This window comes from Brevundimonas poindexterae (assembly GCF_020524625.1).
GTDB classification, from domain to species: Bacteria; Pseudomonadota; Alphaproteobacteria; order Caulobacterales; family Caulobacteraceae; genus Brevundimonas; species Brevundimonas poindexterae_A.
Map to the genome: position 1 here is coordinate 55,707 of NZ_JAIVLL010000005.1, position 57,193 is coordinate 112,899.

General features: G+C 65.0%; 51 protein-coding genes, 1 tRNA gene and 1 riboswitch (2 of these 53 only partly in view). Of the genes, 29 read left to right on the plus strand and 23 right to left on the minus strand.

Annotated features, from left to right (window positions below):
* The 5 genes from LC068_RS13020 to LC068_RS13040 all read left to right on the plus strand — a co-directional run.
* A protein-coding gene (locus LC068_RS13020) for a cytochrome b/b6 domain-containing protein (RefSeq protein WP_226637880.1) crosses the window boundary here: on the plus strand, positions 1-74 show its end. Its footprint begins 688 nt before the window's first position; only the last 74 of its 762 coding nucleotides appear in the window; the start codon falls outside the window, past its left edge; its stop codon occupies positions 72-74.
* Complete coding sequence (locus tag LC068_RS13025; protein WP_226637882.1) at positions 55-816, plus strand: molybdopterin-binding protein; 762 nt, start codon at positions 55-57, stop codon at positions 814-816. The genes LC068_RS13020 and LC068_RS13025 overlap by 20 nt, the downstream gene beginning before the upstream one ends.
* Before the next feature lie 214 nt (positions 817-1,030).
* Positions 1,031-1,657: a hypothetical protein gene (locus LC068_RS13030; RefSeq protein WP_226637884.1), complete on the plus strand. Its 627-nt coding sequence runs from the start codon at positions 1,031-1,033 to the stop codon at positions 1,655-1,657.
* A gap of 4 nt (positions 1,658-1,661) precedes the next feature.
* On the plus strand, positions 1,662-2,822 hold the full coding sequence (locus LC068_RS13035) for a serine hydrolase domain-containing protein (RefSeq protein WP_226637886.1): 1,161 nt from the start codon (positions 1,662-1,664) through the stop codon (positions 2,820-2,822).
* 86 nt (positions 2,823-2,908) lie between these two features.
* Positions 2,909-3,673 carry a hypothetical protein gene (locus LC068_RS13040; protein ID WP_226637889.1) on the plus strand — a complete coding sequence of 255 codons (765 nt, stop codon included), beginning with the start codon at positions 2,909-2,911 and terminating at the stop codon, positions 3,671-3,673.
* Here LC068_RS13040 and LC068_RS13045 read toward each other — a convergent pair.
* A complete protein-coding gene (locus LC068_RS13045) occupies positions 3,670-4,731 on the minus strand; it encodes a ribonucleotide-diphosphate reductase subunit beta (RefSeq protein WP_226637891.1) in 1,062 nt (353 codons plus the stop codon). The genes LC068_RS13040 and LC068_RS13045 overlap by 4 nt on opposite strands.
* A 325-nt stretch (positions 4,732-5,056) precedes the next feature.
* Here LC068_RS13045 and LC068_RS13050 point away from each other — a divergent pair, with 325 nt between their 5' ends.
* Both LC068_RS13050 and LC068_RS13055 read left to right on the plus strand, forming a co-directional pair.
* Positions 5,057-5,650, plus strand: coding sequence for a phage tail protein (locus LC068_RS13050; protein ID WP_226637892.1), 594 nt, complete (start codon positions 5,057-5,059; stop codon positions 5,648-5,650).
* A gap of 13 nt (positions 5,651-5,663) precedes the next feature.
* Positions 5,664-6,254, plus strand: a complete 591-nt coding sequence (locus tag LC068_RS13055) for a phage tail protein (RefSeq protein ID WP_226637894.1) — start codon at positions 5,664-5,666, stop codon at positions 6,252-6,254.
* A 52-nt stretch (positions 6,255-6,306) separates the two neighbouring features.
* Here LC068_RS13055 and LC068_RS13060 read toward each other — a convergent pair whose 3' ends face one another.
* Positions 6,307-6,897: a TMEM165/GDT1 family protein gene (locus LC068_RS13060; RefSeq protein WP_226637896.1), complete on the minus strand. Its 591-nt coding sequence runs from the start codon at positions 6,895-6,897 to the stop codon at positions 6,307-6,309.
* Between the two features lie 108 nt (positions 6,898-7,005).
* Positions 7,006-7,109, minus strand: a riboswitch (yybP-ykoY riboswitch).
* 6 nt (positions 7,110-7,115) lie between these two features.
* Complete coding sequence (locus LC068_RS13065) at positions 7,116-7,886, minus strand: phosphatase PAP2 family protein (protein WP_226637898.1); 771 nt, start codon at positions 7,884-7,886, stop codon at positions 7,116-7,118.
* 276 nt (positions 7,887-8,162) lie between these two features.
* On the opposite strand from LC068_RS13065, the gene LC068_RS13070 reads away from it, so the two are divergent.
* Positions 8,163-10,046, plus strand: a complete 1,884-nt coding sequence (locus LC068_RS13070; protein ID WP_404825220.1) for a ribonucleoside-diphosphate reductase subunit alpha — start codon at positions 8,163-8,165, stop codon at positions 10,044-10,046.
* A 145-nt stretch (positions 10,047-10,191) separates the two neighbouring features.
* On the plus strand, positions 10,192-11,100 hold the full coding sequence (locus tag LC068_RS13075) for a lipid A-modifier LpxR family protein (RefSeq protein ID WP_226637900.1): 909 nt from the start codon (positions 10,192-10,194) through the stop codon (positions 11,098-11,100).
* 4 nt (positions 11,101-11,104) lie between these two features.
* On the opposite strand, the gene LC068_RS13080 is transcribed toward LC068_RS13075, so the two are convergent.
* Positions 11,105-12,871, minus strand: coding sequence for a gamma-glutamyltransferase family protein (locus LC068_RS13080; protein WP_226637902.1), 1,767 nt, complete (start codon positions 12,869-12,871; stop codon positions 11,105-11,107).
* Positions 12,872-13,053: 182 nt separating this feature from the next.
* Between LC068_RS13080 and LC068_RS13085 the strand changes: the two genes are divergently transcribed.
* The 10 genes from LC068_RS13085 (at position 13,054) to LC068_RS13130 (ending at position 28,444) form a co-directional block, all read left to right on the plus strand.
* Positions 13,054-13,130, plus strand: a tRNA-Arg gene (locus tag LC068_RS13085).
* Between the two features lie 243 nt (positions 13,131-13,373).
* Complete coding sequence (locus tag LC068_RS13090; protein ID WP_226637905.1) at positions 13,374-14,528, plus strand: hypothetical protein; 1,155 nt, start codon at positions 13,374-13,376, stop codon at positions 14,526-14,528.
* 233 nt (positions 14,529-14,761) lie between these two features.
* On the plus strand, positions 14,762-16,390 hold the full coding sequence (locus tag LC068_RS13095; RefSeq protein ID WP_226637907.1) for an N-6 DNA methylase: 1,629 nt from the start codon (positions 14,762-14,764) through the stop codon (positions 16,388-16,390).
* On the plus strand, positions 16,383-19,136 hold the full coding sequence (locus tag LC068_RS13100; RefSeq protein WP_226637910.1) for a hypothetical protein: 2,754 nt from the start codon (positions 16,383-16,385) through the stop codon (positions 19,134-19,136). The genes LC068_RS13095 and LC068_RS13100 overlap by 8 nt, the downstream gene beginning before the upstream one ends.
* Positions 19,133-23,485, plus strand: coding sequence for a DEAD/DEAH box helicase family protein (locus LC068_RS13105; protein WP_226637912.1), 4,353 nt, complete (start codon positions 19,133-19,135; stop codon positions 23,483-23,485). Before LC068_RS13100 ends, LC068_RS13105 begins: the two co-directional genes overlap by 4 nt.
* Positions 23,478-25,688, plus strand: coding sequence for a hypothetical protein (locus tag LC068_RS13110; RefSeq protein ID WP_226637915.1), 2,211 nt, complete (start codon positions 23,478-23,480; stop codon positions 25,686-25,688). The genes LC068_RS13105 and LC068_RS13110 overlap by 8 nt, the downstream gene beginning before the upstream one ends.
* Positions 25,685-26,242 (plus strand): phospholipase D-like domain-containing protein, encoded by a 558-nt coding sequence (locus LC068_RS13115; protein WP_226637917.1) that lies wholly within the window; start codon positions 25,685-25,687, stop codon positions 26,240-26,242. The genes LC068_RS13110 and LC068_RS13115 overlap by 4 nt, the downstream gene beginning before the upstream one ends.
* 583 nt (positions 26,243-26,825) lie before the next feature.
* Positions 26,826-27,401: a tyrosine-type recombinase/integrase gene (locus LC068_RS13120; RefSeq protein ID WP_226637919.1), complete on the plus strand. Its 576-nt coding sequence runs from the start codon at positions 26,826-26,828 to the stop codon at positions 27,399-27,401.
* Positions 27,402-27,516: 115 nt separating this feature from the next.
* Positions 27,517-27,849 carry a DUF3768 domain-containing protein gene (locus LC068_RS13125; protein WP_226637921.1) on the plus strand — a complete coding sequence of 111 codons (333 nt, stop codon included), beginning with the start codon at positions 27,517-27,519 and terminating at the stop codon, positions 27,847-27,849.
* A gap of 37 nt (positions 27,850-27,886) precedes the next feature.
* On the plus strand, positions 27,887-28,444 hold the full coding sequence (locus tag LC068_RS13130; RefSeq protein ID WP_226637923.1) for a hypothetical protein: 558 nt from the start codon (positions 27,887-27,889) through the stop codon (positions 28,442-28,444).
* Positions 28,445-28,867: 423 nt separating this feature from the next.
* Here the strand turns inward: LC068_RS13130 and LC068_RS13135 are convergent, their stop codons facing one another.
* The 5 genes from LC068_RS13135 to LC068_RS13155 all read right to left on the minus strand — a co-directional run bounded on the left by LC068_RS13135 (position 28,868) and on the right by LC068_RS13155 (position 34,018).
* Complete coding sequence (locus LC068_RS13135; RefSeq protein WP_226637926.1) at positions 28,868-30,346, minus strand: DUF927 domain-containing protein; 1,479 nt, start codon at positions 30,344-30,346, stop codon at positions 28,868-28,870.
* Between the two features lie 242 nt (positions 30,347-30,588).
* On the minus strand, positions 30,589-31,458 hold the full coding sequence (locus tag LC068_RS13140; RefSeq protein WP_226637928.1) for a hypothetical protein: 870 nt from the start codon (positions 31,456-31,458) through the stop codon (positions 30,589-30,591).
* Positions 31,455-31,643 (minus strand): helix-turn-helix domain-containing protein, encoded by a 189-nt coding sequence (locus tag LC068_RS13925; protein WP_226637930.1) that lies wholly within the window; start codon positions 31,641-31,643, stop codon positions 31,455-31,457. Before LC068_RS13925 ends, LC068_RS13140 begins: the two co-directional genes overlap by 4 nt.
* A 129-nt stretch (positions 31,644-31,772) precedes the next feature.
* Positions 31,773-32,630, minus strand: a complete 858-nt coding sequence (locus tag LC068_RS13150; RefSeq protein ID WP_226637932.1) for a hypothetical protein — start codon at positions 32,628-32,630, stop codon at positions 31,773-31,775.
* Positions 32,631-32,764: 134 nt separating this feature from the next.
* The gene (locus LC068_RS13155) at positions 32,765-34,018 is read right to left on the minus strand and encodes a S41 family peptidase (protein WP_226637934.1); all 1,254 of its coding nucleotides are present in this window, start codon (positions 34,016-34,018) and stop codon (positions 32,765-32,767) included.
* 217 nt (positions 34,019-34,235) lie between these two features.
* Between LC068_RS13155 and LC068_RS13160 the strand changes: the two genes are divergently transcribed.
* On the plus strand, positions 34,236-34,985 hold the full coding sequence (locus LC068_RS13160) for a LytTR family DNA-binding domain-containing protein (RefSeq protein ID WP_226637936.1): 750 nt from the start codon (positions 34,236-34,238) through the stop codon (positions 34,983-34,985).
* Positions 34,986-35,050: 65 nt separating this feature from the next.
* Here the strand turns inward: LC068_RS13160 and LC068_RS13165 are convergent, their stop codons facing one another.
* Entirely contained in the window at positions 35,051-35,638 is a 588-nt protein-coding gene (locus LC068_RS13165) for a hypothetical protein (protein ID WP_226637939.1), read from the minus strand.
* Positions 35,639-36,188: 550 nt separating this feature from the next.
* Positions 36,189-37,631, minus strand: coding sequence for a LytR/AlgR family response regulator transcription factor (locus LC068_RS13170; protein WP_226637941.1), 1,443 nt, complete (start codon positions 37,629-37,631; stop codon positions 36,189-36,191).
* Between the two features lie 130 nt (positions 37,632-37,761).
* Between LC068_RS13170 and LC068_RS13175 the strand changes: the two genes are divergently transcribed.
* From LC068_RS13175 to LC068_RS13195, 5 genes are all read left to right on the plus strand, one after another.
* Complete coding sequence (locus LC068_RS13175; protein ID WP_226637942.1) at positions 37,762-38,532, plus strand: DUF3108 domain-containing protein; 771 nt, start codon at positions 37,762-37,764, stop codon at positions 38,530-38,532.
* A gap of 359 nt (positions 38,533-38,891) precedes the next feature.
* The gene (locus LC068_RS13180; RefSeq protein ID WP_226637943.1) at positions 38,892-39,272 is read left to right on the plus strand and encodes a hypothetical protein; all 381 of its coding nucleotides are present in this window, start codon (positions 38,892-38,894) and stop codon (positions 39,270-39,272) included.
* Positions 39,269-40,489, plus strand: a complete 1,221-nt coding sequence (locus LC068_RS13185) for an aspartyl protease family protein (RefSeq protein ID WP_226637944.1) — start codon at positions 39,269-39,271, stop codon at positions 40,487-40,489. Before LC068_RS13180 ends, LC068_RS13185 begins: the two co-directional genes overlap by 4 nt.
* A 97-nt stretch (positions 40,490-40,586) precedes the next feature.
* A complete protein-coding gene (locus LC068_RS13190) occupies positions 40,587-41,249 on the plus strand; it encodes a class I SAM-dependent methyltransferase (protein WP_226637945.1) in 663 nt (220 codons plus the stop codon).
* Positions 41,250-41,396: 147 nt separating this feature from the next.
* Entirely contained in the window at positions 41,397-41,780 is a 384-nt protein-coding gene (locus LC068_RS13195; RefSeq protein ID WP_226637946.1) for a hypothetical protein, read from the plus strand.
* A gap of 419 nt (positions 41,781-42,199) precedes the next feature.
* Here LC068_RS13195 and LC068_RS13200 read toward each other — a convergent pair whose 3' ends face one another.
* The 6 genes from LC068_RS13200 to LC068_RS13220 form a co-directional block, all read right to left on the minus strand.
* The gene (locus LC068_RS13200; RefSeq protein ID WP_226637948.1) at positions 42,200-42,430 is read right to left on the minus strand and encodes a hypothetical protein; all 231 of its coding nucleotides are present in this window, start codon (positions 42,428-42,430) and stop codon (positions 42,200-42,202) included.
* A 227-nt stretch (positions 42,431-42,657) separates the two neighbouring features.
* The gene (locus LC068_RS13205; RefSeq protein ID WP_226637950.1) at positions 42,658-43,149 is read right to left on the minus strand and encodes a hypothetical protein; all 492 of its coding nucleotides are present in this window, start codon (positions 43,147-43,149) and stop codon (positions 42,658-42,660) included.
* Positions 43,150-43,251: 102 nt separating this feature from the next.
* Positions 43,252-43,383 carry a hypothetical protein gene (locus LC068_RS13850; protein ID WP_264182430.1) on the minus strand — a complete coding sequence of 44 codons (132 nt, stop codon included), beginning with the start codon at positions 43,381-43,383 and terminating at the stop codon, positions 43,252-43,254.
* Positions 43,380-43,571: a hypothetical protein gene (locus LC068_RS13210; RefSeq protein ID WP_226637952.1), complete on the minus strand. Its 192-nt coding sequence runs from the start codon at positions 43,569-43,571 to the stop codon at positions 43,380-43,382. Before LC068_RS13210 ends, LC068_RS13850 begins: the two co-directional genes overlap by 4 nt.
* A 95-nt stretch (positions 43,572-43,666) precedes the next feature.
* Positions 43,667-46,069 (minus strand): YbcC family protein, encoded by a 2,403-nt coding sequence (locus tag LC068_RS13215; protein WP_226637954.1) that lies wholly within the window; start codon positions 46,067-46,069, stop codon positions 43,667-43,669.
* 26 nt (positions 46,070-46,095) lie between these two features.
* On the minus strand, positions 46,096-47,655 hold the full coding sequence (locus tag LC068_RS13220; RefSeq protein WP_226637956.1) for a proton-conducting transporter transmembrane domain-containing protein: 1,560 nt from the start codon (positions 47,653-47,655) through the stop codon (positions 46,096-46,098).
* 92 nt (positions 47,656-47,747) lie between these two features.
* Between LC068_RS13220 and LC068_RS13225 the strand changes: the two genes are divergently transcribed.
* On the plus strand, positions 47,748-48,650 hold the full coding sequence (locus LC068_RS13225; protein WP_226637958.1) for a LysR family transcriptional regulator: 903 nt from the start codon (positions 47,748-47,750) through the stop codon (positions 48,648-48,650).
* 189 nt (positions 48,651-48,839) lie between these two features.
* Here the strand turns inward: LC068_RS13225 and LC068_RS13230 are convergent, their stop codons facing one another.
* Both LC068_RS13230 and LC068_RS13235 read right to left on the minus strand, forming a co-directional pair.
* Complete coding sequence (locus tag LC068_RS13230; protein WP_226637959.1) at positions 48,840-49,274, minus strand: hypothetical protein; 435 nt, start codon at positions 49,272-49,274, stop codon at positions 48,840-48,842.
* 67 nt (positions 49,275-49,341) lie between these two features.
* The gene (locus tag LC068_RS13235) at positions 49,342-50,628 is read right to left on the minus strand and encodes a tyrosine-type recombinase/integrase (RefSeq protein ID WP_226637999.1); all 1,287 of its coding nucleotides are present in this window, start codon (positions 50,626-50,628) and stop codon (positions 49,342-49,344) included.
* Between the two features lie 306 nt (positions 50,629-50,934).
* Here LC068_RS13235 and hemN point away from each other — a divergent pair, with 306 nt between their 5' ends.
* On the plus strand, positions 50,935-52,275 hold the full coding sequence (gene hemN, locus LC068_RS13240) for an oxygen-independent coproporphyrinogen III oxidase (protein WP_226637961.1): 1,341 nt from the start codon (positions 50,935-50,937) through the stop codon (positions 52,273-52,275).
* A 24-nt stretch (positions 52,276-52,299) separates the two neighbouring features.
* Here the strand turns inward: hemN and LC068_RS13245 are convergent, their stop codons facing one another.
* From LC068_RS13245 to LC068_RS13260, 4 genes are all read right to left on the minus strand, one after another.
* Positions 52,300-53,898, minus strand: coding sequence for a carboxylesterase/lipase family protein (locus LC068_RS13245; RefSeq protein ID WP_226637962.1), 1,599 nt, complete (start codon positions 53,896-53,898; stop codon positions 52,300-52,302).
* A gap of 64 nt (positions 53,899-53,962) precedes the next feature.
* On the minus strand, positions 53,963-54,340 hold the full coding sequence (locus LC068_RS13250) for a hypothetical protein (RefSeq protein ID WP_226637963.1): 378 nt from the start codon (positions 54,338-54,340) through the stop codon (positions 53,963-53,965).
* A gap of 64 nt (positions 54,341-54,404) precedes the next feature.
* Positions 54,405-55,889 carry a sensor histidine kinase gene (locus LC068_RS13255; protein ID WP_226637964.1) on the minus strand — a complete coding sequence of 495 codons (1,485 nt, stop codon included), beginning with the start codon at positions 55,887-55,889 and terminating at the stop codon, positions 54,405-54,407.
* Complete coding sequence (locus tag LC068_RS13260) at positions 55,886-56,698, minus strand: TVP38/TMEM64 family protein (RefSeq protein WP_226637965.1); 813 nt, start codon at positions 56,696-56,698, stop codon at positions 55,886-55,888. The genes LC068_RS13255 and LC068_RS13260 overlap by 4 nt, the downstream gene beginning before the upstream one ends.
* Before the next feature lie 137 nt (positions 56,699-56,835).
* Here LC068_RS13260 and rpmH point away from each other — a divergent pair, with 137 nt between their 5' ends.
* Both rpmH and rnpA read left to right on the plus strand, forming a co-directional pair.
* Entirely contained in the window at positions 56,836-56,970 is a 135-nt protein-coding gene (gene rpmH, locus LC068_RS13265; RefSeq protein ID WP_003164000.1) for a 50S ribosomal protein L34, read from the plus strand.
* A 39-nt stretch (positions 56,971-57,009) separates the two neighbouring features.
* Positions 57,010-57,193, plus strand: the 5' end (the start) of a protein-coding gene (gene rnpA / locus LC068_RS13270) for a ribonuclease P protein component (RefSeq protein ID WP_226637967.1). The gene runs 206 nt beyond the window's last position; only the first 184 of its 390 coding nucleotides appear in the window; its start codon is at positions 57,010-57,012; the stop codon falls past the right edge of the window.

Below are 57,193 nucleotides of genomic sequence, written 5' to 3' on the forward strand. Positions count from 1 at the left end.
GCTGGTATGTGATCCGCACCGATCCCGAACCCGAGACCGAAGAGGAGACGTCCGATGACCGCGATCCGTCCTGACCGTCGTCACCTGTTGCTGGCCGGCGGGGCGCTGGCCCTGTCCGGCTGTGACCGTCTGGTGCGGAATGCCGAGGCCCAGTGCACGGTCAAGAAGGCCGAGCAGGTGTCAAAACGCACCCAGCGTGCCCTGGCCCGCGATGCCCTGGCGCCCGAGTATCAGGAAAAGGACATCTCGAAGGACTTCCGTGCCAATGGCTCGGTCGATCCGGCCGATGCTGAGTATGTGGCGCTCAAGGCCAATGGATTCCGCGACTATCGCCTGATCGTGGACGGGCTGGTGGAGACCCCGCTGGCCCTGTCGCTGACGGACCTCCGGCGCATGCCCTCGCGGACCCAGATCACCAAGCACGACTGCGTCGAGGGCTGGACCTCGATCGGCAAGTGGAAGGGCGCGCGCCTGTCGGCCGTGCTAGACCGCGCGCGGCTAAAGCCCGAGGCGAAATATGTGGTGTTCCATTGTTTCGACGCCCTCGATCAGACCGAGGAGGGCGACCGCTATTACGAAAGCATCGACATTCCCGAGGCCTATCACGAGCAGTCGATCCTCGCCTACGAGATGAACGACGAGATTCTGCCCATCAAGCATGGCGCGCCGATCCGGCTGCGGCTGGAGCGCCAGCTGGGCTACAAGATGGCCAAGTACATCAAGCGGATCGAGGCCGTCGAAAGCTTCGCCCACATCGGCCGGGGCAAGGGCGGCTATTGGGAAGACCGCGGCTATGAATGGTATGCGGGGATTTAGGGGGAATGCGATGATGCGCGTTTTGCTTGCCATGGGGATGGCCCTGGCACTGGCCATGCCGGTGAGCGCCGTCCGGGCACAAACTCAGGACCCGGGCCGGAATGCGAGCGCAACTCGATCGCCGGATGTGGTCGGGTCTCCGCCCCCGCTCGTGGCCCGACGGCCAAGTGAGATCGTCCCGGCCGCCTATACCCGACTGCCCACAGAAGAGGAGATGAGCGAAGTCTACCCCGAGTTCGCGAATGCCCATCAAATCGGGGGGCAGGTGCAGCTGAGATGTATCGCCCGGGTCGATACCCGGCTGGATGAGTGCGTGGTGATCTCTGCAGCGCCGGACGGGCTTGGGTTTGGCCCTGCCGCGCTCAGGCTGACGCCATTGATCCGGACGTCTCCGCTGCAGGTCGATGGCGTCGGGGTTGCCAGCCGAATTAACTTCCGCCTCGTCTTCCGGCCCGAACCGGACGACGTCGTTGGCTGGACGGGGCCCGAGCCATCCCCCGAGCAGGTCGAGGCGCTGCGACCGGTCGCCCGCAGGATGTTGAGCCAGATGCCGCTGGAAGTCGTCGTCGATGGCCTGGATGAAGATCGTCGAGAGGTGGTCGTAAGGATTCAGGAAGAAGGCAGGCGGCAGTTCGACCCCCAGGCCGAGGAGGCACTCGCCCTGGGCCTGGCACGCGTCATGACTCCCGAGCAGCAACAGGCCATGGTCGAAGGGCGACCGTTACCCGGACGGCCGCCTGACGCCCGTCTCATGGATGCCGCGGGCGACCAGGTCATCCGCATCGAGATCGAATACCGACAGTATGTGCGCGATCGTTATTGCGCCCTCTACACGTGTTGAGCGCATGGCCGGGACGAGAGCTGGACTGATCATTGGCCTGGTCGCCCTGTGGCCCACGGTGGGGCTGGCCCAGACCGCGACCGACGCGGCGCCCCGGCTCCCGCGGTGTGAGGGCACCGTCACGCGTCTCAGCCCACCCCCTCGCTCCGCGCCCGCCCCCGAGGTCTGGCCTGCCTCGATCTTCGAGGCGACCGGGCGGGAAGATGAAGCCCTCGATGATGTGCTGATGCGCGCCGCGGGCGCCATGGGGGCGCAGTCGATGGGGGCCGCCGTTCTGGACGCCGACGGCCTGTGGTCGGGTCGGACCGGGGCGGAGGACGCCCCCCTGTTCTGGTGGGCCAGCGCCGGCAAGCTGGCGGTCGCCGTCGCGGTGCTGCAGCTGGTCGAGGAGGGGCAGATGTCGCTCGACGACCCGGTGTCGCGCTGGGTCGAGGGGGTGCCGCTGGGCGAGCGCATCACCGTCGGCATGCTGCTGGACCACACCTCGGGCCTCTACAGTTCCAATGAGGCGGCGTCGGTCCGGGCCGATCCCCGTTTCCGGACGCTTGACGAACTGGTCGCGGTGGCGCGCGACGAGGGCAGCCTGTTCTGTCCCGGTCAGGGGTGGCGCTATTCCAACACCAACTACTGGCTGCTGGGCGCGGTACTGGAGGCGGTCGAGGGGCAGCCGCTGGACCAGATCCTGACGCGTCGGATCGTTGACCGGGCCGGCCTGTCCGGCGTGCGGTTCGTGACGCCGGACGATGCCCTGTCCGACATGCAGACCCTGCCACCCCCGGACGACGCCCGGGGCGAGGTGGAGGTCCACCCGGCCTGGGTGGGGGCCGCCGGGCCCATGCTGGCGACCCCCGAGGGGGCCGTCAGCCTGTTGCAGGCAGTCCTGACCGGACAGCTGCTGCCGACGGAGCGGGTCCGGAGCATGCTCGACCAGCCCTGGCCCATGTTCGATCAGCCGATGGCCTACGGACGCGGCCTGATGCTCTATGAGGTGCCCGAGCCCGGCCGACCGCTGACCTGGGTCGGCCATTCCGGGGGCGCGAGCGGGGTCAAGGCCGCCATGGTCTGGTCGCCGGTGGATCAGGCCTATGCGGCGGTGGTGCTGACGGGACCGGGGTCGGCCGAGGCAGCGGCCAATGCCCTGCTGCGCACGCGGGGACGTCGCTGACCTCGCGGGCAAGCCGTTGCAAGCCGAGCGAAATTCCCCTCTAGATGCGTCGTGCGATCGGGGGATCGCGAGGGGGAGATCGGGACATGCGTAAGATCGGACTGCGCCTTGTGGTGCTTGCAGGGGTGCTGGCCCTGACGGGGTGCAAGATGGGCCCGGACATCACGCCGGCGAAAATGGTCCAGATTCCGGATGCCGAAAAGATGCGGGCCGCCTATCCGACCTTTGCCCGGATCGCCGGGATCGAGGGCAAGGTCTGGATGCGCTGTGGCTACACGACGGCGGGCACGCTGGAACGCTGTCGCAAGCGCGGCGTCGCGCCCGAGGGCCTGAATTTCGACAAGGCGATTCCCTTCCTTCTGGCCGAATATCTGGTCGAGCCGCAGACGATCGACGGCAAGATCGCGCCGGGCGAGATCGACTTCGTCATCCATTTCGCCCCGCCGTCCGCGCCGCCCGCCTGGACCGGCGATCCGGTAACGGACGACGAATTGCGCTCGGCCCGCCGGATCGTGGCGGCCCAGTTGGCGATGGTGGATCGCTACGGTGAGCGGGGGAATGCCCACCGGAGCGTGGCTATCGACCGCTATCAACCTGTGGCGGACATGCTGGATCGGGCCTTCACTGCAGAAGGGGATGCGCGCAATGACGCTATGGCCCGCGCCCTGGTCCAGGCCATGACCCCCGAGGAAAGGCGCGCCTTCCGCCGGGGCGGATTTGGCGGGGCGTCCACCTATGAGATGGAGACGGTCAGCCCCGAGCTGTTCGCGGCCAATGCCCGTATCGCCGAGCGGATCCGCACCGAATATTGCGCGGCCTATTCCTGCGCGGCGACACGGCCGGGAAGCTAGTCCTCGACCGTTTCCTTGCGGCGCTTGACCATCAGGTCGAAGCTGTCCCAGACGCCGTCGGCCCCGTGCCAGGACCCGCGGGTCGCGGCCTTGGAATATTCGGTGGCGCGGGCCTCGAAGAAGTTGGCGTGCTCGACACCCGACAGCAGGGACTGCAGCCACGGCAGGGGGTTTTCACGCTGGCCGCCGTACAGTTCGGGCAGCTGCAGCTGGCGCAGGCGCCAGTCAGCGATGAAGCGGATGTAGGCCTTGATGTCCTCGGGCGTCATGCCGTTCACCGGGCCCATTTCGAAGGCCAGGTCGATGAACTTGTCTTCCATGTTCACGACCGTCTCGCAGCACTGCACGATGTCGTCGGCCACAGCCTTGGTCACTGCGCCGGTTTCCTTGTTGAAGGCGTGGTACAGCTTGATGATGCCTTCGCAGTGGAGGCTCTCGTCGCGCACCGACCAGCTGACGATCTGGCCCATGCCCTTCATCTTGTTCTGACGGGGGAAGTTCATCAGCATGGCGAAGCTGGCGAACAGCTGAAGCCCTTCCGAGAAGCCGCCGAACATGGCGAGCGTCCGGGCAACGTCGGCATCGGTCTCGACCCCGAACTGGCCCATATAGTCGTGCTTGTCCCGCATGGCCTCATACTCCATGAAGGCGCCGAACTCGCTCTCGGGCATGCCGATGGTCTCGAGCAGCAGGGCGTAGGCCGCAATATGGATGGTCTCCATATTGGCGAAGCTGGCCAGCATCATCTTGACCTCGGTCGGTTTGAACACCCGACCGTATTTCTCCATGTAATTGTCCTGCACCTCGATGTCCGCCTGGGTGAAGAAGCGGAAGATCTGGGTCAGCAGGTTGCGCTCGGCGCTGTTCAGATTGGCCGCCCAGTCCTTGCAGTCCTCGCCCAGCGGCACCTCTTCGGGCATCCAGTGGACCTGCTGCTGCTTCTTCCACATGTCGAAGGCCCACGGGTAGCGGAACGGCTTGTAGGCGGCCGAGGGTGTCAGCAGGCCGGGCAGGTCGTCGGCGGAGCGGGCGGGCGTGATCGGGCTGTGGGCGTTCATGCGCGTCTCGTGCACTGGAGGCAGGCGGAAGGATGAGGCCGCAGAATGCGCGGCCTCACGCGCCCTGCCAAGAGGGTTCAGGGGCGGATATTGTGATTGTGATCGCCGCAGACCCCAAATCTTGTGGTTAACAGGGCCCCCGGCTGGGGATGGAATGCTCATCCCGATCTTCGCCTTTTGGGCGAGGCGTCGGCGCCTTCGCCTATCGTGGCTAGAAATATCGCCAACCAACGTTATAGTTCGCCTGTGGGGGGAAACGTGCGACCGGTATTGCGCCGCTCTCCCTGCGCCATGGACATCATGTCCGCACAGGGAGGCTAAATTTATGAAAAAACTGAAGTTGCTGGCGCTTGGCGCCACCGTGGCCATGGGTCTGAACGCTGTGGCAAGTGCGCCGGCGCTGGCTCAGGCCGAACCCATCCTCGGGCAGTTGACGCTGTTCGGCACCGACTGGTGTCCGCGCGGCTGGGCCAAGGCCAATGGCGCCCTGCTTCCCATCTCGCAGAACGCAGCACTGTTCTCACTGCTCGGCACGACCTATGGCGGCAATGGACAGACAAACTTCGCCCTTCCGGATCTACAGGGCCGTGCGCCAGTCAGCTACAGCACCAACATGCCGATCGGCCTGGCGACAGGCAGTTCTACGGTCACCCTGACGGTCAACCAGATGCCGGCCCACAATCACCTGATCGTGGCCTCTTCCCAGGGCCCCTCTACCGGCAACCCGTCAGGCGGCAGTCTCGCCACCTTTCCGCCCGCTCAGCCGATCTATTCGAGTTCGGGAACGACCCCGAGTGTGCCGATGAATGCGCAGATCCTGTCGCATACGGGCGGCAGCCAGCCGATCAACGTCCAGAGCCCGATCCTGGCGATGAATTGGTGCATTGCCACCGTCGGCATTTTCCCCTCGCGGCCCTGAACAGGAGGTTGGCATGAACATCATGCTCAAGACGACGGTCGCGGCCATGATCGGTGCCGTGGCCGGGCTGTCGGCCCTGACCGGCCCGGCAAAGGCCCAGGAGCCCATCTTGGGACAGCTCCAGCAGTTCGGCACCTACTGGTGCCCCGAAGGATGGATGCGGGCCAATGGGCAGCTTCTGGCCATCGCCGGAAATGAAGCCCTGTATTCCCTGCTCGGGACGACCTACGGAGGAAACGGTACGGTGACCTTCGCCCTGCCGGACCTGAGAGAGCGGGCCCCGGTTAGCCAGAACGGTCAACTGCCGATCGGCGCCATGACGGGTCACAGCCAGACGACCCTGATCTCGGTGAACCTGCCCAGCCATACGCACCAGATGCGGGCAGATGCGTCAGCGCCCGCGACCAGTGAACCGAACGGCTCGATGCTGGGCACCTTCACTGTGCCTGTGTACGCTCCGTCCACGGCGCCGCTGGGGATGATCATGCATCCGCTGATGGTTCAGCCGACGGGCGGAAACCAGTCTGTTTCCACCCAGAGCCCGATTCTGGCGACCAACTGGTGCATCGCCATGGAAGGCATCTACCCGCAGCGGCCTGACTAGGCTTGCAGCTGTCAAAACTGACCCCGCCGGGCAGCCACCGGCGGGGTTTTTCCTAGTCGAAGATCAGGACTGCCAGACCCGTGAGGGCAAAGCCGAGCGCCGCAGCAATCCGGATCCAGGTCATGGGAAGCCGTTCGGCCGCCTTCTCCCCAAGGAAGACGGCGGGGGTGTTGGCCAGCATCATGCCGAGCGTCGAGCCGATCACCACGGGGATCAGGGCCTCGAACCGGACGGCCAGGGCGGCGGTCGCGATCTGGGTCTTGTCGCCCATCTCCAGAACGAAAAAGGCGGCGGTGGTGGTCAGGAAGATGCCGCGCCAGGTGGTCTCCTTCGGGGCCGGCCGTTCCTCGAGTGTGTCCGGGATCAAGGTCCAGGCACCGAAGGCGAGGAAGGTCAGGCCGATGACCCATTTGACCCATGGCCCCTCGGCAAAGCTGGCCAGGACGGACCCGGCGATCGCCGCCACGGCGTGGTTGGCGATGGTGGCGACGAGGATTCCGCACAGGATGGGGACGGGGCGTCGCCATGCGGCCGCCAGCAGGACGGCCAGCAACATGGTCTTGTCGCCAATTTCGGCCAGGGCCACGAGGCCCGTTGATACGCCCAGCGCCTCCCAGAAGGGCGCTCCACTCAGGAAATGCATCGGTCATCACTCATGCGGGGGCGACGGGCAGACCGGCGGCCATCGCGGACGCCCCCGCATGGTGCGCCCCGCGATGCCAGCGGTCTTGTCAAACAGCTCCGCGACCCGAAGGTCCTCCGAAGCCCCGCGCGCGCCATTCCCTCCGGGCGAGGGAAAGTGTGTTGACGCGCGCCCCACTGCGGTGTGGGCGACTACTCCCCGATGACGAGGCGGCCCCTTTACGCGCCCGCTTCCGAGTCTGCAAGCCGCGCCGCACGACGGCGGCCGTGCCGCTCCAGCGCCCATGCCGCCAGCCACAGGCTCATGGCCCAGGCCCCGCCGACGCACCAGCCGGCCAGCACATCCGACAGCCAGTGGGCGCCCAGATAGACCCGGGTAATCCCGACGATCAGCGCCAAGCTGACCGCCGAGCCCAGCACCCAGGCCTTCTCCCGGCGCCGTTTCAGGCCCTGGGCCACAAGAGTACCGAGGCTGAGATAGAAGACAGTCGACAGCAGGGCGTGCCCCGAGGGGAAGCTGGCGTTCAGGGTCTCGACCACCTGATAGGTCGCCGGCGGGCGCTCGCGCTCGAACACCGCCTTCAGGCCTTCGCTGAGCACCACGGCGCCGATCAGGCCGACCACCAGCCTGAGCGCCGCGCCGCGATGCCGCTGCAGCAGCAGATAGCTGACCGCCAGAAGGGTGAAGAGCGACAGGACCGAGATGCCGCCGAGGGAGGTCAGGTCGACCGCGCCCTCCTGCACCCACCAGGGGCCGATCGGGTCGCCGGGGTTGCCGGGCGCGCGCAGGGCAGACAGGACCCAGAGGTCCAGTGCATGGTCGCCTTCCTCAGACAGGTCCTCGGCCAGTTCGAGGAACATCAGGCTGCCCAGGGCGATGATCAGGAAGGCGCCCAGCGCCGCGGCTTCGGTGCGGGCCAGATGGAGAACGCGGACGGCCAGCGGGGGCAGGTGATCCGCCAGCCGGCGGCGCAGATCGGACAGGGTCATCGTCGCCAAACGGCCAAGGTTGGTCGCTGTTCCGGCAGCGCTTTCGGGCGATCACGATTTCGTGAATCCAGAGCGGCCGTCACCCGGCTGTCACGGGCCTTTCCACAGCCCCCGAGCGCTTGCCCCCCGATTCGTGAAGAATGTGATCGTCAAGCCCGTTGACGGGTCGTTAGCTATATGTGCCCCATATGTGGCGTCAGGACCTGCTTCGCACACTACATCGTGTGTCACCGCAGGGGGCGCTGTTGCATTGGCATTCGGGGATAGACAGACATCATGGCCGGCGGAGAAGCTTTGAAAGCGATGGAAATCCAGACGGTTGAAGCGGGCCAGACGCCCGATCGGCCGCATCTGAAAGTGGTGCCGTCCATCGTTCTGGATCGCTCGCGCGACGCCCTGCTGACCGACTTCGGCAAGAAGACGCTGGAGGATCGCTATCTGCTGGCCGGCGAGAGCTATCAGGACATGTTCGCGCGGGTCGCCAATGCCTTCGCCGACGATGCCGAACACGCCCAGCGCATCTACGACTATATGAGCCAGCTGTGGTTCATGCCGGCGACGCCGGTGCTGTCGAATGGTGGTGCCAATCGCGGCCTGCCGATCTCCTGCTTCCTGAATGCGGTGGGCGACAGCCTGGACGGCATCCAGTCGGTGTGGAACGAGAACGTGGCCCTGGCCTCGAACGGTGGCGGCATCGGCACCTACTGGGGCGGCGTCCGGTCGATCGGCGAGAAGGTCAAGGGCGCGGGCCAGACCTCGGGCATCATCCCCTTCATCCGCGTGATGGACAGCCTGACGCTGGCGATCTCGCAGGGCTCGCTGCGCCGGGGTTCGGCCGCCGTCTATCTGGACGTGCACCACCCCGAGATCGAGGAGTTCCTCGAGATCCGCAAGCCGTCGGGCGACTTCAACCGCAAGTCCCTGAACCTGCACCACGGCATTAACGTCACCGACGCCTTCATGGAGGCGGTGCGCGACGGCAAGACCTTCGACCTGGTCTCGCCCAAGGACCAGGCGGTCATGAAGACCGTCGACGCCCGGGCCCTGTGGCAGAAGATCCTGGAAATCCGTCTCCAGACGGGCGAGCCCTATCTGATCTTCTCGGACACGGTGAACCGCCAGATGCCGCGTCACCAGCAGGAGCTGGGCCTGTCGGTCAAACAGTCGAACCTGTGTTCGGAAATCATGCTGCACACCGGCCGCGACCATCTGGGCGTCGACCGGACGGCGGTCTGCTGCCTGTCGTCAGTCAATGCCGAGACCTTCCTGGAGTGGAAGGACGAGCCGCGCTTCATCGAGGACGTCATGCGCTTCCTCGACAATGTGCTGGAAGACTTCATCCGCCGCGCACCGCCGGAAATGTCGGCTGCCGTCTATTCGGCCAAGCGCGAGCGGTCGGTGGGCCTCGGCCTGATGGGCTTCCACTCCTTCCTGCAGGCTCAGGGCGTGGCCTTTGAATCGGCCATGGCCAAGTCGTGGAACATGCGGCTGTTCAAGCACCTGCGTCGCGAGGCCGACAAGGCCAGCCGCCTGCTGGCCGAGGAAAAGGGCGCCTGCCCCGATGCCGAGGAGCGCGGCATCATGGAGCGCTTCAGCCACAAGCTGGCCATCGCCCCGACGGCCTCGATCTCGATCATCTGCGGCGGCACCTCGGCGGGCATCGAGCCGATCCCGGCCAACATCTATACCCACAAGACCCTGTCGGGCTCGTTCGCGGTCAAGAACCCCTATCTGGAAGAGGTTCTGGAGGCGAAGGGTCTCAACACGGACGGCGTCTGGAATTCGATCCTCGAGAACGAGGGCTCGGTCCAGCATCTCGAAGAGTTGACCGAGGACGAGAAGGCCATCTTCAAGACCGCCTTCGAGCTGGACCAACGCTGGGTGGTTGAACTGGCCGCCGACCGCACACCGGAAATCTGCCAGGCCCAGTCGGTCAACCTGTTCATCCCGGGCGACGTCGAGAAGTGGGACCTGCACATGCTGCACTGGTCGGCGTGGGAGCGGGGCCTGAAGTCGCTCTACTACCTGCGCTCCAAGTCGGTTCAGCGGGCGGCGTTCGCGGGCTCCGAGGACAAGGCCGAGCAGGAGGTGGATCCGAACCAGCCCGACCTGTTCTCCGTGGCGCGTACTGATTACGACGAGTGTCTGGCCTGTCAGTAGGGGCCACCGGCCCTTAGGGCGGGAACGCGAGGGCGTTCTTTCCCGTTAGGCTGACAGAAGGCCGTCGCCGAAAGATCATTTGTCGGGCGCGGCCAGATGTAGCATGCTCCCCTGCACTATTGCGGAGGGGCACGGTGAGGGGCCTGTGAAGCGATCGACGTCCATACTGGCCGGCATTGTCCTGGCCACCGGATTCGGAGGAACCGCCCTGGCTCAGGCGGCCCCCTCGACGACGGCGTCGCTCAACGTTTCCGATGCGTGGGAAGACAGCTGGGAATCCCAGCGCCGTGACCGCGAAATCACCACCCGCCTCAACTCCGATACCGCCTACACTGCCCGGGTCCAGACCGTGACCGCCGGCGCCTATGTGCCGGAGGCGCGCGCCATCGACGTGCGCCCGCTCGAGATCGAGCGCGGCTCGCCCTGGGTCGCCACCTCGCGCGAGGTCTGGCGTGAGACCGACAGCTATACCGAGAGCCTGCGCGTCGACAGCGCGGGCACCCTGCGCCGGGCCGACGGCGGGCCGCTGCCTCCGGGCGCCGGCGATGCCGTGATGGTTGACGATGAGCGCTATGGCGTCAGCTACCGCCGGGGCTGGCCCTCGACGCTGGGCTATACCGCCTCCGGACTGGAAGTGACGCTGACCCCCCATGCCGGGGTCGGCATGACGCCCCTGGGCCCTATGGCCGAGGCAGGCGCCACCCTGTCGATCGGCTCGGACGTCGAGCGGATGGTGCCCGAGGGCCAGGAGGTCTTCGGGGATCGCGCGCGCTGGTATCTGTTCGCGGCCGGCTCGGGCCGGGCCGTCGGCTATAATTTCGCCCGGACGCGCGACGGCAACTATGCCCGCTCGGGCTACAGTCACGACTCGGGCGCCTTCCTCGGCGACGCCTCGGTAGGCGTCGCCTACCGCCGCGGGGATCTCCACAGTTCGGTCGGGCTGGTCTATCGCGAGATCGAGCCGGGCGGCATGCGCGACATGAGCGACGGCATCGAGGCCGATGTGTCCGAAGGCATGGTCGCCTTCCAGCTGTCGATCAAGCCCGACTGGTGATCCCCTAGCGGACCCGGCCCGCGACTATGCCCTCGCGCCGGTCGTCGGCCCCCCCGTCCCAGACCCATCCGTCCGACCCCAACCGCCACACACCGCCGTGCAGGCCGGAATTCTCGCTGGCGTTGGGCCGGAGTCTCAGCCCCTGCGCGGCCAGTGCGCTCTGGAGCGCGGGCGAGAACCGGTCCGTATCGGCGCCAAGACCGCTTCCCCGCGCTACCAGATTGGGCAGGTCGAAGGCATCCTGCACCGGCAGACCCCAGTCCAGGATGCCGATCAGGGCCTTGGCATTATAGGCGAGGATGGAGGATCCGCCAGGCGAGCCCAGACCCCCGACCAGCCGGCCCTCGCGGTCGAGGATGATCACCGGCGCCATGGACGACCGGGGCCGTTTGCCGGCGGCCACCGCATTGGCGACGGGCCGGCCCAGATCATCGATCGCCTCGAACGAGAAGTCGGTCAGCTGGTTGTTCAGGAAGAAGCCGCCGCTCATCCGGCCCGAGCCGAACACGCTCTCGACTGTGGTCGTCATGCTGACCGCATTGCCCCACTGATCGACGATAAAGACGTGCGAGGTGCCGGCCGGCTCGGTGGTCGCATCGGCCCCGGTTGCCGTAACTCCGGGGGGCAGGCCGGGCTCGGCGACGCCGGTCAGGGTCGGCACCAGGGCCGCGCGTTCGGCCACATAGGCCGGATCCAGCAGACCGGCGACGGGCACATCCACGAAGTCTGCATCGGCCACATAGCGATCCCGGTCGGCATACATCAGCCTCTGCAGGCGGGCGAAGGCGACCCAGGCGGGCGCCTGATCCGGTCCGGCCTCGATGTCCGGCACATGCTCGGCCATGGCCAGCAGCTGCAACAGGGCCACCCCGCTGGAGGGGGGCGGGGGGACGCAGATCACATAGATGCGGTAGGGGCGGCACAGGGGCTCGCGCACCTTCGGATCATAGGCCGCCATGTCAGCCAGGGTCAGGCCGCCGGGCCGGGGAGAAGCGGCCACCGTCTCGACGATGCCCTCGGCGATCGGCCCTTCATACAGGGCGCGCGGCCCCTGATCGGCCAGTATGCGGACCGTTTCGGCATAGGACGGATTGACCAGCCGGTCGCCGGTCGTCAGGCGCTGCCCGTCCGGCCCGGTAAAATACGCATTGGCCCAGTCGGTGCGGGCCTGTCCGCGCGTGGCCGCCATATAGCCACCCAGCCGGGGACTGATGATGAAGCCCTCGCGTGCCAGACGCTCGGCATCTCCGAACAGGTCCTTCCACGCCAGACGCCCGTGGTCGGCATGGGCCACGCCCAGCATGGCCACCGCCCCGGGCACACCGGTCGAGCGCCCTGACATGACGGCATCGGGGAAGGGCAGGGGACGGCCGTTCTGCCAGAACAGATCGGGCGTGGCCGAGGCCGGGGCCGTTTCGCGGCCGTCATAGGCAGTGACCGCACCGGTTTCCGCATCGAACCACATCATGAAGGCCCCGCCGCCCAGACCGGACGACTGGGGCTCCACCAGCCCCAGAACGGCCTGAACGGCAACGGCGGCATCCGCGGCCGTTCCGCCCCGGTCCAGCACCGCCATGCCCGCGGCGACCGCATGGGGGTTGGCGGCCGAGACGAACGGCCCCACCGCGCGGGGCACTCCGGCGCTGACCGGCGCGACCGGCGGAACGGCGACCGGCGCCTGCGGCGCGCAGCCGGCGACGGTGATCGCCACGAGAGCACTCCCGGCGACGATCAGGGCGCGCAGGGTATTTACGGACGGGAACAGCGACATGGGCGCGGGCGATCCGGAACAGCCGCGGGAAAGGGGAGGTCCCCGCCTTATCCATTTCGGCCGCCCGTCCGACGGCGGCAACCCCCGGCGGTCAATTCTCCTGGCCGGACATGAGATCAGGGTCTTGCGTCCGCGAAACCGAGCGGCTAGAGAACCGCCCCTGTCCCGCAAGGGGCGGATGCGCACCCGTAGCTCAGCTGGATAGAGCACCAGACTACGAATCTGGGGGTCAGGAGTTCGAATCTCTTCGGGTGCGCCATTTTTTCTCTCATGTTGTTGATCTTGCTGGCGAAGCTCGCGACGCCGCCAAGGCTTCATAAGTTTTTTCATAACATCGAGATCGGCAACCGCAGGGCGTTGGCGGCGGTAGCGGCCCCTAAAAGGGATGCGAGCCAGCCTGTCCGGAATGCGCCAGCAGCGGTCATAGGCTCGCCGCCTGTAACCAGACATTCGGCGTTGGTGGAAAGGCGTTTCGCTCGCCAGAATCGGCTAGATTCGATCCGTGAGCGCCTTTGACGATATTGAACGAAGAGATGTCGAGCCTTCGGGCCACCTCATCAGCCGAGCGGACTATCTGAATGCATCCGCGCGGCCTGAAGCAGCGCGAGTGCGCGCGCAGATCGACGCGATGCTTCTGCGATATCCCGAGACTTATCGCGACGCCCTGATCCGGCGCATTCGTTCGCCGAACGACGACCGGCATCGCAGCGCCGTCCTCGAACTCGCGGTCCACGAGCTGCTCATCCGAAGCGGCTTCCGAATACTTGCCGTCGAGCCGCCGCTGCTAAACGGGCGTTCGCCGGATTTCCTCGTGGAAGCTCCCGACAGCCAGCGGTTTTATCTGGAAGCCACCGTCGCAACCGGTGAAGCCGGCGCCGATCCCGGAGCCGATCGCCGCCTGCGTGACGTGCTTCAGGCGCTCGATGACGTCCGATCTCCCGATTTCTTCCTCAGCCTGCACATGCGCGGCGCGCCCAATCAGCAGATCGCAGTCGGTCGACTGCGCCGACGCATCGAGCGCTGGGTCGAAAGTCTCGACTATGATGAGGTGAATGCGCGACTGGCGGCCGACGGCCCGCCCCCTATGCATCGGCTCGAAGAGCATGGCCTGACCGTCAATATCGAAGTCGTGCCGAAAAACTTCCGGGGCGTCGGCCGTCGTGCGGTCGCCGTGCGCACGTTCGCCGGCGGACAGGTCAATCCTCATCTGGCGATCAAGACCTCTGTCGAGGGCAAGGCGGGCCACTATGGAGAACTCGATCTTCCGCTCGTGGTCGCTGTGACCGCGCTCGATCAGTTCGCCGATCTGGGCAGTGCCGTCGATGCCCTGTTCGGAACGCCGGCAGTCGCCGTGCGCGGCGACGAAGCGCGACATATCCGAAACACTGACGGCGCGTGGCGAGGACCGGGTGGACCGGTCAACACGCGGGTGAGCGCGGTTCTGTTCGTGCCGCGACTTTCCGCCTGGGACCTGGCGCAGCGGGCCTTTACCTTGATTCATAATTCTTGGGCTCAGCGGCCGTTGCCTCCCGCGCCTTGGCGCACCGCCACGAAGCATCTAGTCGAGGAGCAGCTGGTGACGACGCTGGGCGAGCCGCCCCGCGACGTGTTCGATCTGCCGAAGCACTGGCCGGAAGGCGACGAGACCGAAGTCTGAACACTGATCGCGGCGAAGGAGGCTTTCGGCCCGCAAATCCTTAGACGGATCGCGCCAGCATTGACGGCGAACGCGATTTCAACCGACAGTGTTCCATGGGAGTACCGGAGGGAACTGCCGGACGCGGCGTCGTGAACATGAGCCGCCGATCCGGCCGTTGCAAGTTGGTGATGCGATTAGATTTTGAGTATGCTCAAGCACTTGGCGTTGGACCTCGACCAACCCGCGACGCGTTGAAGCCGCTGATCACTGGGCATGCCGGCGACCAGCCCGTTGTCGCGAAAAGCTCCATCCTCGCAATGGCGAGAACAGCGGCCAACAGCCTGCCCGCAAACCTGTCGGCCAATCGACGCGTTCAAGCCACGCTCTCCCTGCTGGCGACACCGACCTCTCGACCGCTCGCTGAGTTGGCGGCCGCGATCACGGCGCTCCCCACCGGAGAGCGGGACTATTGGATCGGCACCTTCTACACCTTGCTTTTGTCGTCGACCATCCGACGACAGCAGGCCACCTACTTCACCCCGCCCTATCTCGCCGAAGCGGTGCTCGACCTGTGCGTGGAGGCCGGATTCGACATTCGGAAGCATCGGGTCCTGGACCCCGCGGCCGGCGGCGCCGCATTCCTTTCGAACGTCGCCGCGCGTGCCTTCGCCTCCGGCGTCACGCCCAATGCCATTCTAAGCCGTCTGCGCGGCGTCGAGATCGACGCCGGCCTGGCGGAAATCTCCGAAGCCCTCGTCGCCTCGCGGCTCGGCTTGTCGCAGGCACCACATCTGATCAGCGTCGACGACGCCCTGTCGTTGCAGGCGCGCGCCGCCTACGATCTCGTCGTGGCCAATCCGCCCTATGGGCGTGTCCGCGCGAACGACCTGCCCGACGAGCGGTGGCGATCGATCGCGCACAGCGGTCACATCAACAAATACGCCGTGTTCACCGAGCTGTGCTTCCGATACGCGAAATCCGGCGGGCTCATCGCACTTGTCTTGCCCTCCAGCTTTCGCGCGGGTCCGCTCTACGACCGGATGCGCACTTTCGTGAGAGCGAACGGCCAAATCCTGGCGATCGGGTCAGTTCCGGACCGCAAGCGCGTTTTCGCCGATGTGCAGCAGGACATCAGCGTCCTTCTGGTTCGCAAAGGCGCACCGCATCCGATCGACGCACGAGTGAAATTCCCAACGCTGAGCCCGCTTGAGCCCGGCGCCGCCGCCGAGCTCAAGCTTTCGGTCGAGGCGGGTGCGCCCTGGCCGTTTCCTTCGGGCAAGGGGATGAAAGCAGGCGGAGCGAAGCTGGCCGACTACGGGGTTCAGGCCAGGGCCGGCTATTTCGTCTGGAATCGCGAACAGGATCGATTGCTGGAGCGCGCGCGCAAAGGCGCCGTGCCCTTGGTCTGGGCCAAGAACGTCAAAGTCGGAACGCTCTGCCGCCCAGCAGGAAAGGACGGCGCGAAAACTGACTTCGTCCTGTTCGACGGACCAAGCTCAGCGATCATTCGCTCGCCCGCCGCCGTGATGCAGCGGACCACCAATGACAAACAGCCCCGCAGACTCGTGGCCGCCATGGTCGCGCCCGAAGTGCGCAAGACGTGGGGCGGCTTCGTCAGCGAGAACCACACGATCGTCTTGGTGAGCGAAGGCGCCCGAGAGCTGAAGTTGCTCGTCGCGCTTCTGAACACGGCGGCCGTGGACGATCGATACAGGGCGGTTTCAGGAACGGCGGCTGTCTCGGTCAAGCTGCTGCGAGATCTCGACCTCCCGCCCCCCGATATCTTCAGCGAAGAACTGCGAAACAACGACGGCGATGCTGAGGCCGCAGCGACCGTCGCCTATGACCGCGCCTCACGGCGGGCGATGGGCCATGGCTAGGCATCGCGGTTCGCATGGATCACGCTCCGGCTTCGCCGACCGGATACCGCAGCGCGGAGCGGACGATGCGCGGCGCAAACAACTGGCGCGCACCCTAGCCAGCAATGCGCAGACCGCCGCCGACGCGTTCAAAGCTCGGCCAACCCGACATCAACGCGACATCGCGGCCTATCTGGACGCGGCGAAGAGGATGCCGCTCTACGCGGTCGGCGACAGCGCCACGCGAGACATTTCCGAGACATATCTCGCCCTGATGAGCGCAGCGCTGAGGGCCATGAATTCCGGCCAGGCCGAGGTCATTCTGTGCTGGCCGTCTCATCGCCCCTGTCTCTCAGCTCTCGTGGCGTTGCTCTCGATTGCCGAAACCGCGGCCGGACCCCGCCGCCAGGTCGTCATCCAGGGCGCGAACGGCGCCGTCGCCGCCGCACCCGAAGGCATTCGCGCAGTTCTCTATCCCTATGCGCGAACCGCGCACACGTCCGCGCGCGAAGTGCATGTCGATCGGAATGCCCTCAGCAAGCTTCACCTCGAACACTTCCTGCGATCATCGGAGGCAGAGGACGATCCGGGGCTCAAAGACTACCATCAGGTCCTGGTGCGCGCCAAAAGCATCACCGGTCGCGGTCGTGACGGCATCGACCACGTCGAACTCATCCATCCCATCCTCGATGAGATCGTACCGCACGGCTCGGCGCGGGAAGGAAGCCCCGCGACCGGCCAGTTGCTGTGGCACACTAAAGCGAAAACGGATCTGAAGCAGCACACGCGATCCGGCGCCGCCGACCGGCCGGACAGCGCCAAATTCTTTCTTTTCGGCGTCGGAGCGAATGACCCGATCGAGCGCGAGATGAAGGCGCTCAAGCGGTCTCCCGATGTCGTCATCCTCGATCTCAGCAAGGGCGGACGCTCCCGACTCGGCTTCGACTGGCTGGAGACCGCGGCAAAGGCCTTGGCCACGATCAAGACCGCGTATCCCGATGCGGGCGTCCTCGCGCTGACGGACGATCCATGGACCTACGACGCCGCCCGGCTCGATCTTCTCGGCCGTAAACTTCCGGGACGGCGAGGCGCCATCGTTCCGGCGAACGCCCAGACGGTGCTGACTCGGACGGATGGAATCTTGAGCCCGCTCGTGGCGGAAGGCGCCACTCTCTGGCGCGGCGCCGAGGAGATCCAGGTCGACGGTTTCGTGGGTTCGGCGAACGAGGTCATCGCGCGGTTTCGATCCCTCGGCGCGCAACTCAGGGAACGCGGCAATCGCCTGGGCGCCGACGCCGCGCGGGACATCATCGCCAAGGTTCGGCGAGCCGCCTGCCTGCCCGGCAGTCTCGCGCAGTTCTCGAACTTCCTTGAGCAGGAAGCCGGTGAGACGATCGCCGCCGACCATCTCGCCGCCTATCGCATAGACGCCGAAATCAACGTTCTGCTCGATGTGCGGAACGGAGCCTCGCTCGTCGCGGCCGATGAACTCCAGTCCGCGATCCGTGCGGCGCGGGACCTCCTGCGTAAGGCGCAATCCGCAACGCCGATGTCCACCCTGGTCGAGGAAGCCGTGCTCCCGGCCGAACGCGCCAGCTCGCTCACCGTCGTGCTCTTCCGCACCGAGGTCATGGCGGATTTCTGCGCCTTCCTTTTGGGACGCGACCACCCCAAACTCAAGGAACGACTGGAGAGAGGCATCGTGCGGTTCACGACGAAGCAAGGCTTCGACGATCTCGCCAAACTCGGGCCCTCCGTCAAAAATCACTACAAGCGGGCGATCGTCGTCGCGCCGACGCGACAGACCATCCTTGAGCTGCTCGCCCAGCCGTGGCTCCCCGACGCGTTCACGGTGTTGGCCGACGGCGACACTCTGAAGTTTTCGGCGCGCGACGCGCTGCGGCTCGCCGATCAAATCCCCGATCCCGAACTCGTTCGGCGCCTCGAAGTCTTCGCCGCCAATGCGACCGCCCGCCTACGCGGGCTGGGCGATCATCAGGTCGACCTGGACCGGACCGTCGCACCGGCGGAAGACGTCGAGTTTCCGTCCAGCCAGGTCATCGACCTCTCCGGCTCGGGACGACGCGGAGATCGATCCCTGCTTGAACTGGTCATGGAGAACGGTCAGCGCGTCATCGCCCATCCCGGCACGATCCTCGTCGGCAAGGACAGCGGGCGCTCTGTGTCCCGCTTTGTCGAGGTCGAGGCGAGAGAGCTCCAGGGCGGCGAGGAGATTTGCGTCATCGGCCCGGCCTTCATCGAGAAGGCGCGCGGCCTGCTCAACCTGACCGCCACCGCCGCCGAAGAGATCCGAGACTATCACCAGTTGGTGCTTGAGAAGTTCGGCGCCTTGTCGGGCGACCCCGCCACTCGGCTGCGTGAACTCTGCGCGCGGATGGGCGAACCTGCTATATCGACACAGCGTGCGCACTACTGGATCAATCTGGAGGCGGAGGCGCACAAGCCGCTGTATGAGGTCATCCCCCACGCGCCCCAGGACGAGGCGACGTTCCGCCGGTTCACGGCCGCGCTGGGGATCGGCCCACAAATGACCGCACGTTTCTGGACCTGGGCGGTGATCGCCCAACGGTCCAGCCGCGTCCGCGCCGGCAGCGCCTTTCACGACGCCTACCGCGGCATTCTCACCGACGTCCATGCCGCGACAGCCGAGAACAAGGAACGCGCGCGCGACATCCGCGCCCTGCGCGCGGCCGCCGAAGAATTTGTCACGCGCGTCGCCGCTGTCAGACCATGGAGCGAACGATGAAGGGCCTGAGCGACAAGGATCTCAGCACTGTCGACGTCGAACTCAAGGAGGCGATGTGCGACGCCATCGTCAACACGATCGTCGCGCGTGTCAGCGCCACCGACGCGGAAGGGCGCTTCATCTATGGACGGTCGCCGCGAAGGGCAGTCGTCTCAGGCCAGTTGCTGCCGCGCTTCGACATCCGCGGGCAGGATGAAACCTCTGACATCGCGATCGCCGCCCTTGGTCTCGACTTCTTCCTCGCGCGCGACGCCGCCGCCACGCTCCGCGCCCAACCGACCTTCTCCGTCTATGTGCGCGTCCTTCCGACCTGGGAGGACCTACAGCCGGGCGGCGGGCCGCTTGAGTTCGAGTTTCAACTCAACGCGGCCGTCCAGCACGAGATCGACCGCGAGATCACGGACACCCGGACCGCAGCCTTCGCGGCCGCCGGCGTCGAGAAGCCGAACTGGAAAGCGCTGAGCGAAAGCGCGCGATCGGAGGTCCGAAAAACCCGCGGCAGAATCCAGGAAGAGGTTCGTGTCGCCGCCTATGCGAAGCGCGGCATACGCCTGCGCGCGGACGATTTCGATGCATCGAGCGAAGCACCGTCGGACATCGAAACCGAGGGCCCCGACGGTCCGGATCAGAACTCGCCGGACGCGGTGGAAGCGCCCGTCGCGCCGGTCGCCAAACTGTTGCGAGAAGGCCGCGAGATACCCTACGCCCTGATCGATGACTCGCCGATTCCGTCGAAGTGGCGTCGCCTCGACCTCACTTGTCCCGCGTTCGACTGGCCCGCGAGCGCCGAGGGCGCCGCACTCGGCGCCTTCGTGGACGCCTACAATAAACAGCTCGCCGCCCAGACCAGCGAACAACTGCTCGCGTGGCTCACCACCGACGGAAAGCAGGAGGCCTGGCGAAATCTGCGAGTCCGACCCGAACACGCCGAAAGTCGAGAACGGTGGGACGCCTTCGTGGCCGCCGCGCGAAACATCGCTCCCGATGCGGCGAAGCTGGTCCCCGACCTCAGCGCGTTGACGCTAAAGGTCGAGCGACAGGGAGATTTTGTCGACCAAACACGCATCTCGTATCGGATCACCTTCGACAACCAGTGCCAGCAGCTCCGCCCGGCAGACGCACAGGCCCGCTGCAACGCGATCTTCGGCACGCGCCTCGCCGTCACCCTGCCGACGTCCGCCCATCGACCGCTGCAACTTGATCGGGTCGAGCCCTCCTATCGTTTTCGAGATTATCTCGAGTATCCGGCGATCGGCTTGAATTGCGGTGTGGACGCCGCGGTTGAAGGCGACCAACTCGTCTTGTTGACGACCTGGTCGCCGCGCTTCGTGCAGCTGCGCATCTCGCCCACCAACATCGCCGTCGAAACGCGTTTCGGTCAGCTCTCACGAGATGATTTCCCGATCCGCGATCTGCTCGACCTGCCGAAAGCCTACCTTGAATGGATCGAGGAAAGCCGGGACTCGCTTGAGGACCAGGTCGGACGCAATCTCGATGCGGCCGACGCCGAGCGAGAAATCGAACGCCTTCGGCGCGATCTCCAAGGGCAGACGGCGGAGGCCGGCTACATTCGCAAGGGCGTCGAAGTCCTGATCAAGGCGGCCGACGCGGCAAAGGCCGCGGCGAGCGCGCCGACTGAGACGGAAAGGGCGCGCCTTGATCGGCTCGCCATTCCTTGGCGCGCCTGGTGTTTGATGAACCGCACCTTCTTTCGTCGCGACAACAACGACGACAAGCGCGGATGGCGCCTCTTCCAGCTCGCCTTCATCCTCGCCCATATTCCGACTTTTGTGTCGCGGATGGAGGAATATCGCGACTTCTCTGACGCCGAGCTCGACGACGAAGCCGCGAGCCTGCTCTACTTTCCGACCGGCGGCGGCAAGTCCGAAGCCTTCTACGGCGCGTTGATCTTCGCCCTGTTCACCGACCGCTTGCGGGGCAAGCAACGCGGCGTCACCGCCCTGATCCGGTACCCGCTGCGTCTCCTGACCCTGCAGCAGGCGCAGAGATTGCTGCGGTTGCTGGCGTGGGCCGAACTCATGCGCCGTGAGCACAAGGTCGGCGACTGGCCCTTTGAGATGGGCTTCTGGGTCGGCTCCGCCAACACGCCGAACAGCTACAGCGGCATTCGCGCCGACGTTCCGCTCTTGGACGACACCGCTCATCCCGATGACGCCGCGCTGGAAGACGGCGCGCAGACCGACCAGGACGCGATCGCCGAGGCGAGACGCTATCGCGACATCCGCGAAGCCTACAACAAGGTGCCCGAATGTCCTGTCTGCAGGAGCGTCACGGGGCTTCGACGCAATGAGCTCGACGGGCCGCGTGCGAAGCGCGCCGCCATCGTCTGTTTCAACGCCGAGTGCGCCTGGAATAAATTCCATGGACGCCTGCATCCGCTCCCCTTCCTGCTGACCGACGACACGATCTACGAACGGGCGCCCTCGATCGTGCTCGGCACGGTCGACAAGCTGGCCATGCTCGGTCAGCACACCAACACGGTGTCGCGCGTACTCGGCATGTTCGGCCTGGCGCGCTGGATCGATCCCAGCGGACATCTCTTCGTCGAGCGCGGCGCAGACCGGCTGAAGGACGGTCCGGAGGCCAACGGCTGTCGTCCTGTGTTTCCCGCTTATCGCCGCGGCGAACCTGTCTTCTTCGATCCCTTCCCATCACTGATCATTCAAGATGAGGCTCATCTTCTGGAAGAGAGCCTGGGCACCTTCAGCGGACTGTTCGACACCCTGCTGGAGAACGTCTTCTTCCGGATCAACGAAATGGCCGGCGACGACCTTCACGTCTCGCGGATCTGGACGGGCGACGGTTGGCACGGTCTGCGCACGCCCAAGATCATCGCCGCCACCGCAACGATCTCCAATCCAGAGCGTCAGCTTCAGACCCTGTATCAGCGCACGCCGCTGCGGTTTCCCTATCCCGGTCCCGACATCTATCGATCGTTCTTCGCGGAGCCGGCGGCCCCTCCCGACGGCAATGCCGAACGACAGGCCCTGGCCGCAGACCTCCCGCCCCATCTGGCGCCCGAGGCGACCTCCCCGTGGATGCGCCTCTATGTGTCGTTAATGACCAATGACGCCACCCATACGGTGACGGCGGTCCACGTCTTGAGCGCCTTCCACACCCTGATCACCCGGCTTTGGAACGACCTCCAGGACGCTGAACGACAAGGGGTCGTGATCGACGCGCTGAAGGCCGCGATCACCCCGTCTCGCTCGGGCCTGTGGCGCCGACAGGCGCTGGATCGCGCGCGTGACGAAGGCCGCATGAATGAGGTCATGGCCCTCGTCGATCTCCATCGCATCGCGCTCGCCTATGTGACCAATAAGAAGGGCGGCGATCAGATCATGGACGCCTTGGGGACGTCCGTGCATCAGCACCACCTGCGCGCGGGCCTGCCCTTCGACCTGTTCGACAGCCGACTGATCTCGGGCGGCGTCGATATGAAGGCCATTCAGCAGGTGATGAACGACGCGGGCGTCTCCTTCGCCGGCGCCGACTATCCGCCCATCGATCAGACCGTGCGCAGCATCGTCGCGACCGCCGCGATCAGTCATGGCGTCGATGTCGATCGTTTCAACAGCATGTTCTTCGCCGGTTTGCCGTCGGACATCGCGGAGTACATCCAGGCGTCCAGTCGCGTGGGCCGTACCCACGTCGGCTTCGTCATGCTCGTGCCGACGCCACAGAACCGGCGCGACCGCTATGTCGTCGAGACCCACGACATCTTTCATCGCTTCCTGGAGCGGATGATCGCGCCGCCGGCGGTCGAACGCTGGGCGGAGAACGCCGTCCGACGCGTCCTCGCCTCCTACATCCAGGCCTGGGCGATGCTCAAGGAGGGCGAAGACTTCATCGCCCTCGCCGATGATCGCAAGGCCGACGTTCCCGCCGCAGACGCCCTGAGCCGTCTCAAGGCCTGGGCCAGCGACAGGCGCGTGGGCTTCCAGACCAATCTCGGCAGCTTCGCGCTGCGCGCCGCCGGCTTTGAAGGACGAGGCCCCGCTGGGCTGGGACAGCCGCCCTATCGCGACCACTACCAAGGCCTGGTGGATCACGAAATCGGTCGGTTCGCGCTCTCGATGACGCAACAGACGACCTCCGCGCGTCTGGCGGAATACTGGAGCGGTCTGGATACGGTCTTCCAGAAGCCGATGACGTCGCTGCGCGACGTCGATGAGGCCGGATACATCGTGGCATCGGGATACGACCCGCGCGCGACCGGTCGCTCGACCAGCGTCGACATTCGGGACCTGACCGCGGTGATGAAGGCGATCCGCACGCAGAAGGGTGAATCCGCCGAGACCGATGCCGATGCGAGGCGCGATGACTGACGCGAAAGACAAGAGCGACCGCTATCGTCGCCCCGGAAATTTCGGCGGTCGCCGACAAGACGTCGAGCCGCCCAAGCCGCCGGTCATGGCGCGCTCGCGGACGCAGCTAGCCACCGCCTATGCGCCTGGCGTCCTGTTCACCTGGGAAGGCGGAAAAGGCATTTGCCGCTCGGTGCCGGTCGACAGAGAACTGAAGCTCGACCGCACCACCAATGCGCTGATCTTCGAAAGCATGCGCGAATTCATCTCGAACTGGCGCGCGCGCATCGCGACGACCATCCCAGACGCTCTCGACGACCTCTCGATCGACAGGGCCTTCTACGACACCCACTCCGGTCGCGTTCAGATCGACCCCGCCCGTTTTCGAACGACAAGCCCGGACGTCGTCGGCTATGTCCCCTATCCGCTCATCTATCGCTGCGGGACCTGCGGGCGCGTTCGAGAGTACCAATCGGTCGAGGAGCAGGCCCGCTCTCCTCTCCCGCGCACCTGCCAGGGCCACCATGCGCGCTGGACACAGATCGACGTCGTCTACGTTCACTGGTCTGGCAACGTCGAGCCCCTTAGTCCCTTCAACTACAACCCGGATCGCAACACGGGCGAGGTTCGGCAAATCCGCTCCTGCGGCTGCGGAAGCGATCGCTTCGTGCTGCGGAACGAGGCGCCCGTGTTCAAGGAATGGCGCTTCATCTGCGAGGGCTGCAAGGAATCCAGAACGCTGAAGAAGGCGGATCCGGAAGTGCTGCAGCGCCTTCATGCGGAACAGCAGGCGGGCGGTCGGCAGTTCCAATACCTCGAAGTCAATATGATGCCCGTCTCCTACCGGGCGAACTCGGCCTTCTATCCTCAGCGCAGCGCCTTCATAAAATTCAGCGACCCATCGGTCGTCGATCTGATGACCGGCGAACGAACGAGCGAACTGCTGCGCGTGTTGGCCCGGGTCCACAACGTCCCCTTCAACGAACCCGCGCGCGAGGACATTGAAAACGCCGTCAGGCAAGCGAACCGCGGCGGCGAATGGGACGAGTTCGCCGATCTCGAGACCTTGGCCGAACGCGCCGCCGCCGGCCATCGGGACGACGCGGCGCGGCGCTATCGAGACCTCGCCGACACGATCCGCGAGCAGTGGTTCGCCGACAAGGTGGTGAGCCGAGGCAAGCTGGCCAGCCCCGCGCTGATGGAAGCCGTGGTGGCGCGGCAGACCTGGGCACGGCGCTACGACCCGATCCGTCTCACGATTCAGCATCACATCTTCGAACGCGAGCACATCGAGGAGGCCAAGACACGCCACGCCGCCATCGACGTGCTCGAACCGGACATCACGCTCAGCGAAGTCGCCAACGACCCGGCCGCCAAGGCGCGCTACGCGCGCGAGGTCGGAGGCCTGCTCCACAGCACCGGTATCGATCGCATGGTCCTGATCCGCGGCTTGCCGATCTGCGAGTTCAGCTTCGGCTATTCGCGGGTGTCATCGTCCCCGATTTATCAGCGCGAACACAACGGCCAGTCGATCGCAGTACCCGTCCGGCTGAAGGCGTTCGACACCCTTCCGCACTCCCACGGCAGGCATCCGATCTACGTAACGGAGCAGAACAACGAAGCGCTCTACGTCAAGCTGGACGAAGATCGCGTGAGACGCTGGCTGGAGCGCAATCTGATCACGGACATGCCGACGCACGATGTCGGCATCGGTCGCGCCTACCTCGAAGGCTACGAAGATTTCGGGCCCTTCCTCGAGGCTTACAAGGACAGGGAACGCGGGCGCTTCGATCGCAGATTGGCACCGTACATCTACCTGCTTTTGCACTCGCTCTCCCATCAGCTCATGCATTCGCTGGCGGAGGTGTCCGGCTTGGATCGCGACGGCATCGGCGAACACATCTTCCCGGCGGACTTGGCGTTCGTGATCTATCGAAAGGGCATGACGCCCGATCTCGGAAACGTCTCGGCGATGTGGCGCAACCACGCCCTGGAGTTCCTCCGTCGGATCGTCGATCAGCGGATGTTGCGCTGCGGGTCTGGGAGCCTGTGCGACGCACGCGGCGGCGCCTGTCCCGCCTGCATCATGGTCAGCGAAGTCAGCTGCATCTCCTCGAACCTCCTGCTCTCGCGTTCGAGCTTGAAAGGCGGCGCCAAGCCAGAATGGGAAGATGTCGGCGCTCCCGATCTGATCGGCTATTTCGACCCGGGCCTCGACGCGTGAAGAGCGACTCCCTCGTCTCGCCGTCTGCGACCGCCCGCTTCGTGGTGACGCTTCCGCCCGAGCCGAGCAAGCTCGCCGATGCGCTGCGCGCCGACATCGCCGCCCGCTTCTCCTCGCTGACGGACACAACGGACGCCTTTCGCTATCTCGCGACTCTGGCCAAGGATCGACTGGTCATCATGGTCCCGTACATCGACACGGTCGGCGCCCAGTGGGCGCTTGAACTCTTCGAACTTACCGATGCTCACGAACGTCTGCTCGTGCTCCGCGACGCGACCCAGCTCCGGTCTTGCGGTCTCGCCGGTCAACGGGTCGCCGATCTCGCGACGATCCATGACTATGCGCCGCAAGGGCGCGAGGACGGCGAGTCTGACGAAACCTTCCACGCCAAGATCGTGCTCGCCGATGGCGTCGCGGCCTATGTCGGATCCGCGAACCTGTTGCGGCGCTCGAAGGGCGTGAACCTTGAATGCGGCATGCTTGTCGAAGGCGCGGCCGTGCGATCCATCAAGGTCGTCGTCGATGCAGTGATATCTACCTTCTCCGGGAGCTGACGTCGTCACCGACATTCCAACCAACCAGCTGTCTGGGCGCATTTGGGGGTGTGCGCGAAGTCGGCAGGCTGGTTGCCAAAAAGGCCCGTCAAAGGAAGTTTGACGCCAACTCCGCGCACATCGGGGAAGGCGTTTCCTCGCCGCTCGGCACTGATTTAACGGCTCATCCTGGCCCCGCTCCGAAGTGTGCGTGAAGCCGGAAGAGGCTGTGGGCCGTCACGACTTGGGTCGTGGTCGCCCTGTATTAGATCGACGGTTATACAGCTTCACCAAACGCAACGCTCAGGCTGCATGGTTAGTAGCCGTCGTTCCCAACCTCCGCTTTGAGTCAGGAGCGGACCCTGGGGCTTGGCAACCCGCCTAGCGCGGCTGAACACGGCCTTTGGCGGCCCAACCCGCGCCAGCCATGAAGCGACAAAAGCCGAGGCGCATGAAAATAAACACTTTACAATCAATAATATAGCTGCTATCCAGTCAGTGTGGGCTAATGCATGCGCTGCTGGCCGCCATGCCCACTCCCCAAGCAATCACATCCAGCTCCAGGCCTCTGAGAGGTCTGAGCCCGCCGCGGAAAGGATCCCCCATGGCTGGTCGTCAGGCCAGAAGACTCACCGACCCAATCATTCGGAAGACGCTCTCGATGACCCAATCCCGCAAGCTCGGCAAACGGGACCAAGTGATCATCCTACTTTCCGTCCGCGCCGGCCTCCGAGCGTGTGAAATCGCCCGGCTGGAATGGTCAATGGTGCTGGACGCCAACGGCCGGGTTGGCTCGTCAATCGCGCTGCCCGACAGGGTTGCCAAGATGGGCAGCGGTCGGCGCATTCCCATGCATCCTGACCTTCGGAAGGCCCTCACCCAGCTTGCGGCTCCGACCTCTCGGATCGGCCCCGTGGTGATTTCAGCCAAGGGCGGCCACCTTCGCCCCAACAGCATCGTGAACTGGTTCACGGCGCTGTTTGCGGAAGTGGGCGCGGAAGGGTGTTCGTCGCACTCAGGGCGCCGCACCTTCATCACCAATGCCGCCCGAAACGCCCACCGCTCGGGCGCCACACTGCGTGACGTCCAGCTGCTCGCGGGACACAAGTCGATTGAGGTCACGCAGCGCTACATCGACGGCGATAGCGACGCCCAGCGTCGGCTGGTCAACAGCCTCTAGGGCGCCTCGCGGCGGCTCCGGGCCGCTGCTCTAGCCTACCTCACAGTCCGTACCACCCCAGCGTTCTGGCGTCCAGCCGGAGCGCGATGACTCATGTCCAAACAGGAGGTTTTCCATGTCCGCAGAAAAGCGTGAGCGCATCCGCGCGCTCAACGACCAGCTCCGCCGCCAGCATACCGGGGGCCGCATATTTATCACCCAAGGGGTCATGGCGGCCGGCCCGGAAGGTGTCGCCGAGGTGCTTCGGACGATTGGCCTCGCTAACGACTTCAACCATGCCAACGACCCCTACGGCGAGCATGACTTTGGTGCAGTCACGGTCGCGGGGCGGCGGATATTCTGGAAGATCGACTACTACGATCAGAGGATCAAAACCCAGGCTGTCGACCCCGCGGATGCCGACCAATGCGTCCGGATACTTACGGTCATGCTGGCGGAGGAATATTGATGCGGTGCCAGCAAGACCCGACCCTGGAGCGTCAGTCATGAGGGCCGCGAAACAAGGTGACTACGACGGTCTTTGCGGTCTCTACGCCCTCATCAACGCACTCGATCTCGCCGGCTGCAAAGGCGGGCGATTGCCCGTCCACCGGAAGCTGTTCGAGGAGCTAGCAGGCTCCTTACCGAAGGGGACGCTCCATCGTGCCATCAAAGACGGCCTAAGCGGCAAAGACCTGCTCAAGGCGGCTGCCGCTGCGTTCCCCGCCTTCAAGAAGCCTCTTGGCGGATCGGTGAGGGTAAGCCGGCCTTTCCGGGAGACGATATTCCGGACCAATGAGGAATTCGTAGAATCCATTGCGGACATTATGGCGTCAGGCCGCTCCGCGCTGATCCTGAACATCTGCACGCCAGTTTACGACCACTGGACGGTGGCTGCGTCTATCACGCCTCAGGCAATCATCCTGAGGGACTCTGGAGCGCTGAGAGAGCTCCGCCTGGATCGGTACACTGTCCGGCGCGGGGAGTATCGAATACTGCCAAGGGAGACCTTGCTGGTGCACGTTCGGCCTCTCAAGACGAGGGCCTCGGAAGACGGCACCTAGGACATGGCGATGTCCACGGACGGCCCCGCAACTCGGCATGGGGGCAAAGGCGAGGTGCCTCGACCAGAGCCAACCGCCATCCGCCCTCAATCCTCGGACTGCCCGCCGAAGGGTTGGCGCCACGTCCCCCCTCGCAGGGCTCATAGGGGCACGGACAGCGCCTTCCCATCGTTGGAGGCCGTCCCGGAGATGTTCGCGTGCGGCGCAGCCGTAGACCTGCCGGGACGTCAGGGCGGCCAATGGGGTGGTCTGGGACAAATACACCATTGGGCCAAGTCGTCAGTTCGTCCCCGGGGACCGGTCGAGGGACTGGTGGGAGCGGACATCCGACCAACGGTCGCGGCTTTGGTCGGTGGCGACCCGTTCCGTTCAGTACAGTCCAGAGGCCGAGGATTGAGCTGGTCCCATAGCCGCAAAGCGGAGTTATGCGCGCTCAAACCGGAAGCAATGGACCCGGACCTGCTTCCCCTCGATGCTCCTTTTTGTTTGCAGTGTTCCCGGCTCACACACGGCGATTCCAACCGCCTTCAGCTGCTTCACCAGTGCGACGGAATCCCGTATGCGGGCGGCCAAGGCCTTAGGGTGGACGATGAGCTCGTCGTAGTCCCGATGACGCACCAGGACGCCGGGGCTCGCCCGAAACGCATCAGCCGTGAACGTAGTGTCCGACAGTATCCCGGGCAGTGCTTTGTAAGCCAGGATCATGTCCTGCGGCCCGCCCAGCGCCAGCGACTTTTCAAGCCTATGCTGAACGTAGCAGGCCATCACCGAGGGGCCGCATCTCCAACGTTTGGGCAGCACGCCGTATGATTGGGCTAGACGTCCTGCAGCATACACAAGGGCAAATTGGCTCGCGGTTCGGAACTCGGATCCCGAGGCCTTGGTGAGCCCCGCCCGATCCAGGAACTCCTTGGACCAGCCGCCGAGCTTGGCGGTTAGTCCATCCAGGTCCTCGGCCGCCTCGTCGACGAGGTGCTGGAGGTAGGGGCGAATTGCAGCGCCATGGTTTTCGCTAGCACCAGCCTTCAAGTGGTCGATCAGGCTCTTGGTGTCCGGGAACCCCGCCGGAACAAAGTCGAAAATTCCGAGATCCGCGCCAGCGTCAGCATTGATCGTCAAAAGGCGGTCGGAACAGGCGGCTACGACTTGAGCGTCACAGCCCCGAAGCTCTTGGATGAGCGAGGTATTGGAAGTGCTCAGATAGCAAAGCGAGTGTTGTCGCCCCCGACGGTCGCCGTACCGAGTCCGGTTGATGCCGTCCGCGAGTTGGAAGAGCACGTCGCTGTAGGCCTTCCTCTTGGCGGCCGCCGTAGCCCCGCCCGAGAATGCGTTCAGTTCGTCTAGCGGTAACAAGCAGTTGGTGTGACCATCGAGAAGGGTCTCCATTCCAGCGACTGTGGTGTTCCACGTTGCCCAGTACCGGCGGCCGTCACCATCGCCGATGCCGCCGTAGACACTCGACGCTAGTTGGAGGGCTGTCGATTTGCCGGTGCCGCGCGTCCCTACAAGTTCGAAACCGGGATTGGTCCAAACCGGAAGGAACCGAATGATAGCGGGGGCAAACGCCAACGCGATCACGAACATCGGGATGCGTTGCCCAGTGAGCGGCTTGGCGACCTTGTTCTTCCATGCCTTCAGTGACCCCTGGGTCGTCCAGGCTCGGGGCTCTGTCCTCATCATTGAGGGGAGGGGGGCGGCACCCGAAGGTGCCACTTGGCCGCCATCACCGATGGCGAACACGTGCCTGTGCCAACCGGTTTGGTCCACGACGTGAACCGCGTCGTATTTCGCAATTGCCGAAATACGGGCGAAGAAGTCGGATCGCGACTTCCCGGGAGGCAGCACAATCCCGATCTCAGCGAGCTTGGGAGCGGCCTTGGACGGCTCGACAACCTCAGTCATGCTTAAGGAGCATGTGCCTAGCGCCGTCTCGAGTAACACCCAACGGGTACCGTGCTGATCGATGATACCTTGAATGGTCGCAGATTTGGCAAGACTCATTTCCCAGATTTCCTTTGAAATTGGGCACGTGTTGTCACGCCGGTTAAGCCAGCAGTGTTGCCACGTACGTTTTGTGGGGAAGGGCTTGAGTGCCCGGTTAGATGGTTGGACTGCCGCGATTTGCGGCTACGCGACGGGTCGGGTCACGTACGGACCGTCACGCGGGGATCGGTCAACTCGAGCTTCGAATTCCGCATGCGACAGCCCATGAACAGGGTGATGTCTGCTACCGAATGACGGTCCAGCCAAAGGAGGGATAGCGCGTGCAGAGGTTCTTCTAGCCGACGATACTTTCGATCCCGCTTGACCAAGCCATCCTCACCAACCGGGCCGATACGGCGCTGCTTCCAGTGACTTTTCAGGAGGTAAGACACCGACTGAGGGCGGTCGGCGTCGGATGTGAGCCTGTTGATCTGAAAAGGCCGTTTGACCTGATCCCGCTGCCTATAAGTGGGCAGCTTCTGTAGCAGCTCGAGGGCCTTCACGTACGAGCCCGTGGCCACGCCATGGAAATGGAAACGGAGGCGCCCCGAAACCGGCTCGTACTCGGGCTCAAAAGCAGCGATCAGAAAACCCGAGCGAAACGTCAGTCCTAGGCGGTTGACTTGCTGCCGGAGGCGTTCCTTCAGTGCGCGGGGGTCAACTGTGTTGAGCTTGCTGGCATGAACCTCGCCCGAGATCGGAATGCCGGTGAAGAACCGGATCTTTTTGGCGGGCCAGGGCTCAATAGCTTCGAGGACTGCGGCACTGAAATCCAGCCGTTCCTCGCGCATATATCGGGCGGATGCCATGGTTTCCGGCAATGTCGCGCCCGCGAGCTCTCGGGCCAGTTTTACAGCTGTGTCATCAGTTTCAAGGGTGCGAATGAGCGAACGGGCGCGTTTCGAATCCTCGGTGACCGCAGCGTGTTCCGTCTCAAACCCCCGCTTTTTTCCGTTTTTCTGGGAAGGCGGGAGAAGGCGGTCGAGGCGATAGATTTCCTTCAGGCCTCGGTAACGACGGGGGCGCCTCATCCCTGCACCTCGACAGATACGACGGCGGCTAGGCGAGGTAGATCTTGGATGAAATCGTCCAGCTCGTCGGAGCGGACGCGGCTTGAACTTCCGACCTTTCTCAGCGGGATTTTTCCCTGTGCGACGAGATTGTAGAAAGTCGACCGGGATACCCCCAAGCGCTTACAGGCCTCTGGTATCGTCATCAGCTGGACCGCTGACGGTTGGGATTGGACGGGTAAATGCACCGGGCAGCTCCTTCGTTGTGGAGCCGGTGAATTTACGCACGGATGGAACGGTGTCTACAACTGGATGGGAGGTAATCCGTGTACGGACTACCGTGCCGTTTTGCGATTTTGCGGGTCGCCAAGCCACCTTTGAATGGCCCGACCTAAGGCGCCGCCTTCAACAACAGCCTCACGAAAATCACTCACCTCTTCGCGGGAAAATGCGGTGCGTTCCTGAGTATCAATGCGCTGCGGGTGCTCCACCGAGGGGCTTGGAACCAGGTGAGGTTTTCCCCCAAGGAGAGCCAGATAGAAGCGGTACGGCGAGTTCACGCGCTTTTTCCCCTTACTCGGGCGACGCCCGGTATGACGAACCCAAGACGCGGTAAGATACCCTGCAGCGTGGCGGTCGCGATCGTGCCCCGCCGCAGCTTCTCCCTGTGGATTCTTGTCAGACAACGCACGCGCCATCTTGAGCGCAGCTCTGACATCCCAGCTATCGCTGTCTTGCCAAGCCGGATTGATGAGCTTCATCAGCGGCGTGAGTTCCTGTCGGATCGCCATGAAGTCGAGGTCTATCCGCTTGGCCTCGGCAAACGCCTCTTCTGAGTCGGGCCGGCCTACTCCTCTGCGCGATAGACAATGAACGTGATCGAGGAACTCAATGCTCGCCGCTATCAACGCTTGGTGTGGCTGGCCTGAGTAGACGTCTCGGCCAGTAGGGGCGAGTGACCACATGGCCACGGCTACCCCGGCATCGTTCACCAGCTCCTTCAGCGTGCGCTCGTCGACCTTGATCTGTGACGCCAGCCGCTGCCTATGTTCTTCCGATAGAGCGTCAAAGGTTGCCTTAGGGGGGCTGCCGTGACCGAGGCGGAAGAAGCCGCTGGGGTCAGTGACCGCCCATTGTCGGCGCGGTACAAGCAATTGCTCGCCGGGGACATCCAGGTCGGTCCGTTTGGGCATCGTGCCTCCTAGATCTGCGCGAAATCCGTATCATCCCAACGGGCCTCCGAGGGAAGGGCGATCGGGTAGCTCAGCACAAACACTATTCGGGCCCGACCGACCGGCGTCTCAATGCCTATCGACCCGCTCCAGGTTTAAAGCGGCTGTTCTCCCCATTGCCGCTCGAGCGTCACAGTGGATTGAGAGAGATCGACGTCTTCACCTCGACAAACGGCCTCACGGGTCAGGGTTGTTGCGATGTGGGGCGGAACTTTTTTGTCGCCGAAGTCACGACCGTCCGGCCCCCAGTTGCCATGTACAGGGATTGTGAGGCGCCAGCCGTCCGGCAGGTCGAATGGCTGCGAACTCAGTAGAGCTCCCGCCGTCTCGCGACCAATCAGAACCGCGTCCGTCTGCTCGCGCGCGCCCCAGGCAAAGCCTTCCGCGGCGCTGCCGGTCTCGGGCCCGATCAGGATGACAACCGGCTTGCGATAGCGTCTTTCACCGAGGTCCTCGATCATGAGCATTACCGCGCCATCGCCTTCGGCCACCGCCGCAAAGATGGCCTCCGTCGTATAGGCGCGGCTGACGCGGAGAATATCTGTCAGATCCTCGGCTTCCACTGGGCCATCCAGCGTTTCCAAAAAGGGACGCGACAGCAAAGCGATCCCGGGGCCGGGGTCGGTGAAATAGCCGAGCAGACGCAGGGCCGAGGCGTTCCCGCCGCTGTTGTTGCGAATGTCGATGATCAGTCCGTCAGTGGAGCCCAACGTGTCCATTGCCGCGTCGATCAGTTCAGCGGCGTCGTCGCCAAAGCGTTCGGCGCGCAGATAGCCGATAGAGCGTCCATCCCCCCGCCTGAGCAGGCTCCACGAGATCGTCCGCTCGCGAGGAGGCCAATAGGCAGACTCGCGAGGCAAGGAGAGTTGCACAACGCTGCCATCGCAGCGCTCGATGTCGAGGCGGGCCAGGTCCTGACGCGGCCCACGGATCATGGAGGGGTCGATGATCCGGTCACCGATCCGCAGGCCTGCTGCGCGGGCAGCAGAGGCAGGGTCGATGTCGACGATGATAGTTTGGCCGTCGATGATCTCCCAGCGCGCGGCAAGTCCCATCGTGGGCCGATTGGTGCCGGGCGCCTGAATGAGAACGTGGGAGACCCCTAGTTCGCTCAGCATCGACTGAATGAGCCGCTGAAACTCAGCGTCCGAAGTGACGGCGTCGAGTTCGACCCGGCGTCGATCGACGATGGCTGACCAGTCTCGTCCGCCGAAGTGCGGATCGTAGAAATTCTCACGCACGGTCCGATCAACAGCATCGAACACGCTGCCATAGTTCTGAGCCTGCACGGCGTGGCCACCGGCGAGAGCTGAGACAATGCAGAGAACAGATATGGCGAGGCGCTTCATACGGGCTCCTGATCGAGGGGTCACAGCTCGGCACCACGCTAGGACTGCGGACAGGCTGGACCAGTGAATTCGCTGTAACGGGCAGACGGGGAGGGTGGACAGGGATCCGATATGTCGATCCGCGGCGGCGCTTTACCAGTCCATTTTCGCCGATGGGCGAACGGGTACGCGACCCGGCGATCTGTTCCATCCAAGAACGGCACCGCTATAAGAGGCCATGGCATCGCCGCCCCCCTTCACCGCCTTGGATCGACCGCGGATCTGGCTCGCCGAGTTGGCGACCTGCGCGGGGATAGGGGTCGTCTTGGGCTTTATCGGGCCCTTTGGCACCTTCTCCAACGACATCCTGCCGGTGCGGATCGTATATTGGACGATGGTCCTTCTGATCAGCGGTGTCGTATTCGGCCTCGCGCTACGCTGGGCTTGGCCCAGGGCATCTCGCGCTGGTTTGCGGCCGTGGGTCTGGGCTCCGGCGCTGGTCATGATCGTAACCTTGGTTCCGGCTGCAGCCAGCCGCGTCATTGCCGTCGGCCTTTGGCCTGGAGTGGATAGCTCCGTCGGACTACTCGAATGGTATGGCCAAGCGCTGCTGGTCGGGGGTGTCTATGTGCTCGGCTATGTCCTGTTGCGAACGCGCGAGGGACCGTCGGATAGCCCTTCTGGCGACGCGCCCGAGCCTAACGAGCACCTTAACCGCGACGTGCTCTGTCTTCAGATGGAAGATCATTATGTGCGCATCCACACTGTCCAAGGCTCAGCGCTGGCGCTCATGTCCCTGTCTCAAGCGATCAAGCGTCTGGATGGCATCGAGGGACTGCAGACGCATCGCTCCTGGTGGGTGGCAAGGAGCGCTGTGATTGGCGTGGTCGAGGACGGTCGGAACCTCCGGCTGAGCCTTGTTGGCGGCCTCACTGCGCCCGTGTCGAGGGCGCGAGTGTCGCAACTGCGCGCGGCTGGCTGGATCTGACGTCGCAGATCGGATCAGTTCGCGCTTAATCAGTGAGCATTTCGGTGCCAATCGACCCCTTCCTGTCAGTTGTTCGGTAGGCGATCGAAGCGTTCATCAGCCACCAATCGCCAGCAGTCTTCAAATGGGCGGAACACCAGCTTGCCGTCGGGGAGACTCACCATCTGAAGGGGATGGCCGTCAGGAAGCAGCGCATCGCCCAGATCATCCCCGCCCTCAGTTTGTCCATCGTAGCGCACACGGGTCCAGCTGACGGCGAAGACCCCTCCCTGACTCTCGTCGAACTCGAGCAGAAGATACTCGTCCTCGCCTGCCTCGGTGACAGAGGCGGCAGGCCTCCAATAGACGTCCTCAACGCGGATCGGGAAACTGCGGAAGGCGTCCCTCGGCGTCTCGGTCCGCTCAGGCGGACGACCGTCCGTCCAGTAGCGTGTCACCACGACGGTTGGTGCCGTGAAGACTTGCCTGACGGTGTCAGCTCGCACGAAAAAATCGAAGAAGGCTTTGAAATCTCCATCTCGGCAGGCGGAGGTTGCGCGATCAAGGACCAGCGAGTCCCCGCTGAAGCTGACTGGGTCCGAAACGGCTGTCCGTTCCTGCCTCGCGCCCTTGGAGATTGACTCGCGCGAAGCCTCTTCGGTCTCGGTCGTCAAAACTCTCGCGTTGCCCGCTGAGACGTCAGGTTCCGTGCAGCCAACGGCCAGAACCGCGCAAACCGCGACTAGGGCGGCAGCGGGCAAGGGGGGAGGGTCGATAGAACTGATCATAGGGAACCTTCTCCAAGTGAACGAGGTCGCCGTGAGCGAGCCAGAGCACGCAGCATCAGGATCGAGAGCACTCCGGCGGCGACGGCCCAATACAGACCAGAGGCGATTAGAACCGACGACCACGAGCGGCAGGCAGTTACACGGAGGGTCGCTGTGCCGTTGGCTTCCTTGCCTTTGGGCATGACATACGGGTCTACGGTTCCCGGCACGCAGTCGGCCAACCGAAAGTCTACCGATCCTTCTGGCGTGGTGTTCAGCATGGGCAAAGGCACGCCAACTGCCGATGACGGCCAACCGCGCAGATCGGTCGTGGCCAGCAGACTGGAGACCATGAGGGTAAAGCCCGCCGCCGCGACGAGCAGAGGTCGCGTCATTCCCGCCCACGCCGAGCCACGCCGTTGGCAGTGCGAGGCCTCACGCATGTCCGGTCTACGGGTCAGCCGTCCTCGCAACTGACTACCGCACTCTGCGTGGCCGGCAGCAGGGCCGATCTTATTTCCGCAATCCTGGACCGACTAACCCGCACGGGGCCGCATTCACGCATCATCAATCGCCAGTTTCCGCCTTCGCGATTCAGGCCCTCGGCGTGCTGAAGATTGGCGATAGCGGACCGATGAACTCTCATAAAGGTGGAGGGCAGTTCAGCCTCAAGATGGTCCAGTCGCCCCGAATGAAGCAGGCGACGGCCGTCAAGTAAGACCACCTCCACGTAATCATCCGCACCCCGGATGACGACAATGTCCGGGACCGCTACGATCGTCACGCGCCGCCCCGCTGTCACCGCCAGACGATCCGGGGGGGAGGCGGCTCTGGCGAAGGCCTGCTCACGAGACAGGTCGTCTCGCGCGACGCGGGTGACCTGCAACATCAGCATTGGCACCAGCAGGGACGCGATCAACAGCAGATGAAAGAGCTCCGCGAAAAAGGCCAGCGAAACGACGGCGAGAATGAGCGCGGAGCCGAGGTAGAGCCAAACACCGGCCGATAGTTGCCGCCGCGGTCCTAGTGCCCAGGCTGCGATTGCGACGACCATGGCCACCCCCAGGGTTCCCAGGATCTTGAGATCAAAACTCGTGAAACCAGCCACCAACGCTGCAGTGATCGCTGCGCCCCACATCAGTCGGTGCCGGATCGGGGGTCTCAGCCCGAGGGTGCAATAGATGACCAGGAGGACGCTGAACGTCGCCGTGAGCAACCAGAGCCCGACGAGCCGCCACAAGTGAAACGGATAGGCGTAGTGGACCAGAAACGGCAGGACCTCCAGCGCGGCGAGCATGGCCGAGGAAGCGGCCATCCCCGTCAGTAAAAGGCTCGACCGCGTTCTCCTCAGACGGTGAATCACACCGAACCCGAAGGTCGATGCCAGCAGGATCCCGAACAGAGACAGATTGACGGCGATCTGACTTCTCATCAGGGCGTCCCGAGCCGGCACGATCTTGATGGCGCTCATGGGCTGAGCAAGGCGGGCTCCACCGTGGAAGGAAGAAAGCCTGACGGTGATCTCGGTGCCTTCGCGGCCCGCGGCTTGTCGCGGCAGTCGATACTCAACTTCGTAGCGACCGGGTATCTCGGACCTGGCGCTGTCTCCGGGGCGACCGTTGGCGCCCAGAAACACGCCGCCCAACCACGCTTCGGACGATGCCGTCCCAGCTATACGGAGTGCATCACCCTGATCGATTGAAGACGCTGGAACGCGCGCCGTGACCCAGATCTCGCGCCCTTGAGGATCAATCCGTCCCTTCATTGATTGGCAGTTGTAGAGCTCCGGACCCGATGGGCCTAAACGTCCCTCGCAGACTTTCCAGTCATACGTCTGTGCGACGGCCGGTGCCGACAGCAGCCCAAGCACCAGAAGGACAATGAGGATGGAGAGTCTCATCTCACCAAGCTAGCGTGCCGATGAGTTGGGCGCGACGCCGTTCGCCGAGCCGGGATGCCATTGGCCGAATGGCATGCGATCATCGCTCGCCAGACCGCTCTGATAGCGATGTCTCACCTCCTGAGCGGGGGTGGTGCTCTCCCTTCGGTTCGGCTTCTGGAACATTATCATCGTGCTTGGTGCTTATCTCGCTCTCCTGTCGGGTCTCATTGGCGGAAGCGATCCGCAGACAGTCCCGGATGGCTCCCGCCTTATCGTCGGCGATACCTGTTACGCCATCGAGCTGAATGGCGAGGTCATGGGTGCTACCCGTCAGATCGTGCGGGCGGTTGAACATGAGGGACGGCCCGCTTGGCGCATCGAGATCCACCAGCGTCTGCCGGCCATGCAATTCGAGGTGCGAGACATATTCGTCGTCGATCGCCAGGACCTCAGCGCGATCCGCTACGAGAGCGACCGCGCGGCCAGCGCCCGAGCGCCCGCCCAGAGCATACGCATCTCTTACGGCCCAGACCGGCTCGAGGGCTCGAAAGTGGAGGGCGATGTGCTTACGCCGATCGAGGCGCAGCTCGGTGATCCCGTACTCGACGGAAACCTCTGGGGCCTCACATTCAGCGGGCTCGAACTCTACGACGGCGCGCATCATTCCCTGTCGTTCTGGCACTACGACAAGGGCTTTGGCCAGTTCTCTGTCGCAGTCGTTGGCGACCGTGCGATCGAGACCCCCGACGGCCCGGTCGACGCCTGGGTTCTGGCGGCCGGCGACGGGAGCGGCCGGACGACGACCTACCTGATCGCCAAAGATGACCACGCCGAGCTCGGCTATTCCGCCGGCCCTTTCAGGCAGACGCTCGGGGGTGATTGCACCGGGTTTCCCGCTCTCGAGGGAGGACAATCGTGAGCTCTGAACGTCTGGCTTCTGGCGCGGCGGCCGCGAAACGGTCACGGCAGGTCTCCTTCGCCCAAGGGCTCCAGCTGGCTTTGGGGCTCGTCGCCGCCGTGATGCTCTGGCCGTCAGGTCCCGCTCATGCACAGGGCACGTTTCAATGTTCCGGCGGACCGAACGAACAGCAGGTGGGCGTGACCATGCAGGGGCCCGTCACAGTGCCCCTCTGCGTGAGCCGTCCCGCGCCACGATCAGCATCGGCGGAGGGAGGCTCGGAGAGCGGTGCAGGCGGCTTCGACCCCTTGGGAGGGGTCTACCTCGAAGGTCGGCTCCCAGAGCCGCCTCGCGGCTGGCGGCCAACCTATGGCGGCTTTATGAGTTTCGTCGTCTCCCAGGATGAGAACGGCGACAATCCGGTCCACGACATGGTGCTGACGGTGGGCCACGCAACGCCCCAGGAAGCCGCCGCGACGGCCACGGCACTGTGCATGGAGCGCGCGCTCTTTCCCGAGCCGAGCGCTTCGTGTCACCCCCAGATCATCGATCATCCCTATTTCGTGGTCTATCAGCGGGACACGGAGGACGGTCGCTACCAGATGTCCCAGTTCGCCGGTGACCCGCGACGCTGGACCGACCATTTCGTGCGCCGCGACTCGGGCCGCGTCGAAACGTGCCCGGAGTACGACGCCCCAACCTATCCGCGGCCCTGCTTCAGGTTGGTCGTGTTCGACCGGAACGGGATCTGGCCCCGGTGACCGAAGGCGTTGAAGAGTGCACGGTATCCAGCCGGCGCGCATTCATTCTAGGGTCTCTGGGCGCTCTCGCGCTTGGTCCAGCGCTCGCCCGGCCGGTCCTGAAGCGAACTTACGCATTTGCCGACGGGACCGGGGGCACGCTCAGCCACCCCTTCGAGTTCTGGCGAAGGAGCCAGATTTTTCTGACGGGATCCTTCAACGGTCACCCCGTCGAAATGCTGCTCGACAGCGGGGCGGAGCATAGCATCGTCGACAGCTCGCTCGCGGCAGAAGTCGGCTTGAGCGTGGACGGGGCGCTGAACGTTGAAGGACTGAGTGGAACGGCCGCCGGGCACGGCATGTCATTCCGCATTACGGTGATCGATCTCGACGGCTTGGTCCTGACCACCAACTGGATCGCCATACTGGACCTCTCACCCTTCGCCGGGCCGATGGGGAGACCCGTGCGCATGATCCTGGGGCGTGACCTGTTCGACCAGCTCATGGTGGACCTCGACTTCGACCACCAACAGATCACCTTTCACGATCCGCGCCGGGTGCCGTCGCCGTCAGACATGCGAGGTCTTCGGATCAGTCGATCAGACAGCCTTCCCAACATCCCGCTCCGTGTCGACGGCAGCCGGCAGGTCCTCGCTGGGTTCGACCTCGGGTCTGACGACGCCTTGTCGCTCTCCGCCGACTTCGTTTCCGGTCACCGTAGTCTGCGTCGCCGTCAGACGGCGACAGCGCAGTTCTTGGGTGTCGAAGGCTGGTCGACCACCCGCATGCTCACTGTCGGAGACGTGAACCTGGCTGGCGCGACGTTCCAGGACGTCCCCGCCGATGTGCCGCACAGCTGGATTAGAAGACGGCCGAACGAGCCGCAGGCCAATCTGGGCATAGAGCTCATTCGGCAGTTTCGCGTCACAACCGATTTCACCAGGGGCAGGCTCTGGCTTCGTCGACGCTCTGTGACGGAACCCTTCTGGCGCGACCAAACCGGGTTCATGACAGCATCGCGGGGCGACCATCGGGAGGTCGTAATGGTCGTCCCCGGCGGACCGGCGGAACGGGCGGGCCTGAAGCTCGGCGATCGCATAGTCGCCATCGACGGCAGACCCGCGGGGCCAGATTTTACGTCCCCGGAACCCGTCACGAATGTTCCGGAAGGCACGCTGCTCCGCCTGACGCTTGAGGGTGGCGCCGAGCGGGTCATTGTCCAGGTCTTTTACTATTGAGCTGAACGGCGATCCGCCCTCGATGCCGGTGTCGAGGGAAGAAGCCTCGCGCAACGATGACTTTTGCCTCCATCCCAAAGCCCGATAAGAGCCCACCATGACAACGAACGGCGATGCGCAATTCTGGGACAGGAGCTCCCGCAAATACGCTCGAGAACCCATCGCCGATATGGCGGGCTATGAGCGCAGTATGAGACGCACTCTGGAACTCCTCAGACCATCGAACCGAGTGCTCGAACTGGGATGCGGGACCGGCAGCTCCGCCCTCCTGCTCGCAAACAGCGTGCAGAGCTACCTGGCGACCGACATCTCACCGGGGATGATCGAAATCGCGCGTGAGAAGCTGGCAACGTCTCCCGTAGGGTCGTTGAGCTTCCGCGTTTCGTCGGCCGAAGATGCGTCGCTTGATGCCAGCCAGTATGATGCGGTTCTCGGTTTCAACTACCTGCATCTGGTGAGGGACCTGCCGGGCACTCTGAGCCGCGTGCACCACCTCCTCAAGCCGGGCGGCCTTTTCATGTCAAAGACGCCGTGCCTCGGCGATGTGACCCCCCTACTTGGCAAGGTGCTGTTGCCGGCCATGCGGGCGATCGGCAAGGCGCCACACGTCAATGTGCTGAAGCAAGTCAACTTGGTCGAAGGACTTGAGTCCGCAATGTTCGACGTCCTTCTGGTAGAGGACCACTCGACACGAGGGAAAATGAAGCGGCCATACATCGTGGCCCTGAAGCCAGATCACACCCTAAGTCGGGCCGCCTGACCGACATAGACGGTCTGCCACGCAACGCGATCTGAAGGCGGCATCGCACGGACTAGTTCGCTGAGATCCGCGTAGGCGGCCGCTCCACTCGAAACACCACGACGCCGTCGAGCACCTCGGACCATGCTGCGGTCAGGGGAGGGGCCCATGATCGAACATATTGCGTCGGCGACCCAGGAGTGGCTCGCCGTAGCCTGGGCGTGGAGCGGATGGACGCGTGTGTCCGAACTGGCGACCGTCGTCACGGCCGCTGCGACCGCCTCGATTGCCGCATGGCTCTATTGGGAGCGGTGGTCCCAGATCAGAAAAATCGAGGCCTATCTGAAACGGGTAGGCAGCAAACGTGGGCCGGACGATCAGGGACTGCGCAGTGCCGAGAACATCTCGCGCAAGCTCGGGATACCGGTAGAGGATGTCCAGCGCCTTGCGCATGCGAGCCGAAACGTCGTCAGCCGGATCAGGCCAAATGGGCCCGAGCAGGACCACACCCTTCTCTGGGGGCACAAGCGCTTCGTGAAGGGCAAGAAGTAGCCGTACGGCCTCGCCAGATTCCGGCGCCTCGGCTCGGTCCTGGACTCCGGTGCGATGCGCTCAATACCTGCCGTCTGGATGTGACGGGGAAGCCGCCCCCTTCCTCAGTGGCGGCCTTTGACGGGCGCCGGGGCGCTCATGACGATGTCTTCCTCCGATCGATCAGGACGGCACACGAACGTGGCCCGGCCCCAGCAGTGCAGACGCCGGCATGGCACTGTCCGACTCCACAGCATGAAGCTGCCCCCTTTCGCCCGCTCAATGCGAGCAAGGTCCACCGTCATCTTGAGATCGCATCGGTCACACCAGGCATAGACCTGCCAACCGGCGCGACGGAGGTCGGCCAAGGTCGGGCAGGCCGACCGCCAGTTCTCGACAGTCCAGAAACGATATCTGGGATTTCCGCCCACGCCCTCGGCTCAGCGTCCCGGCGTGCCGCCCGCACGTGGACTCGCTCCGACCCGGCGCAGCTCGATCGACGCATGGATTTGTTGGATCAAGTCCGGGTCCACTGCAGCAAGCTCGCGCAGGAAAGCCGAAAGGCCGGCCAGCGCGTCAGACCCATCCGCGTTCAGCAGGCGCTCAGCCAAGGGTCGCAGGCGCTCACGCCTATGATCGAGGTCTTGGCAGGCGGGGGCATCCAGGGACATGTTCCATCTCCAAAGAGCCACCGACGAGCCTGTCTAATCGCTACCTCCGGCCGGGGCCAAGACAATTGTTCTTGATTTGTTCTGTTGCCTGTGGAGCAAGGCGCGAGCGCAGTGGCAAGTAATCTTGCTATCGGACTCATCCGAAAGCGGACCCCCCAGATGTCCGCTATGGGTGGAAAGCGGACTCCGGCGTGGCGACGACCCAAGCCGTCCACATGCCGAAAGATTTAGGGCCACGTGTACGGCTCGGGAGTCCACGTCTTCATGATGTCCGCTGGGGGTGTAGCGATGGACATTGACGTGATGTCGTGAAACACGATCGCCGAAACAGCATCGTCTGGCGTCGGCGGCCTGACGCTCACCATAGCGGTGATCTTATAGTAGACGAATGCAGCCTCCTGCGGCTTGCGTGCCGCGTCGGAGCCTACCTTCGCCCGGAACGTGGGAACATCGCCGACGTAATCCGGCAGCATATAGATTTCAGGGCACTCAGCCAGAACGCCAACCCATGTGTAGGTTGCGTCGGTCAGGAGCCAGAAGGCCGCAACTGTTTCCTTGCCGTAGGCTAGATTTGAGGCATTGCAGATCCGATCGCCGACTTCTGGCAGGCTGGCGACGTCCTGAGCGGGCCGGTAGTCCTCGCACGCAGACAAGCCAAGAATGCCGACCGCCGCCAATGCCAAGCTTGAACGCATCCCGCCCCCGAGGTTGGAGCGCATAAGAGATCACGGGGCAAAGGTCCGCAACGGGTCGAGAGCGGTCGAGCGCGACCTGCCTTGAAGTGAGCTTTCAGCCATCTGCTCCGGGGCGGCCTCTGCGCATCAGCCCAGGGGGGCAAGCAGACGATTGGCGAGCCGCGCTGCCAGCGAGCGGGAGAAATTGCTGGAGATCTGCTGCGCGCGGCCAGAACCAAGGCTAGCACGGTCGAATGGAAGCGTCTCGATCTTGGTCATGGGCGAGGGCCCTCTCTACAGCTCGCCCGGGCGGTTAATCCGTCCGACCATGCGCCCAGTATGCGGTTGAGGATTTCCAGATCGTTCAGAACCTCGATGGGCGAACGGGCAAGAGCGTGGCGAAGGGTATCCTTGATCCAGTCGCTCATGTCCGGGTGGCCCAGCACGAACTCGATCTGTGCGTCCACGGAGGAAAGTCCTTCTCGGCGTTCCACAGTGTTCATGTTCCTTGTCTCTCCATGGGAATGTCTTGGGCAGGCTTTTCGCGCGCTCGTCAGGGCGATCAGGCGGCCATTTTGGCGGAGGCAGAGGCCGCGTCCGCGACTTCCGTCCAGCTCAGGTCGCCGTCGTATCGCCAAGCCATGCGTCCCGCTTCGTCGAGGGCGAAAAGGTGAAGCCATCGGTTGTCGAACAGCGCGCGGACGCCCGGGTGTTTGCGCAAGACATCGATCATCGCCTCGCGGGGCGCCTCGACGCAGACGGTCAGGCGCAACGGCTCATGTACATATCGCTCGCCATCATGCACCGACTGCCAGGGAAGGCCGGTCCGCAGCAGGCCGCCGTTACCCTCCACCACGCCCATGCCGCCGGTTACATTGTGGAGTAGCTTGTTGCCGCCGCCGAAGACGTCGGGCGCGACGGTCGAGCCGTAGTATTGAAGGCTGATCCAGCTGGCGACGACGACCGGCGCTGTCAGGATCAACTCCAGCACGCCGAAACCCTGGTCCTGTCGCCAGTCGTAGTCGTGCAAGAAGGCCCGCCCGCCCAGGTCGGCCCCCGCGGTTCGCGCGCGCGGGGCAGCGATGAAGGTGCTGCACCCCGCCAGCCCCCACTCCGGTCGCGTCTCCGACCAGTCGCCGGCGCGACGGGCGACTCTGCCGGCGTCGGCACGTGGCAGGCGCTGGGCACGCTCGGTTCTCGCCAAGTTGCCGGCGGTAGATAGCCAGTCACGCACACGGCAAAGGCCTTCGTCGTAGACGGTCGGCACGGCCTCCAGGTCGAACAATTCAACCTCATCACGGGTGGTGCTGTGCAGACCGGCGACGAACAGAGTGTGGAACGGGATGTCGATGCCCCGGTCCTTTAGGGCGGCACGCACCTCGCGGTCGTTGAGCAGTCCCGCCAGAAGGCGCGCGTTGACGTCGCCCGCATAGCCGCCACAGGCCCCGCAGTGGAGGGTGCTAGCGTGCGGATTGTTGACGGTCTCCGCCCCGTGTCCAAGCAGAAGAACTAGAGGTGCGAAACCCGACGTCAGCGACAGGGCGCGCAGGACCGTCTCCGCGGTCGCCACCCGGGCTTCAAGTGACAGAGACGAATCGAACCGGGGGGCCGGGTCGGTCAGGATCGCGTGCGATCTGAGGCCCAGTCCGTCGGCGAACAGCTTGCCGACGTAGAGCGGTCCCGCCGCCTCGACGAAAGCGAACGACGACACAGCCGCCAGCTTGAATCGGCCCCAGGCGCGTCTGGCGCGCGCCCGCACGCGGGCCAGCGCTTCCAAGGGATCGGCGGGCGACGAGGCCGTGCTGGTCACGCCCGGGTTCAGCAGGACGGGGAGCCGCCGCTCCTCGACTTCCGAACCGAAGCGGCGGTGCGCGGTGGACAGGCCAAAGAAGCCGGCGGAGCCGAGCGTCTGGATGCGCGGATCGAGGCTTTCCAGAGCCCTGCGGAACACCTCCGAGCGGACGTCGATGCAGAACGCCGCCTGCAGAACCGGCCTGGCGGTCTGCGGCGCAAGCCGGGAAGTCGCCAGCGCCTGCGACAGGCCCCGCTGCCTCGCCCGCTCCAGCGCTTCCTGCAAGATGACGTCGATGATCATGTCCCGATCGGGGGAAACCGGCGCCGCATGGATCGCTCGCGCCTGCACCCAGGCGCGCTCAATCTCGACCGCATAACGCTGATGCAGGGCCTCTTCCCAGATCAGGCGCACGGCCAGCAGATCCCGCAGCGTCGAGTCGGTCCCGCCGGCCAGTTCGGCCTGCCACAGGCGATAGCGCGCCGCTTGGGCCCAGCCGCCCCAGGTCGTCAGCAGCCGGTGGAAATAGGTCTGGGCCTCTCCAGAGGACAGCTTGAGACGCGTCGCCGCCCTCGTGATCGCCATCCCGGCATCCTCCGGCGCCTCGGAGGCGTGCAGGGCGAACCCCGCCAGACCCGCGATCTCCGGGGTCAGGTCATGGGCGGCCGAGGCCTTCCACGCCGCCCAGGCGCCGCGTCCGCGCGGGGCCGGCCAAAGAGCCTGTCCCTCGTCGAAAGTTGACGCTGCCCACGCGCCCAGACGCTCAGCGATCAGAGCCGGCCAGTCGATGCCGGAGGCCTCAGCAGCCAGTTCCGCCACGGTGGGAGCCGCTTGGGGAGGAAGCGCGTCGATCGTCGCCGCAGCCATCACCGCCTCCACGTCGCTCGGTCTGAGCGAGGAGGGCGCGGCGGCCCAGGCGGCGCGCAGATCGACCCCGGAAATCGTGCCGTCCTCAAGTTTTGCGCGGTACCAGGAGCGGGGCATGGTCACCGGGCCTGCGCCCACGCGGGCCAGCCGGGCGCCGGCGACGGCCAGACCCTCACCGATCTGACCGAGATAGGGATTGACCGCGACGTTGGCGGCCAGCGGCCAAGCGGGCGGGATGGCTCGTACGGCCGCTTCCACAGCGGAAGCGAACGCGTCCGGTTGCGACGAGGGGTCAGGTGCGGTCATGGCCGGGGTCCTTGCGCTGGGACAGGTCAGTGGGAACGCCGGACGGCCCAGCCGCCGATAAGGCGGTCGAATGCGGCGTTGGCGTAGAAACCGTTGGACAGGTGCACCCTCAGGCCTGCGGCAGCGGGATGGTGCGCCCAGAGGGGGAACATTGCCTGAACCACAGCGACGGCGCCGAAGCTGAGCACGGCGAGGATCGTCAGGCCCCACTCCAGCGGTCCGGGCGGCGGGGGCGCGGGCAAGGCGCCTTCCGTGAGGCGCGTCGCCGCCATCTGAAGCGCGAAATAGGCGCCCGACGTCAGCACCGCATAAAGGGCCGTGCGACGAGTCAGGGCCGTCGGCGCAGCGTCGGCGAAGCCCTGGGCCAGCATGTATGCGACGCCGAAGATCAGTATGGCGCCCAAGGCGATGATCTGCGGTGATTTGTGCGTCAGCCCGAAGCCCAGGCCGATGAAGACGTAGATAGTCAGGGCGACCGCGAAAGCCCGCCCCACGGCGCCCGCGTCGGGCACGGCCACCGGGCCTGGCCGCCGGATGGCTGTCACGCGTTCGACCGCGCCGCCGGACGCCAGGAAGGAATGGGCCTTGTAGAGCGAGTGCGCCACGACGTGCAGAAGCGCCAGGGGGAACAGCGCCAGCCCGCACTGAAGGATCATGAAGCCCATCTGGGCCACGGTGGACCAAGCCAGCGAGGTCTTCACCGCCGGCTGCGTCAGCATGACAAGACTGCCGAACAGGGCCGTGAACCCACCCAGTACGACGAGCAGTGCGAGCACGCCCGGGGCCAGCAGCATCAAGTCCGCGAATCGGATCAGCAGGAATCCACCGGCATTGACCACCCCCGCGTGCAACAGGGCGGACACGGGCGTCGGAGCCTCCATTACCTCGGTCAGCCAGCCGTGGAAGGGAAACTGGGCGGACTTGAGCACAGCCGCCACTGCCGCCAACCCGGCTGCGGTAACGGCCAGGCTTCCTCCCTCGCCCCTCGCAGCGACCTCCAGAACGACGGCGATCCCCGTCGTGTCGTAGGCTAGCGCCAAGAGCACGGCCGCCCCGATCAGCGCCAGGTCGGCGAGGCTTGACACGATCCGGGATTTTCTCGCTGCGCGGCGTGCCGCCGCCCGATCCGGATAGAACATGAGCAGGCGTTGCAGGCAGGCGCCGGCTGCGATCCAGGCCAGGACGAACTGCACAAGGCCGCCGGCGCCGACAAGCAGCAGTACCGAAGCCAGCGTCAGACACAGCCACCCGGTGAAGGGGCCCTGACGCGCCTCTCCGTCCAGATATGTGCCGGCATAGCGGACCACGATCCAGCCGACGAAGGCGACCAGCGTCGTCATGGTCACGCCGACCACGTCCAGCCGCGCCATCAACCCGATGCCGCTCAGCCCAACCAACTGGCTCGACCCCGGTCCGGCGTACATGAGGGCGGCGACAAGACCCAGCGCCGCCAGCAGGCTGAGAAGCGCCGTTACCTCGGCCAGGCGGACCGCGGTGCGCGGCCGCACTCCCGGCGATCGGAACGCCACGACGGCGGCCAGCACCAGTGGCGCGGGAACCAGCAGCGGGAGAAGATGAACCGACATGGGCCGCCTCCGGAAAAGAATCTCGGTGGCAGGCTGGATAGTCGAGCTGGTGGATCAAAAATAATTCATAGTTTGCACGGTATCGTTCGATTATGCAGAACGAAATCCGCGCACTGAATTTCAACCACCTGCGCTATTTCTGGGCAGTGGCGCACGAAGGTTCCCTGACCGGTGCGGCCGCGCGGCTAAACCTCTCCCAGTCGGCATTGTCAGTGCAAATCCAGAAACTGGAGCACCAGATTGGCCACTCCCTGTTCGAGCGCGTGGGGCGCAGGCTAGTGCTGACTGAAGCCGGACAGATCGCGCTCGATTACGCCGACACGGTTTTTCAGGCCGGCCAGGAATTGCTCACGACGCTAGGAGAACGAGCCTCCGACAGGAGGCAGACGTTGAGGGTCGGCGCGCAGACGACTCTCTCACGAAATTTCCAGCTCGAGTTCCTGCGCCCGCTCGTCGGCCGTGCGGACGTGGAATTGGTCGTGCGTTCGGGCAACACCAAGGACCTCTTTCAACAGCTTGATGCCCATGCGCTGGACGTCGTCCTGACCAACACCGCCGCGCCGCCCGATGCGCGGTCTTTGCTGCGCAATCATTTGCTCGCCGAGCAGCCGGTCAGTCTCGTCGGACGGCCGCTGGGCACGAAACAGCGGTTCCGATTTCCCGATGACCTGTCACAGCACGCCTTGCTTCTTCCTAGCCAGGACAGTGAAATCCGGGTCGCCTTCGACCGTCTGCTGGAGATCGCGCAGCTTCGTCCGACGATATTGGCAGAGGTCGACGACATGGCGATGCTGCGTCTATTGGCGAGAGAACGCGACGGCATAACCTTGGTCCCGCCCATCGTCGTGCGGGACGAGCTGAAGACAGGGATCCTTGTCGAGCACCAAAGGATTCCGGAGGTGACCGAACGCTTCTATGCCGTGGTGAAGAAGCGCCGGTTTCCCAACCGGCTGGTCGCTCATTTGCTTGGCCGGCCGACGGCAGACCAGGTATAGCTGGCGCGCATGCGGACAGGGGGGCTGATCGATCCCGATGAGCGGGAGCAACGTCTGCTTTCTTCCCCCGGACCAATGTCAGCTTCTGGCGCACTGCGTACGTTGGCGACACCCAACCCGTGTGATTGCAGTGTCCGCTTTGGGTCGGGAGCGGACAGTGGCCTGAGGGTGGAAAGCGGACACGACCGGTCAGCGTGTTCTTTCGCCTTCGTAGCGGACCCGCACCACATTTGATGAGAGCCCGGGCAGAGCGACCGTTTTTTCGACCAGGCGGGCACATTCACCGTTCTCTGCAACGAGTTGGCTCGGCCAGCCTTGGGCGAGGTTTTCAGATCCGGAATCGTAGAACCGATCTTCCAACGAGGTCGGTACGGCTCCGAACGGCAAACCACCTTCTCGGCTGGGGGCGTTCAAGGCGCTCAACTCTGTGTACAACGGGTGGTCGCAGATCGAAACGTACAGAGTAAACTTCCTGTAGTCGCTGCTGAATTCAAGGAGGTTGCTGTCCACATACAAGATGGTTTCGCTGCCATTCATTTGCGCCGTGACGCTTGAGAGGTCGATTCTCGAGCAGCCCAAGGTCAAAAAAGGGAGTGCGATCGCTAGTATGCTCACCCGGCGCATCGGATCATCTCCAGCATGTCATGCTATGGCAGGTTCGCAGACCTGACGTCGCTGTCCTACTGTCTCATCATGCCTTGGAAGTCCGCAATGGGTCGGGAGCGGACATTCGGTCCTTGTCCGCGGCAAGTTCGCGCGAGGCGGGCCCGGCGGGCCGACCTTTGACGCACCGCAGCCTGTTCTGCTGCTGAGGCTCCACCAACTCAGCTGGTCCGTTCACGCAGTACTCCGCCCAACTATCCATGAGCACTCGTCGCTTCTTGAGGGCGTCGCCGCGACGATACGCGAGCTCAGCAGAGTTGCCGACAGTGTGAGCGAGAGCGGCCTCCGCGACCTCACGAGGGGTGGAGGTCATTTCCCCTGCCCAGTCTCTAAAGCTGCTTCGAAAGCCGTGGACGGTCACCTCTACCTTCATTCGACGGAGCACCATATCCATCGCCATGTTTGACAAGGGCATATGATTTCGTCGACCGGGGAAAATCGGACCCTGAGATTGGCCCAACTGAGAAAGGATGTCCAAGGCGGGCTCGGACAGGGGTACGCGGTGCTCCTTCGCAGCTTTCATTCGGCTTGCGGGGATCGTCCAGACCTTGCTGGCGAGATCGATTTCCTCCCACGAAGCCTTCAACGCCTCGCTTGTCCTGGCCGCAGTGAGAATCGTGAACTCCAACGCTCTCGCAGCGACGGATGGGTTGGCTCTCAAGCTGGCGTAGAACGCAGGCACGTCGGCGAATGGCATCGCGGCATGGTGGCCTTGGCTCAAGCGTTGGCGAGCAGGCAAAATATGTTCTAGATGCCCCTTCCAAGCGGCCGGATTATCGCCCGAGCGGTGGCCGCTCACCTTCGCGATATTCAGCACCGTTTCGATATAGCCTCGGAGTAAGCCCGCGCTCGCAGGGTGAGTTTCCCATAGCGATCGAAGAACAGGCAGCACATCGTCAGTCTGTATTTGATCGACTTTCAGGTCCCGCAAATTGCGGGCGTAGCCACCCGGTCCAATCGCACGCTTCCACCGGGCGATCGACTTGTCGGAGCGAACAGTCGATTTCCGATCCTCGATGAAGGCGTCGGCGAGATCTCCGAACGTAGGAGTATGTCGCTTGACTCGCTTGCTGGCGATCGGGTCAATCCCATCGGCCACGCTCTCCCGCAGGGATTGAGCCCGCTCTCGAGCGCGCGCCAAGCTGACGCTGGGCGGCGATCCGAGCCCCATCTCGCGACGTCTCCCGGAGAGATGGAAGATGTAGACCCATGACCGCGCGGTCTCGCTTTGAACCCGTAGATAAAGCCCCGCCCCGTCGGCGTAGATACCCGGCTCTTTCAGTGTCGCTGCCGCCCTCGCTGAAAGCCTGTGCATCGTCCTTGCCAAGTTGCCCTCGCAGCATGTTTCATAATTCGGTTCATAAGAAGGGGGCTGGATTGGAGCGCATCCCTAAGAACGTCCGTAGCCTATCACGGAAAATAACCATCGGAAATATAAATGCTTTTTGGACGTGAGCGTACAAACTCGAACGCGCACGGACCCCGATTCCGCTCACTTCGGGTGCGCCATTTCTTTCCCGACATTGCCGACATCGCCCTTTGACCTGACGGTCCGGCGCGCCACTTCGCGGAATTGATCCATCTCAATGCGCGGCCTGAGGCGAGGCGCGAAGGGACGGGCATGGTCATCCAGCTCTCACCCGAACGGCTTGCGGCGCCCACGCCGCGCTACACCAGCTATCCGACGGCGGTGCAGTTCACGGAGGCGGTCGGCGCGACCGAAAGTGGCGACTGGATCGCCGCCCTGCCGGGCGATGCCGACCTGTCACTCTATGTGCACATTCCGTTCTGCGGCGCGCTCTGCTGGTACTGCGGGTGTTCGACGACGGTGGTGAATACGCCGGGGCCGATCGCGGGCTATCTGGACGCGCTCGAGGCGGAAATGCTGACGGTTGCCGACCGGCTGGGCGGGCGGCGGCGGGTCGTGCACCTGCACTGGGGCGGGGGCTCGCCCAACAGTCTGTCGCCGGAGCAGATCGAGGATCTGGCCGCGCGCCAGCGGCTGCTGTTCGATGTGGCCGAGGGGGCAGAGTTCGCGGTCGAGATCGACCCGCGCTTCATGGATACGGCGCGCGCGGCGGCGCTGGGCCGGGCCGGGGTCAACCGCGTCTCGATCGGGGTGCAGGACTTCAGCCCCGAGGTCCAGGCCGCCATCAACCGCCACCAGTCCTTCGCCACCACACGCCAGGTGGTCGACCAGCTGCGTCAGGCGGGGATCGGCGCCCTCAACATCGATCTGGTCTATGGTCTGCCCCACCAGACCGAGGCCCGGCTGGCCGAGACCCTTGAGCAGGCGCTGGCCCTGTCACCCGATCGGCTGGCGGTGTTCGGCTATGCCCATCTGCCGCAGCGCATCCGGCACCAGCGGCTGATCCCGGATGAGACCCTGCCAGGGCATGAGGCGCGGCTGCGACTGGCCGAACTGGCGACGGCGCGCCTGCTGGAGGCGGGCTATGTGCGGATCGGGCTGGATCACTTTGCGCGGCCGGACGACCCTCTGGCCCGGGGCCCGGTGCACCGCAACTTCCAGGGCTATACGACCGACCCGTCGGATGCCCTGATCGGCTTCGGCGCCTCGGCCATCAGCCGCCTGCCGCAGGGCTATGCCCAGAATGCCACCGCGGTCGCCGACTACCGGCGCCGGATCGCCACCACGGGCCTGGCCACCGCGCGCGGCGTGGCCCTGAGCGAGGACGACCGGATGCGGGCCCATGTGATCGAGCGGCTGATGTGCGACCTCACCTATTCCGCCGCCGATGTCCGCGACCGCTTCGGGCCGGCGGCCGACCGGTTGCTGCCGATCGTGCGGGGCATGGATGATCTCGAGGCCGAGGGGCTGATCGTGCGCACCGCCGATGGATTCCAGGTGCCGGAAGAAGCGGCCCCCTATGTCCGGATCGTCTGCGCCCGCTTTGACGCCTGGCTGGCCGCAACGACCGGGCGACACGCCCCGGCGGTCTAGGCAGGACCTCGCCGCAAGGGCTGATCAGGTCCCGGGCTGGATGTAGGGGATGCGGGCGAACCATGCCCGCTCGGCGCCGCGAGGGTCGTTTTCCATGCGGGGCGGCCGGTCCAGCATCAGGGTCTCGCGTCGCGCGAGCGAATAGGGCGTCCAGTCCGGCAGGCTGCCGCCGTTCGGATCGCCCGTGGCGGCATAGCGGGCGACCATCGCACCCATGATGTCGGCCATGCCCTGGGACTCTGGCCCTATCGCTCCGGAGCCCTCGGCGGCGAGGGTGTCGAACACCAGCGGAATGTCCGAGGTGTGAAAGGCCCCGGTCCGCCCATTGGGCAGGCGCGCGGGCCAGTCCAGCTGATAGACATGCGCCGGTCGCCCCTGACGGGCGCGTTCCTCGGCCTCGATCACGGCGGCGCGCCAGGACCGGCCGGCGGTGGTGGCGCGGATCAGGACCTCGTCGGGCGACATCTGCGGATAGAGGTCGCGATAGAAGGCGATCACCTGCTCCGGGGCGACATCGATGCGCAGCTGGGCCGGGGTCAGGCGGGCAGGCAGGCTGTCCCAGGTCAGGCCCTGATTGGCGGGGTCGTTGCCGAGGAAGGCGAGGGTTTCCTCGCGCGTATTGCCGATGATCATGGGAATGTCGGCCGACAGGGCTGGGGCGTCGGGATAGAAGGGATGGCGGGTCAGCACCCGGTCGTCCATCACCGGCCCGAAGTAGAGGCCGCCGCCCAGAACGGGGTCCTCGGCCCGGGTGGCCTCGACCAGCTGTTCGACCGGCAAGGTGCGCAGGCGCCCGATTTCGGTGGGCCGCAGGTCGAGGGCGTCCAGCCAGGCCTCGGCGCGGCGCGTGGCGTTCAGGGGGCCTGAGGCCGTAACCTGCTGGCCGCTCATGGTCATGACCCGGTGGAACAGGCCGCGCGCCTGCGGCATGGCCATCAGGGTCGCGATCTTGGCCCCGCCGCCCGACTGGCCGATCAGGGTCACGCGCGACGGGTCCCCGCCGAAGCCCGCGATGGCGTCACGCACCCATTGCAGCGCCAGGACCAGATCCAGCTGACCCAGATTGCCGCTGTGCTCGAAGCCGGACAGGCCCTGGGCGGCGGCGAGACGCGCCAGATAGGCATAGCCCAGCGCATTCAGCCGGTGGTTCAGGGTGACGACGACCAGGCCGTGCCGCCGGGCCAGCCTTGCGCCCTCGGTCAGGGGGCTTGACCCGGAGCCGTTCGAATAGGCCCCGCCGTGAATATAGACGATCACCGGCCGGGGCGGTCCGGCCTCGACCGGGGCCCAGACATTCAGGCGCAGGCAGTCTTCCGACATGACCCCCGCGTCTGTCGCCCTTTGGGGGGCTGAGGGGCCATAGGCGAGGGCCTCGAACGGTGTTGTCCAGGGCGTCCGCGCGATTGGAGGCGCAAACCGGCGGGGACCCGTGTCGGCGCCGTAGGGAATGCCGAGGAAGGTCTGAACTCCCTGATCGATGAAACCGCGCACCGGGCCATGGGGCGTCGGGACAACGGGATGGCTCCCAAAGGCACGGGCGTGGGCGAAGCCCGGGGCCATGACGGCCGCACCGGCCCCGATCAGCAAGCCGCGTCGCGACGCGGACACCCGATGCTCAGACATGAAACCCTCCCGCACAGACGCTGTGCGGGAGGCTGTCACGCCGGGGGCAAAGCTTCAATGCGGATCAGTAGGCGTCGCACGCCGCGCGGTTACCGGCTTCACAGGCCGCCACCTGTTCCCGCCAGCGGGCGTTGCGGGCTTCCCACGCTGCACGCTCGGCGCGGTATTCGGCCTGGGTGGTCTCCCATTGGGCCCGTTGTCGGGCGGCCTCAGCCTCGGCTTCGGCGATGCGGGCCTCACGGGCGCGCTCGGAGGCCTCGTACTCCGCCCGGGCCTGGGCATCGGCTGCGTCTGCGGCTTGCAGACGCGCCAGTACCTCGGCGTTCAGGCGGTGGGTCTCAGCGTCGCCGCTGTCCTGTCCGGCGGGGTCCTGCAGGACGGGATCCTGAAGGGCGGGGCCGGACATCAAAAGGGCGGCGGAAAGGGTCAGGGCGGAAATCATTGTATCCTCCGGTAGGTCTTGCCCTTCAGAAACGGCCAAGCCTGTTAATGTTTCCCGATCCTGCTCAGGCGGCAAGCACCAGTTCGAACCGGGTGCCCTGCGGGCCGGTCGAGACCAGCCGCAGACTGCCGCCCTGGGCCTCGGCCAGTTCGCGCGAAATGGTCAGGCCCAGACCCGAGCCCTCACGGCCGGAGCCGGACACGAAGGGCTTGAACAGCTGCTCCTCGATCCGCGGCGGAATGCCGGGGCCATTGTCCTCAAGACGGATGTGGACGCGGGGGCCGCGCACCTCGGCGCTGACCTCCAGCCGCGGCGGGCGGGTGCCGCTGAGCGCCTCGGGCGTGTCGGTAAGGGCCTGACGGGCATTGCGCATCAGATTGACCAGGATGCGGTGAAGCTGGTCCGGATCGGCGGTCACCGACAGGCGGGCGGGCAGATGCCGGACCAGCTTCAGCTCGCTGTGATCCAGGCCCGCGTCCTGTGCGGCGGCCGTCAGGGCCGGCCCGAGGGCGACCCGTTTCAGCTGGGGCTCGGGCTCTTCGGTCTTGCCATAGTCCAGTACATTGCGGGTCAGGGCCGTGGCGCGGCCCAGCGCCCGCTCCAGCCGGGGCAGGGCCCGCGCCACAGTGGGATCGGCGGAGTCGGCCATCCGGTCCGAGGCGATCTGGGCAGCGCTCAGCATATTGCGCAGGTCGTGGTTGATCTTGGCCACCGCCTCGCCCAGCGCCGCAAGGCGGGCGCGGGAGCGAAGGGCCAGTCGCACCTCGCCCTGCATGCGGGCCAGTTCGCGCTCGACCTGCCCGATCTCATCCCGACGGGCGGACGGGGGCTCCGGGTCTGACTCGGGGTCTCCCGCGAACCGCTCGATCGAGCGGGTCACCCGGTTGAGCGGGCGCAGCACCAGAACGGCCAGGGCGGCATAGAGCATCAGACCCGCCAGACCCGCGACCAGCACGGCGGTCAGCAGGCTGTTCACGAGGGTGGCGCGCAGTTCCTGCTTAAGGGGTTCGGCGGGAGCGAGGATCTCGACATAGTCGCCCGAGCGGTAGCGAGGGCGCGCCTGGACCCGGATCGAGCGGTCCGGGTGGCCGAACAGGGTGCGCCACGGGTCGATCAGCCGGGTCCAGGTGCTGCGGCCCCGAAGGTCGATGACATCGGGCGCGCGCGGCAGGTTGGGGGCCTGAAGCAGCAGCCGCCTTACGCCTTGGTCGCCCACCACCACGGCCTGGACGCCGCCGATGGTCATCAGCTGCTCGGCCACCTCATCGTCGACCATGCTGTAGGGCAGGGCCTCGACGGCGGTAGAGGCCAGCTCGGCCGCCTGCAGCCGGTCGCGCAGCCAGCGCTCGTGGAAGCCCGCCGCATTGGGCACGATGATCAGGGCGCCGACGGCAAAGGTGAAGATGACCGTCAGCAGCAGCAGGCGCAGTGCCAGACCGGAGATCATGCGCGGCACGGGCTGGGCCCCGGCGGGTGCGCCGGCACGGTCCCTGAGCGCTGTCAGGGGCTTGATCGCCCAGTGGTAGACCCGGTCTGTGGCCGCCGTCATGCCATCCTCTTCCGGCGACGCTTGTACCACGTCTGGCCGCCCTTGATCAGCAGGGGCAGCAGGATCGACAGGAAGGCCACGCCCATCAACGGCCAGAAGAATTTCGAGACCAGCATGTTCAGGTCCGGCTGGACCCCCTGTTGCAACAGGTCACCGAGGCCCGATCCGATCCAGGTGTAGATATAGGTCGAGGGCAGCAGGCCGAGGAAGGTCGCAAGGATGTACGGCCGCAGGGGGGCTGCGACCATGCCCGCCGTGGCGTTGATCAGAACGAAGGGCACGCTGGGGATCAGCCGCAGGGTCAGCAGGGTGACAAAGGCATTGCGGTCGATGCCGGTCGCGATCTTGTGCATCATGCCCGCGTCGGCCTCGAACTTGGCCCTCAGCCAGGTGCCGATGGCACTGCGGTACAGAAGATAGATGGCGATGGAGCCGAGGGTGGCCCCCGTCGCCTGCGCCAGCGCCCCGACCGCCGGGCCGAACATCATACCCCCCAGCAGGGTCAGGAATACGGGACCGGGAATGGTGCTGGCTGTCGCCAGGGCATAGACGGCGACGAAGATCACGAGCGCCAGCAAGAAGTTGTCGGCGGCAAAGGCCTGGAGATTCAGGCCATGCTCGCGCAGCATCTCCATCGAGAGATATTTGTTCCAGCCCATGGCAAAGGCCAGGATCACCAGTCCGCCGAGCGCGATCACGGGTGAGAGGCGCAGCGCCCAGTCCTTCACGGACCGCGGCGCATGGCGTTTGGCGACCGTCCCGGCGTCGGGCTCAGGCTCGAGATCGGCAGGGGTCAGGGGCTGTGTCATGGCTCCACGGTCCGGTTCTGGGGGCGGTTGGCACGCCGACGGCGTTGACACCCGCGCCCCGGGGTCTTATACGCCCGCCCTCTTGCGGTGGACGCCTTCCTGTCTGCCGCCTCACCGCTAGATATATGGAGCCGACCGTGAAGCGGACCTATCAGCCGTCGCGACTCGTGCGCAAGCGCCGACACGGCTTCCGTTCGCGGATGGCCACCAAGAACGGTCAAAAGATCGTTGCGCGTCGTCGTGCCAAGGGCCGTAAGCGCCTGACGGCCTGATGCGTAGGGTCTCTCCTTGCGAGAGACCCCTGAGTGGCCATGACCCGCATTGAACGCCTTACTTCGCGGCCCCAGTTTCTGGCGGCCGCGAAAGGCATGTCTGAAGCCCGGGGCGGGGTGGTGATCCAGCGCCGCGACCGGGCCGACGCGAATTCCGTCATCGGCGTGGGCTTCACCGCGACGCGCAAGATCGGCGGCGCCGTGGTGCGCAACCGCGCCAAAC

Excerpts from the sequence above, each read along its gene's own strand:
- LC068_RS13025 (WP_226637882.1), top strand. The coding sequence starts at position 55 with ATGACCGCGATCCGTCCTGACCGTCGTCACCTGTTGCTGGCCGGCGGG.
- LC068_RS13030 (WP_226637884.1), top strand. The coding sequence starts at position 1,031 with ATGAGCGAAGTCTACCCCGAGTTCGCGAATGCCCATCAAATCGGGGGG.
- LC068_RS13035 (WP_226637886.1), top strand. The coding sequence starts at position 1,662 with ATGGCCGGGACGAGAGCTGGACTGATCATTGGCCTGGTCGCCCTGTGG.
- LC068_RS13040 (WP_226637889.1), top strand. The coding sequence starts at position 2,909 with ATGCGTAAGATCGGACTGCGCCTTGTGGTGCTTGCAGGGGTGCTGGCC.
- LC068_RS13045 (WP_226637891.1), bottom strand. The coding sequence starts at position 4,731 with ATGAACGCCCACAGCCCGATCACGCCCGCCCGCTCCGCCGACGACCTG.
- LC068_RS13050 (WP_226637892.1), top strand. The coding sequence starts at position 5,057 with ATGAAAAAACTGAAGTTGCTGGCGCTTGGCGCCACCGTGGCCATGGGT.
- LC068_RS13055 (WP_226637894.1), top strand. The coding sequence starts at position 5,664 with ATGAACATCATGCTCAAGACGACGGTCGCGGCCATGATCGGTGCCGTG.
- LC068_RS13060 (WP_226637896.1), bottom strand. The coding sequence starts at position 6,897 with ATGCATTTCCTGAGTGGAGCGCCCTTCTGGGAGGCGCTGGGCGTATCA.
- LC068_RS13065 (WP_226637898.1), bottom strand. The coding sequence starts at position 7,886 with ATGACCCTGTCCGATCTGCGCCGCCGGCTGGCGGATCACCTGCCCCCG.
- LC068_RS13070 (WP_404825220.1), top strand. The coding sequence starts at position 8,163 with ATGGCCGGCGGAGAAGCTTTGAAAGCGATGGAAATCCAGACGGTTGAA.
- LC068_RS13080 (WP_226637902.1), bottom strand. The coding sequence starts at position 12,871 with ATGTCGCTGTTCCCGTCCGTAAATACCCTGCGCGCCCTGATCGTCGCC.
- LC068_RS13100 (WP_226637910.1), top strand. The coding sequence starts at position 16,383 with ATGGCTAGGCATCGCGGTTCGCATGGATCACGCTCCGGCTTCGCCGAC.
- LC068_RS13105 (WP_226637912.1), top strand. The coding sequence starts at position 19,133 with ATGAAGGGCCTGAGCGACAAGGATCTCAGCACTGTCGACGTCGAACTC.
- LC068_RS13110 (WP_226637915.1), top strand. The coding sequence starts at position 23,478 with ATGACTGACGCGAAAGACAAGAGCGACCGCTATCGTCGCCCCGGAAAT.
- LC068_RS13120 (WP_226637919.1), top strand. The coding sequence starts at position 26,826 with ATGGCTGGTCGTCAGGCCAGAAGACTCACCGACCCAATCATTCGGAAG.
- LC068_RS13125 (WP_226637921.1), top strand. The coding sequence starts at position 27,517 with ATGTCCGCAGAAAAGCGTGAGCGCATCCGCGCGCTCAACGACCAGCTC.
- LC068_RS13130 (WP_226637923.1), top strand. The coding sequence starts at position 27,887 with ATGAGGGCCGCGAAACAAGGTGACTACGACGGTCTTTGCGGTCTCTAC.
- LC068_RS13135 (WP_226637926.1), bottom strand. The coding sequence starts at position 30,346 with ATGACTGAGGTTGTCGAGCCGTCCAAGGCCGCTCCCAAGCTCGCTGAG.
- LC068_RS13140 (WP_226637928.1), bottom strand. The coding sequence starts at position 31,458 with ATGAGGCGCCCCCGTCGTTACCGAGGCCTGAAGGAAATCTATCGCCTC.
- LC068_RS13925 (WP_226637930.1), bottom strand. The coding sequence starts at position 31,643 with ATGACGATACCAGAGGCCTGTAAGCGCTTGGGGGTATCCCGGTCGACT.
- LC068_RS13150 (WP_226637932.1), bottom strand. The coding sequence starts at position 32,630 with ATGCCCAAACGGACCGACCTGGATGTCCCCGGCGAGCAATTGCTTGTA.
- LC068_RS13155 (WP_226637934.1), bottom strand. The coding sequence starts at position 34,018 with ATGAAGCGCCTCGCCATATCTGTTCTCTGCATTGTCTCAGCTCTCGCC.
- LC068_RS13160 (WP_226637936.1), top strand. The coding sequence starts at position 34,236 with ATGGCATCGCCGCCCCCCTTCACCGCCTTGGATCGACCGCGGATCTGG.
- LC068_RS13170 (WP_226637941.1), bottom strand. The coding sequence starts at position 37,631 with ATGAGACTCTCCATCCTCATTGTCCTTCTGGTGCTTGGGCTGCTGTCG.
- LC068_RS13180 (WP_226637943.1), top strand. The coding sequence starts at position 38,892 with ATGAGTTTCGTCGTCTCCCAGGATGAGAACGGCGACAATCCGGTCCAC.
- LC068_RS13190 (WP_226637945.1), top strand. The coding sequence starts at position 40,587 with ATGACAACGAACGGCGATGCGCAATTCTGGGACAGGAGCTCCCGCAAA.
- LC068_RS13195 (WP_226637946.1), top strand. The coding sequence starts at position 41,397 with ATGATCGAACATATTGCGTCGGCGACCCAGGAGTGGCTCGCCGTAGCC.
- LC068_RS13200 (WP_226637948.1), bottom strand. The coding sequence starts at position 42,430 with ATGTCCCTGGATGCCCCCGCCTGCCAAGACCTCGATCATAGGCGTGAG.
- LC068_RS13205 (WP_226637950.1), bottom strand. The coding sequence starts at position 43,149 with ATGCGCTCCAACCTCGGGGGCGGGATGCGTTCAAGCTTGGCATTGGCG.
- LC068_RS13850 (WP_264182430.1), bottom strand. The coding sequence starts at position 43,383 with ATGACCAAGATCGAGACGCTTCCATTCGACCGTGCTAGCCTTGGTTCT.
- LC068_RS13215 (WP_226637954.1), bottom strand. The coding sequence starts at position 46,069 with ATGACCGCACCTGACCCCTCGTCGCAACCGGACGCGTTCGCTTCCGCT.
- LC068_RS13220 (WP_226637956.1), bottom strand. The coding sequence starts at position 47,655 with ATGTCGGTTCATCTTCTCCCGCTGCTGGTTCCCGCGCCACTGGTGCTG.
- LC068_RS13225 (WP_226637958.1), top strand. The coding sequence starts at position 47,748 with ATGCAGAACGAAATCCGCGCACTGAATTTCAACCACCTGCGCTATTTC.
- LC068_RS13230 (WP_226637959.1), bottom strand. The coding sequence starts at position 49,274 with ATGCGCCGGGTGAGCATACTAGCGATCGCACTCCCTTTTTTGACCTTG.
- LC068_RS13235 (WP_226637999.1), bottom strand. The coding sequence starts at position 50,628 with ATGCACAGGCTTTCAGCGAGGGCGGCAGCGACACTGAAAGAGCCGGGT.
- hemN (WP_226637961.1), top strand. The coding sequence starts at position 50,935 with ATGGTCATCCAGCTCTCACCCGAACGGCTTGCGGCGCCCACGCCGCGC.
- LC068_RS13245 (WP_226637962.1), bottom strand. The coding sequence starts at position 53,898 with ATGTCTGAGCATCGGGTGTCCGCGTCGCGACGCGGCTTGCTGATCGGG.
- LC068_RS13250 (WP_226637963.1), bottom strand. The coding sequence starts at position 54,340 with ATGATTTCCGCCCTGACCCTTTCCGCCGCCCTTTTGATGTCCGGCCCC.
- LC068_RS13255 (WP_226637964.1), bottom strand. The coding sequence starts at position 55,889 with ATGACGGCGGCCACAGACCGGGTCTACCACTGGGCGATCAAGCCCCTG.
- LC068_RS13260 (WP_226637965.1), bottom strand. The coding sequence starts at position 56,698 with ATGACACAGCCCCTGACCCCTGCCGATCTCGAGCCTGAGCCCGACGCC.